This is a genomic window from Halorussus litoreus (assembly GCF_003382685.1).
GTDB lineage: Archaea > Halobacteriota > Halobacteria > Halobacteriales > Haladaptataceae > Halorussus > Halorussus litoreus.
On sequence record NZ_KZ859510.1, the window covers coordinates 1 to 47,688 of the forward strand.

At 67.2% G+C, this 47,688-nt stretch carries 40 protein-coding genes, 1 tRNA gene and 1 pseudogene; 14 read left to right on the forward strand and 28 right to left on the reverse strand.

Features of this window, described 5'->3' with window-relative positions:
• The first annotated feature begins 63 nt into the window (after positions 1–63).
• The gene (locus tag DPQ64_RS04655; protein ID WP_115863198.1) at positions 64–534 is read left to right on the forward strand and encodes a hypothetical protein; all 471 of its coding nucleotides are present in this window, start codon (positions 64–66) and stop codon (positions 532–534) included.
• Positions 535–536: 2 nt separating this feature from the next.
• Here DPQ64_RS04655 and DPQ64_RS04660 read toward each other — a convergent pair whose 3' ends face one another.
• Entirely contained in the window at positions 537–1,019 is a 483-nt protein-coding gene (locus tag DPQ64_RS04660) for an HAD family hydrolase (RefSeq protein ID WP_115863199.1), read from the reverse strand.
• 158 nt (positions 1,020–1,177) lie between these two features.
• On the opposite strand from DPQ64_RS04660, the gene leuS reads away from it, so the two are divergent.
• Positions 1,178–4,036, forward strand: coding sequence for a leucine--tRNA ligase (leuS, locus tag DPQ64_RS04665; protein WP_115863200.1), 2,859 nt, complete (start codon positions 1,178–1,180; stop codon positions 4,034–4,036).
• A 491-nt stretch (positions 4,037–4,527) separates the two neighbouring features.
• On the opposite strand, the gene DPQ64_RS04670 is transcribed toward leuS, so the two are convergent.
• From DPQ64_RS04670 to ilvA, 6 genes are all read right to left on the reverse strand, one after another.
• Entirely contained in the window at positions 4,528–5,523 is a 996-nt protein-coding gene (locus DPQ64_RS04670; protein ID WP_115863201.1) for an ornithine cyclodeaminase family protein, read from the reverse strand.
• Between the two features lie 192 nt (positions 5,524–5,715).
• Positions 5,716–7,371 carry a thermosome subunit beta gene (gene thsB, locus DPQ64_RS04675; RefSeq protein ID WP_115863202.1) on the reverse strand — a complete coding sequence of 552 codons (1,656 nt, stop codon included), beginning with the start codon at positions 7,369–7,371 and terminating at the stop codon, positions 5,716–5,718.
• A gap of 284 nt (positions 7,372–7,655) precedes the next feature.
• A tRNA-Ser gene (locus DPQ64_RS04680) sits at positions 7,656–7,737 on the reverse strand.
• Positions 7,738–7,779: 42 nt separating this feature from the next.
• Positions 7,780–7,971 carry a hypothetical protein gene (locus DPQ64_RS04685; RefSeq protein ID WP_115863203.1) on the reverse strand — a complete coding sequence of 64 codons (192 nt, stop codon included), beginning with the start codon at positions 7,969–7,971 and terminating at the stop codon, positions 7,780–7,782.
• Between the two features lie 30 nt (positions 7,972–8,001).
• Complete coding sequence (locus tag DPQ64_RS04690) at positions 8,002–8,382, reverse strand: Rid family detoxifying hydrolase (protein WP_115863204.1); 381 nt, start codon at positions 8,380–8,382, stop codon at positions 8,002–8,004.
• A gap of 46 nt (positions 8,383–8,428) precedes the next feature.
• On the reverse strand, positions 8,429–9,640 hold the full coding sequence (gene ilvA / locus DPQ64_RS04695; RefSeq protein ID WP_115863205.1) for a threonine ammonia-lyase: 1,212 nt from the start codon (positions 9,638–9,640) through the stop codon (positions 8,429–8,431).
• Positions 9,641–10,167: 527 nt separating this feature from the next.
• Between ilvA and DPQ64_RS04700 the strand changes: the two genes are divergently transcribed.
• Entirely contained in the window at positions 10,168–11,436 is a 1,269-nt protein-coding gene (locus DPQ64_RS04700; protein ID WP_115863206.1) for a potassium channel family protein, read from the forward strand.
• Positions 11,437–11,804: 368 nt separating this feature from the next.
• Here DPQ64_RS04700 and DPQ64_RS04705 read toward each other — a convergent pair whose 3' ends face one another.
• Positions 11,805–12,071, reverse strand: coding sequence for a DUF7536 family protein (locus DPQ64_RS04705; protein WP_198662010.1), 267 nt, complete (start codon positions 12,069–12,071; stop codon positions 11,805–11,807).
• Between the two features lie 237 nt (positions 12,072–12,308).
• Here DPQ64_RS04705 and DPQ64_RS04710 point away from each other — a divergent pair, with 237 nt between their 5' ends.
• A complete protein-coding gene (locus DPQ64_RS04710; protein ID WP_115863207.1) occupies positions 12,309–13,373 on the forward strand; it encodes a class I SAM-dependent methyltransferase in 1,065 nt (354 codons plus the stop codon).
• Between the two features lie 152 nt (positions 13,374–13,525).
• Here DPQ64_RS04710 and DPQ64_RS04715 read toward each other — a convergent pair whose 3' ends face one another.
• Positions 13,526–15,616, reverse strand: a complete 2,091-nt coding sequence (locus DPQ64_RS04715) for a S9 family peptidase (RefSeq protein ID WP_115863208.1) — start codon at positions 15,614–15,616, stop codon at positions 13,526–13,528.
• Between the two features lie 301 nt (positions 15,617–15,917).
• Between DPQ64_RS04715 and DPQ64_RS04720 the strand changes: the two genes are divergently transcribed.
• The 4 genes from DPQ64_RS04720 (at position 15,918) to DPQ64_RS04735 (ending at position 20,843) form a co-directional block, all read left to right on the forward strand.
• Complete coding sequence (locus DPQ64_RS04720) at positions 15,918–17,003, forward strand: TAXI family TRAP transporter solute-binding subunit (protein ID WP_115863209.1); 1,086 nt, start codon at positions 15,918–15,920, stop codon at positions 17,001–17,003.
• A 258-nt stretch (positions 17,004–17,261) separates the two neighbouring features.
• Positions 17,262–17,663, forward strand: coding sequence for a DUF1850 domain-containing protein (locus DPQ64_RS19865; RefSeq protein ID WP_368275988.1), 402 nt, complete (start codon positions 17,262–17,264; stop codon positions 17,661–17,663).
• A gap of 4 nt (positions 17,664–17,667) precedes the next feature.
• Complete coding sequence (locus DPQ64_RS04730) at positions 17,668–20,376, forward strand: TRAP transporter permease (RefSeq protein ID WP_115863210.1); 2,709 nt, start codon at positions 17,668–17,670, stop codon at positions 20,374–20,376.
• 182 nt (positions 20,377–20,558) lie between these two features.
• Positions 20,559–20,843 (forward strand): hypothetical protein, encoded by a 285-nt coding sequence (locus tag DPQ64_RS04735; protein ID WP_115863211.1) that lies wholly within the window; start codon positions 20,559–20,561, stop codon positions 20,841–20,843.
• Positions 20,844–20,988: 145 nt separating this feature from the next.
• Here the strand turns inward: DPQ64_RS04735 and DPQ64_RS04740 are convergent, their stop codons facing one another.
• The 4 genes from DPQ64_RS04740 to DPQ64_RS04755 all read right to left on the reverse strand — a co-directional run bounded on the left by DPQ64_RS04740 (position 20,989) and on the right by DPQ64_RS04755 (position 24,177).
• On the reverse strand, positions 20,989–22,029 hold the full coding sequence (locus DPQ64_RS04740; RefSeq protein WP_394338829.1) for a prepilin peptidase: 1,041 nt from the start codon (positions 22,027–22,029) through the stop codon (positions 20,989–20,991).
• 90 nt (positions 22,030–22,119) lie between these two features.
• Complete coding sequence (locus DPQ64_RS04745; RefSeq protein WP_115863212.1) at positions 22,120–22,371, reverse strand: hypothetical protein; 252 nt, start codon at positions 22,369–22,371, stop codon at positions 22,120–22,122.
• Positions 22,372–22,474: 103 nt separating this feature from the next.
• Positions 22,475–22,864: a ferredoxin Fer gene (gene fer, locus DPQ64_RS04750; RefSeq protein WP_115863213.1), complete on the reverse strand. Its 390-nt coding sequence runs from the start codon at positions 22,862–22,864 to the stop codon at positions 22,475–22,477.
• A gap of 104 nt (positions 22,865–22,968) precedes the next feature.
• A complete protein-coding gene (locus tag DPQ64_RS04755; protein WP_115863214.1) occupies positions 22,969–24,177 on the reverse strand; it encodes an inorganic phosphate transporter in 1,209 nt (402 codons plus the stop codon).
• A 102-nt stretch (positions 24,178–24,279) separates the two neighbouring features.
• Between DPQ64_RS04755 and serA the strand changes: the two genes are divergently transcribed.
• Both serA and DPQ64_RS04765 read left to right on the forward strand, forming a co-directional pair.
• Positions 24,280–25,866, forward strand: a complete 1,587-nt coding sequence (gene serA / locus DPQ64_RS04760; protein ID WP_115863215.1) for a phosphoglycerate dehydrogenase — start codon at positions 24,280–24,282, stop codon at positions 25,864–25,866.
• Between the two features lie 284 nt (positions 25,867–26,150).
• Entirely contained in the window at positions 26,151–27,413 is a 1,263-nt protein-coding gene (locus tag DPQ64_RS04765; RefSeq protein ID WP_115863216.1) for an MFS transporter, read from the forward strand.
• A gap of 43 nt (positions 27,414–27,456) precedes the next feature.
• On the opposite strand, the gene DPQ64_RS04770 is transcribed toward DPQ64_RS04765, so the two are convergent.
• The 13 genes from DPQ64_RS04770 to DPQ64_RS04830 all read right to left on the reverse strand — a co-directional run bounded on the left by DPQ64_RS04770 (position 27,457) and on the right by DPQ64_RS04830 (position 41,323).
• On the reverse strand, positions 27,457–27,897 hold the full coding sequence (locus DPQ64_RS04770) for a hypothetical protein (protein ID WP_115863217.1): 441 nt from the start codon (positions 27,895–27,897) through the stop codon (positions 27,457–27,459).
• 110 nt (positions 27,898–28,007) lie between these two features.
• On the reverse strand, positions 28,008–29,297 hold the full coding sequence (gene thrC / locus DPQ64_RS04775) for a threonine synthase (RefSeq protein WP_115863218.1): 1,290 nt from the start codon (positions 29,295–29,297) through the stop codon (positions 28,008–28,010).
• A 164-nt stretch (positions 29,298–29,461) separates the two neighbouring features.
• A complete protein-coding gene (locus tag DPQ64_RS04780; RefSeq protein ID WP_157971585.1) occupies positions 29,462–30,421 on the reverse strand; it encodes an alpha/beta hydrolase in 960 nt (319 codons plus the stop codon).
• A gap of 584 nt (positions 30,422–31,005) precedes the next feature.
• Positions 31,006–31,848, reverse strand: coding sequence for a manganese catalase family protein (locus DPQ64_RS04785; RefSeq protein WP_115863220.1), 843 nt, complete (start codon positions 31,846–31,848; stop codon positions 31,006–31,008).
• Between the two features lie 135 nt (positions 31,849–31,983).
• Positions 31,984–32,961 (reverse strand): ornithine carbamoyltransferase, encoded by a 978-nt coding sequence (argF, locus tag DPQ64_RS04790; RefSeq protein ID WP_115863221.1) that lies wholly within the window; start codon positions 32,959–32,961, stop codon positions 31,984–31,986.
• Entirely contained in the window at positions 32,958–34,052 is a 1,095-nt protein-coding gene (locus DPQ64_RS04795) for a [LysW]-lysine hydrolase (protein ID WP_115863222.1), read from the reverse strand. Before DPQ64_RS04795 ends, argF begins: the two co-directional genes overlap by 4 nt.
• Positions 34,049–35,188, reverse strand: coding sequence for an aspartate aminotransferase family protein (locus DPQ64_RS04800; RefSeq protein ID WP_115863223.1), 1,140 nt, complete (start codon positions 35,186–35,188; stop codon positions 34,049–34,051). Before DPQ64_RS04800 ends, DPQ64_RS04795 begins: the two co-directional genes overlap by 4 nt.
• Positions 35,185–36,210, reverse strand: coding sequence for an acetylglutamate/acetylaminoadipate kinase (locus DPQ64_RS04805; protein ID WP_115863224.1), 1,026 nt, complete (start codon positions 36,208–36,210; stop codon positions 35,185–35,187). Before DPQ64_RS04805 ends, DPQ64_RS04800 begins: the two co-directional genes overlap by 4 nt.
• Complete coding sequence (argC, locus tag DPQ64_RS04810; protein ID WP_115863225.1) at positions 36,207–37,298, reverse strand: N-acetyl-gamma-glutamyl-phosphate reductase; 1,092 nt, start codon at positions 37,296–37,298, stop codon at positions 36,207–36,209. Before argC ends, DPQ64_RS04805 begins: the two co-directional genes overlap by 4 nt.
• Positions 37,298–38,218 (reverse strand): lysine biosynthesis protein LysX, encoded by a 921-nt coding sequence (gene lysX, locus DPQ64_RS04815; RefSeq protein WP_115863226.1) that lies wholly within the window; start codon positions 38,216–38,218, stop codon positions 37,298–37,300. The genes argC and lysX overlap by 1 nt, the downstream gene beginning before the upstream one ends.
• Before the next feature lies 1 nt (position 38,219).
• Positions 38,220–38,384: a lysine biosynthesis protein LysW gene (gene lysW / locus DPQ64_RS04820; RefSeq protein WP_115863227.1), complete on the reverse strand. Its 165-nt coding sequence runs from the start codon at positions 38,382–38,384 to the stop codon at positions 38,220–38,222.
• A gap of 170 nt (positions 38,385–38,554) precedes the next feature.
• Complete coding sequence (gene argH, locus DPQ64_RS04825; RefSeq protein WP_115863228.1) at positions 38,555–40,066, reverse strand: argininosuccinate lyase; 1,512 nt, start codon at positions 40,064–40,066, stop codon at positions 38,555–38,557.
• Positions 40,067–40,069: 3 nt separating this feature from the next.
• A complete protein-coding gene (locus tag DPQ64_RS04830) occupies positions 40,070–41,323 on the reverse strand; it encodes an argininosuccinate synthase (RefSeq protein WP_115863229.1) in 1,254 nt (417 codons plus the stop codon).
• 930 nt (positions 41,324–42,253) lie between these two features.
• Here DPQ64_RS04830 and DPQ64_RS04835 point away from each other — a divergent pair.
• From DPQ64_RS04835 to DPQ64_RS04845, 3 genes are all read left to right on the forward strand, one after another.
• The gene (locus DPQ64_RS04835) at positions 42,254–42,814 is read left to right on the forward strand and encodes a 2'-5' RNA ligase family protein (RefSeq protein WP_115863230.1); all 561 of its coding nucleotides are present in this window, start codon (positions 42,254–42,256) and stop codon (positions 42,812–42,814) included.
• Between the two features lie 99 nt (positions 42,815–42,913).
• Positions 42,914–43,324, forward strand: coding sequence for a ribbon-helix-helix protein, CopG family (locus tag DPQ64_RS04840; protein WP_115863231.1), 411 nt, complete (start codon positions 42,914–42,916; stop codon positions 43,322–43,324).
• 473 nt (positions 43,325–43,797) lie between these two features.
• Positions 43,798–45,186, forward strand: a complete 1,389-nt coding sequence (locus DPQ64_RS04845) for a hemolysin family protein (protein WP_115863232.1) — start codon at positions 43,798–43,800, stop codon at positions 45,184–45,186.
• 57 nt (positions 45,187–45,243) lie between these two features.
• Here the strand turns inward: DPQ64_RS04845 and DPQ64_RS04850 are convergent, their stop codons facing one another.
• On the reverse strand, positions 45,244–45,699 hold the full coding sequence (locus tag DPQ64_RS04850) for a DUF5814 domain-containing protein (RefSeq protein ID WP_115863286.1): 456 nt from the start codon (positions 45,697–45,699) through the stop codon (positions 45,244–45,246).
• A 530-nt stretch (positions 45,700–46,229) separates the two neighbouring features.
• Here DPQ64_RS04850 and DPQ64_RS04855 point away from each other — a divergent pair.
• Positions 46,230–47,063: an HNH endonuclease gene (locus tag DPQ64_RS04855; protein WP_115863233.1), complete on the forward strand. Its 834-nt coding sequence runs from the start codon at positions 46,230–46,232 to the stop codon at positions 47,061–47,063.
• Positions 47,064–47,476: 413 nt separating this feature from the next.
• On the opposite strand, the pseudogene DPQ64_RS19125 reads toward DPQ64_RS04855, so the two are convergent.
• A pseudogene (locus tag DPQ64_RS19125) lies at positions 47,477–47,688 on the reverse strand (hypothetical protein); the annotation flags it as partial.

The following is a 47,688-nucleotide window of genomic DNA, read 5'->3' on the forward strand; positions in this document are numbered from 1 at the left end:
CGTCGACGCGATGCGGTGCGGGCGCGCCGGTAGCGTTTTTCGACCCGAGCACGACCGACCAGTATGGCCGACTCGTCTTCGGACCCGCCGCTGACCCACCGACTCGTCGGTGGCCTCCAGTGGGCCGTGACCGGCTCCTACCTCTTCCTGCTCGGCGTCGCGGCGTGGGCGTGGTATCTCCGGCGCACGCGAACCCCGGCGGCGCTCGACCTGACGCTGCCGTTCGCGGTCGTCCTCCTCGTCGCGTTCGCCGCCGGACTCGTCTGGGTCGGAGCGCGGTCGCCCGACGCCGAGGCTCACGCGCGCCGCATCGAGGTCGTGGTCACCCTGCTCGTGCTCGGGTTCGCGTTTCCGTTCGCGGTGCCGCGCCTGCTCGCAGTTGTCGGCGCCACGCCGCAGGGCGTTGGGGGTTCGCTTCCGCTGTTCGGGTTCGGCGTTGCGTACGCGCTGGCGCTGGCGGTCTCGTACGGCCTGGTGTACGCGCTCGGAACCCGGTTCTTCCTCGGCTCGGACCCCGCGATGGTCCGTGAGTGACGTTACAGAAGCGCTGCAATTCTCGTGGCGGTCTCGTCGACTCGCGCTCGCCAGTCGTCGGGTCGCTCACCGCCGCGCTTCGGCGGGTCGACGGGGAGCCGGAGCGAGTGGAACGCGACGCGCTCGACCGATTCGGCGGCCGTCTCGCCCACGAACTCCGCGACCGCGCGCTTCGAGGACACGTCCCCGGAGGCGAGGTCGTAGTAGCCCGAGAAAAGCTGGCAGACGACCACATCGTCGTAGTCGTTCAGGTCGCCCTCGTCGGCGTAGTAGAACAGCTTCGCGGTGTTGTTCGCCGGATCGGCTCTCCGCCACTCGACCTCGACCGCGACGAACCGATTCGCGACGGATTCGTCGGGGTCGGTCGCCACCACGTCGACGGGGGTCCGCCGGATCCGCTGCTCGGTCGTCCAGTCGAGCGACGGGCACCGCTCCGTGAGGCCGTCTCGGAGTCGGTCGCGCACCGCGTCGGCGAACTCGCCCACGAGCTGGGCGAGTCGCGGGCGGCACGTCAACGTTTCGACCGACCGAAGAGACGGACGTATCGCGCTTGGGACTGCCTGCCGCAATTCTTGCCGGTATCCAACAGACTCGTCAGTCAGGTATGGCAGTTCTTTTAGCCGGGAGTTCACTAACGTTCAGTATGAGCTACGACCCGCGGGAAATCGAGACGAAGTGGCAGGACCGCTGGGCGCGGGAGGGCCAGTACGAGGTCGATCCTCAAGACGACGAGGCGACCTTCGTCACGGTCCCGTACCCCTACCCCAGCGGCGGGATGCACATCGGCCACGCGAGAACGTACACGGTCCCCGACGTGTACGCCCGATACCGACGACTGCAGGGCGACAACGTCCTGTTTCCCATCGCGTGGCACGTCACTGGGACGCCCATCGTCGGCGCGGTCGAGCGCCTGAAGAAGGGCGAGGCGGACCAGCTGTCGGTCCTGAAAGACACCTACGACGTGCCCGAGGACACCCTGCAGGATCTGGAGACGCCGATGGGGTTCGCGCGCTATTTCGTCGACGAGCACTACAAGAAGAACATGAAGTCGCTCGGGCTGTCCATCGACTGGCGGCGCGAGTTCACCACCAACGACGACCGCTACTCGAAGTTCATCACGTGGCAGTACGAGACGCTGAAGGAGCGTGGCCTGCTGGAGAAGGGCCTCCATCCCGTGAAGTACTGCACGAACGAGCAGAACCCCGTCACGACCCACGACCTGCTGGAGGGCGAGGAGGCCGAGTTCCAGGAGTACACCCTGATCAAGTTCGGCTGGGAGAGCGACGGATCCGACGTGACCGTCCCGATGGCGACCCTGCGCCCCGAGACGGTGTACGGGGTCACGAACGCCTACATCGACCCCGACGCCGAGTACGCCCGTGCGAAGGTCGACGGTGCGGAGTGGCTCGTCTCCAGCGCGGCGGTCGAGAAGTTCCGCCTGCAGGAACGCGACGTCGAGGTGTTAGAGGAGTTCACCGGCGAGCGGCTGGTCGGCGAGCGCGTCACCAACCCCGTCACCCAACACGACGTGCTGGTGCTGCCCGCGGACTTCGTGGACGCCGACAACGCCACGGGCGTCGTGATGTCCGTCCCGGCCCACAGCCCCGACGACTGGATGGCGCTCCAGGAGGCCAAGCAGGACCGCGACCGCATGGAATCGTACGGCATCGACCCCGACGAGGTCGAGGCCATCGAGCCGACGGCGATTCTCGACGTCGAGGAGTACGGCGAGTTCCCCGCGAGGGACGCGGTCGAGGAACACGGCATCGACTCCTCGGACGACCCCGCGCTGGAGGACGCGACGCAGGAGGTGTACAACCGGGAGTTCCACGGCGGCGTCCTGCGCGAGATGTACGGCGACTACGCCGGCGAGGTCGTCGAGGACGTGCGCGACGACCTGAAGGCCGACTACGAGTCGCGGGGATCGTTCGACTCGATGTACGAGTTCAGCGAGGAGGTCGTCTGTCGCTGCGGCGGCGATGTCGAGGTCGCCAAGCAGGACACGTGGTTCCTGCGGTACAACGACGCCGAGTGGAAGGAAAAGACCAAGCGCGCGGTCGAGGGGCTGGACGCCATCCCGGAGAACACTCGCGAGCAGTACGACCACACAATCGACTGGCTGAACGAGTGGCCCGCCATCCGCAACTACGGGCTGGGCACCCGGCTGCCGTGGGACGACGAGTTCGTCATCGAGCCGCTGTCGGACTCGACCATCTACATGGCCTACTACACCATCGCCCACCGGATCGAGGACGTGCCGGTCGAGGAGCTGGACCGGAACTTCTTCGACACGCTGTTCATGGGTCCAGAGGCAGTGGACGAACCCAACGAGACGGCCCTCGACCTGCGCGAGGAGTGGGACTACTGGTACCCGATCGACTACCGGTGTTCGGCCAACGACCTCATCAGCAACCATCTGACCTTCTTCCTCTACCACCACGCCGAGCTGTTCGAGGAGCCCAAGTGGCCCCAGGGCATCACCGTGATGGGGATGGGCCTGCTGGAGGGCCAGAAGATGTCCTCCTCGAAGGGCCACGTCGTCCTGCCGGCCGAGGCCATCGAGGAGTACGGCGCGGACACGGTCCGGTTCTTCCTGCTGAACTCCGCCGAGCCGTGGCAGGACTACGACTGGCGGTCCGAGCAGGTCCAGTCGACCCACGACCAGCTGGCGCGGTTCTGGACGCGCGCGAATGAAATTATCGAAGACGCCAGCGACGTGCCCGACGACCCCGACCTGAAGCACGTCGACCGCTGGCTCCTCGCCAAACTCCAGTCGACCGTCCGGGAGGCGACCGACGCGATGGAGAACTTCGAGACGCGGACCGCGAGCCAGACCGCCTTCTACGGCTTCGAGGAGCACCTGAAGTGGTACCGCAAGCGCGCGGATCTTGACCGTCCCGGAGCGAAGTGGACGCTGGAAGAAGTCCTGCGCACGCGCCTGCGCCTGCTGGCCCCGTTCGTCCCCTTCGCGGCGAACGAGCTCCACGAGCGACTGGACGGTGTCCCCGTCGAGGACGCCGCGTGGCCCGAGCCCGACCCCGAGTTCGAGAGCGCTCGGACGGAGGTCGAGGAGGGGCTGATCGAGGCCCTGACCGAGGACGTGCGGGACATCGTGGACGTGACCGAAACCGACCCCGACACCGTCCGGGTCTACGTCGCAGCCGACTGGAAGACCACGGTGCTCGAAGCAGTCGTGGACACCGGCCCGGACGTGGGCGCGGTGATGGGCAAGGTGATGCAACACGAGGAACTGCGCGAGAAGGGCAACGAGGTCAACGACCTCGCGCAGGATCTGGTGGAGTTCGTCCGCGAGCGCCCCGACGACGAGGTCGCGGTGCTGAGCGAGGTCGACGAGCAGTCGGTGTACGAGAGCGCCGAGCGATTCCTCGAACGCGAGTTCGACGCCGACGTGGAGGTGTACCGCGAGGGCGAGGACGCCTACGATCCCGCCGACAAGGCCGGGAACGCAGTGCCGTTCCGGCCGGCGGTTCATCTGGAGTAATCCACGCTGTTTCGGCGTCGGTTCCTCGAAGTAGAGTCGCAGCGAGCGTCTGACGCCACTGTCTCCGCTATTTCGGCGGTAGAAATACACGAAACAAACGAGGCGAGCGGTCGCCGCAAACGCTTATCCCGCTTCTCGCCGATAGCCCTGGTATTCATCTCGAAGATAATAGGCAAGGCAGCGCGGAAAGCACCGACAGAACGGTTCTAAAGGACGAATAGGCGAGTCGGTCGGTAGCTGGTTCAGTATGCTCTCGTAGCAAACGGTAGACAGTGGTGTGAAGCTAGCTTCTACCTCGACCTAGGAGAGACCGCACCGCCACCGCACAGCACCGCGACCGCGAGCCTCACACCTCCCCAGCCTCTTGCGCTTCTCGGCCTTCGGCCTGCGATGCTCATCCCTCGCACGCGTTACTCGCGCGCGCCGGGGTAGAGGTTCCAGAACGAGAGCGAAACTCCGACTGAATAGAGAATCTCCAAATAGAGGGGGCCTTACTGCGTCTCCGTGCCGATCAGGTCGAACGGGTAGCCGTTGTCGTTCTCGTCGGCGTGCTCGTACACGACGTGGGCCGCGGCCACGTCCTGAATCGCGAGACCGGTGCTGTCGAACACCGAAATGCCGTCCTCGGCTGTCCGGCCCGCTATCTCGTCGACCACGATGTCGCCCAACTCGCCGTAGATGTCGTCGTCGCCCAGCACGCCCTCGTGGTACGGGACGTTGATCTCGCCCGAGTGGGTGGTCTGTGCGTGGTCGTCGATGACCAGCTTCGCGTCGAGCAGGATCTCGTCGGCGAGTTCGTGCTTGCCCTCGGCGTCCGCGCCCATGGCGTTGACGTGGGTGTGCTCGCCGATGACCTCCCGCGAGACGATGGGCTCTTCGACCGGCGTGACCGTCGAGAGCACGTCGCACTGGGCGGCCTCCTCGATGGAGCCGGCGCGCACGTCGAACTCGCCCTCGAAGTAGTCGATGAACGCCGCGACGCGCTCCTCGTCGAGGTCGCTGACGACGACCTCATCGATGGGGCGAACTTTCGAGATGGCTTCCAGTTGCGTGTACGACTGGACGCCAGCGCCGACGATGCCCAGCGAGGTCGCATCCTCGACGGCGAGGTGGTCGGTCGCGACCGCTGCCGCCGCGCCGGTGCGCTTCATCGTCAACTCCGTCCCGTCCATGATGGCCAGCGGGACCGCGGTCTCCGGGTCCGAGTACACCATCGTTCCCATCACGGTCGGCAGGTCGAACGACTCGGGGTTGTCCGGGTGGACGTTGACCCACTTGATGCCGGCGGCGTCCCAGTCGTCGGCCGCCATGTAGGCGGGCATCGACCGGAAGTCCCCATTGTACTGGGGCAGGTCGATGTACGACTTCGCGGGCATCTGGGCGTCCCCGCGCGCGTACGCGGCGAATGCCTCCTCGACCGCTCGGATGACGTCCGGCATCTGGGTGTTCTCGTCGACGGCGTCCTGATTGAGCAGGAGCGTATCCATACGGGAACAATTCTGCCCGGCCCACTATAAAGTATTCAAAACTCCGGCGGATGGCGCAACTTTGGTACGGTCAACTCGCGACGAAGCGAACAGCAGAAGCGGGAACTCGAAAAAATACGTGTCGGAAGCGGATTGCAGTTCGACGCGACGGTCGAGCGAGGGAATCGGAGACGGCGGTCGATCAGCCCGAGCTTACATCGCGCCGCCCATGCCGCCCATGCCGCCCATGCCGCCGCCCATACCGCCAGCGCCACCTTCATCGCCGCCCTTGTCGGTCGACAGGTCGCCGGCGGAGATGATGTCGTCGATCTTGAGCACGAGGTTCGCGGCCTCGGTCGCGCTGGAGGCGACCTGCTCTTTGGCGTGCGCGGGCTCGACGACGCCGGCGTCGAAGGTGTCGACGACGTCGCCGCTGTAGACGTTCAGGCCGGCGCGCTCCTCGGCTTCCTCGTGGGCCGCGCGGAGGTCCACGAGCGTGTCGATGGAGTCGAGACCCGCGTTCTCCGCGAGGACGCGCGGGACGAGTTCGAGTGAGTCGGCGAACGCCTCGACCGCGAGCTGCTCGCGGCCGGAGACGGAGTCGGCGTAGTCGCGGAGCCGACGAGCGACCTCGACCTCGATGGCACCGCCGCCGGCGACCACGCGGCCGTCCGAGACGGTCTGGCCGACGACGTCGAGCGCGTCGGTGACGCCGCGTTCGAGCTCGTCGACCACGTGGTCGGTCGAGCCGCGCAGGAGCAGCGTCACGCCGTGGCTGTCCTCGCCCTCGACGTAGAACAGCTCGTCGTCGTCGTCACGGCTCACGTCGCCGTGGCCGAGGTCGTCGTCGGAGGCGCTGTTGAGGTCCGAGACGACGCTCGCGCCGAGGACCTCCTTGAGGAAGCCCATGTCGCTCTTCTTCACGCGGCGGACCGCGAGGATGCCCTCCTTCGCGAGGTAGTGCTGGGCCATGTCGTCGATGCCCTTCTGGCAGAAGACGACGTCGGCACCGGTCTCGACGATCTTGTCGACCTTCTCGCGGAGCTGCTGTTCCTCCTGGTCGAGGAAGCTCTGGAGCTGGTCGGGGTTCTCGATGTTGACGCTGGTGTCGACGTCGGTCTCCTCGATCTCGACGGCCTCGTCGAGCAGGAGGACGCTGGCGTCGGAGACGCTCTTGGGCATGTTGTCGTGGACGGGGTCCTTGCTGATGACGGCGCCCTTGAGGATCTCGGACTCGCCGGACGAGCGGCCAGTCTGGGTCTCGGTCTTGACGTATTCGAGGTCGACCGTGCCGTTGACGGTGACCTGCTGGACCGCATCGACGATGATCTCGCTCAGGCGCTCCTTGTTGAGCTCCGCGCCCTTGCCGGTCATCGACGTTTCGGCGACCTTCCGGAGGAGGTCCTCGTCGTCGGGGTCGACGGTCTCGGAGACGTTGTTGATCTCCTCGCGGGCCTTCTCGCTGGCGAGGTGGAAGCCCTTGATGATCGCGGTCGGGTGGATGTCCTGCTCGAGGAGGTCCTCGGCGTTCTTGAGGAGTTCACCCGTGACGGCGACGGCGGTCGTCGTGCCGTCGCCCGCCTCGTCCTCCTGCGTCTCGGCGACCTCGATAATCATCTCGGCCGTCGGGTTGTCGATGTCCATCTCCTGAAGGATGGTGACGCCGTCGTTCGTGATGGTGACGTCGCCCATCGAGTCGACGAGCATCTTGTCCATCCCTTTCGGGCCGAGCGTCGAGCGCACCGCGTCCGCGACCGCGCGGGCGGCGGTGATGTTGTGCTCCTGCGCGTCCTTGTCCTTGACGCGCTGGCTCTCGTCGCTCATTACGATCATCGGCTGGCCTTGCATTCGCTGTCCTCGCTGACTCATAGTACAGACGAAGATATGATTGTGCTTCTATATAAATGTAGGGGTTGTCGCTTCATTCGTCGGCCGGCAGTGAGAGGAACTAACACACGAATCGAGGGCGTCAGCGTCGGTATCTCCGTTTTGATGTGCTATCCATTGGCATGGCGGTGGCGCTCCTTCAGGACTCCTCTTGTGATTTATAAGGGGCCGAATCCGCATCGCCGGTCCTAGTCCTCAACGTCCGAGTAGAGCTCGATTGATTATAATCGAGAAATCCGCTACACCGTCGAGATTCGCTCGAAAAACGCCGGGACTGGGATTTGAACCCAGAACCCCTAACGGGGACACGCTTTCCAGGCGTGCGCTTTGCCATTCGGCCATCCCGGCCTACCGAAACGTAGTCCCGTCCCGCGCTTAAACCCTTTCTTTCTACTCGAACACCAGTGGCTCGGCGACGTAAGAGACGCCGGTCGCGCCCGCGCCCACCGCGAGCGCGACCCCGACCTTGACGCCGAGCGCGTAGCGGAACCCCGTGGCCAGCTCGTACCCTTGGAGCAACACCAGAAAGCCCAGCAGGCCGACGAAGCCCCACAGGACGCTGGCTTTCACGCGTGGTCGCATGCGGAAGTCGAGTGTTCGCGTCGTCCCTCGTCAGTCGCTCGTGGCGATGGCCTCGATCTCTACGCCGACGCCCTTCGGGAGGTTGCCGACCTCCACCGCGCTCCGGGCCGGCGGGTTGTCCTGGAAGTACTCCTTGTAGGCGTCGTTCATCTCCTCGAAGTCGTCGATGTCGCCGAGGAACACCGTCACCTTCAGCACGTTCTGCATCGTCAGCCCCTCGTCCTCGAGGATGCCCTTGACGTTCTCCAGACTCTGGCGGGTCTGGACCGCGATCTCCTCGTCGTCGAGCAGGTCGCCGTCGGGCGTCATCGGAATCTGGCCCGCGGTGAAGACGAGGTCGCCGTTGGTCGTTGCCTGACTGTACGCGCCGACCGCCTCGGGTGCGTCCTGCGTGCTGATGATGCGCTTCATACCTCGTTGGTTCGCGCCCCGCAACTTAAACTTAGGCAAGCGAGCGCTACGCCAGCACCTCGACGTCGAATCCTTCCTCGCGCAGAGCCGCCAGCAGTTCCTCGACGTGGTCGTTGCCGCGGGTTTCGAGGTCGAGTTCGACCTCCGCGGCGTTCATCGCGATGTCCCGGGAGGTCCGGTCGTGCTGGATGCCGTAGATGTTGGCCTGTTGGCCCGAGATGACGTCGAGCAGGTCGTCGAGCGCGCCCGGCCGATCCTTGAGCACGGTCCGGAGCTTGACGTACCGCCCGGTCTCGACCAGCCCGCGCATGATGACGGTCGTGAGCGTGTTCATGTCGATGTTGCCGCCCGAGAGGACGGGGACGACGACCTCGTCCTCCTCGTACTCGATAGCCCCGGACAACAGCGCGGCGAGCGGGACCGCGCCAGCGCCCTCGACCATCGTCTTGGCGCGTTCGAGCAGGTGGGTGACCGCCACGGCGATCTCCGAGTCCGAGACCGTCACCACCTCGTCGACGCGCTCCTCGATGACCTCGAAGGTCCGCTCGCCCACGCTTCGGGTGGCGATACCGTCCGCGATGGTGTCGACCGAGTCGAGGGTGTGAACCTCGCCCTTCGCCAGCGACTGGGCCGCGCTGGAGGCCCCCTCGGCCTGCACGCCGATCACCCGCGCGTCGGGCTTCTGCTGTTTGACCGCGGTCGCGACCCCGGCGATCAGCCCGCCGCCGCCGATGGGGACGATCACGGTCTCGACCTCCGGAAGGTCCTCGAGTATCTCCAGCCCGATGGTGCCCTGTCCGGCCATCACCATCTCGTCGTCGAAGGCGTGGACGTAGGTGCGGCCCTCCTCGCGCTCGATGTCGTGGGCGCGCTCGGCGGCCTCGTCGTAGTCGTCGCCGAACAGTTCGACCGTCGCGCCGTAGTTCCGCGTGGCCTTCACCTTCGAGATGGGCGCGTGGTCGGGCATCACGATGGTCGAGTCGACGCCGCTTCTGGTCGCAGCGAGCGCGACGCCCTGCGCGTGGTTGCCCGCGCTCGCGGTGACGACCCCCGCGGTTCGCTCCTCGTCGGTGAGCGTCTCGATGCGGTTGGTCGCGCCACGGATCTTGAACGACCCCGTTCGCTGGAACGTCTCCAGCTTCAGGTGGACCTCCGCGCCGGTCATCGCCGAGAACGTGTGGGAGTAGTCCAGCGGTGTGCGCCGGGCGGTCTCCTCGACCCGGACCCGTGCGTCGAGAACGTCCGAAAGCTCCAACATGTGAAGACGTAGCCGGGGAACCAGTTTAACCCTTTATCACGAGCAGGCCGGACTGTCGAACTCGTCCGCGGTCACCGACCGGACGCACTGTCGGGGACAGCCGTCGCTACCGAACTCGAAAGCAGGGGGAAAGTGGGGGAAGTGGGCGCGAAGCGTGTGACGCGCACTTGTGACGAGTGCCGCCAATAACTTAAACCCTTGCTGGCCGGAGCGGAAGTGAAAGTGACCGAGGGCGTCGGGGAAAACCTCCCGTCTGACGCTTGGCACACGATTATCGGTAGTGTAAACGTGCTGGCCGTCGCTCCGGGTCGAAGAGCGACTGGACGAGCAGGGTGCGAGAAGCGACGACCTCCGAAGCCTTCGCGATCCACGTGGGTACTCGCTGTAGAATCGGTTTTCTGTCGACGCCATCGGGACACGTATCGGTCTCTGTCCAGTAACACTTGCAGAGTTCGGTCAAACCCATACCGGTCGGCCCGACCTCGCACTGACGAACGTTTTTATCCGGAGCCGACCAACCGACACGCATGGATTCGTCCGGCGGCGAGGTCGAGTACGAACCCGTCAGCGTCAAGGCGGTGCTCTCGGAGATGAAGGACACCGCGGAGCTCCTCATCGACCTCTCCTTCTCGGCGGTGCTGAGCGGTAGCGACGACGTGGCTCGCGAGGTGCTGGCGCTCGAAGCCCGGATGGACCTGCTTCAGATGCGCGCCCGGATGAGCCTGCTGATGGCTGCCAGAACCCCGGAGGACGCCGAACAGCTCGCGCCCGTCCTCGGCGTCGTCGGCGCGGCCGAGAAGATCAGCGACGCCGCGGGCGACATCGCCAAGGTCGTGCTGGAGGACATCGGCCTGCCCGACGCGATGCGGGCTGCGCTCCCCGAGGCGGTCGAGACACTCGTCCGCGCGGGCGTCGCGCCCGAATCCGAGTACGCGGGCCGGACGCTCGGCGACGCCAACGTCGAGACCGAGACCGGCGTCCGGGTCATCGCCATCCACCGTGGCACCGTCGAGCAAAGCTCGACGAGCGATCAGAACGCGGGGCGTTCTGATAATGAGAACTGGATCACGAACCCCGACAGGGACACCGAACTCCGCGCTGGCGACACCGTCCTCCTGCGGGGCCCCGACGACGGAGTCGCGACCGTGTACGAGCGCGCGACCGGCGAGGCGTACGAACCGCCGGCCCCGCCGGAGCCGGGCATCGAGGACCTCGAACGTGCAGTCGACTCCATCGTGTTGATGAAGAACATCAGCGAACTCGCGGTCGACCTCGCGTACGGGAGCGTGCTGTTCGACAGCGCGGCGGTCGCCGAGGAGGTGGTCGAACTCGAAGCCGAGGTCGACGCGCTCCAGTCGCGCTTCGAGGCGTGGACGCTTCAGGCGGCCGCCCGGGTCGACGACCCCGTCTCGCTCCGGGGACTGGTCCACCTCGCGAACGCCACGGAGGTCATCAGCGACGCCGCGGTCGAGATCAGCGAGGGCGTGCTTCGCGGGCTGGGCACCCATCCGGTCGTCGCGCAGGCGGTCTCCGAGAGCGACGAGGTCATCGTCCGGCTGACGGTCGCGCCCGGCAGCGAGTTCGACGGAGTGACCCTCGGCGACCGCGCGGTCAAGACCGAGACGGGAATGAGCGTCATCGCGGTCCGGCGGCCCCACCGCGACGAGGACGACCGCGACGGCGAGTGGGTCATCCAACCGGGTCCGGAGACGCGACTCCGCGCCGGCGACGTGTTCCTCGCCAAGGGGACCCGTTCCGGCGCGGAGCGACTCGGGGAGTTGACCGGCTCGGGGTAGTCCGTGGACTCGCCGACCTCCGGTCGCTCGGGGATTTTGCGTTTGCTCGCTCGACCACTACACCATCATCAGCGTCGCCAACTCCACCATCATCTCGGCGCGCGTTCGGGCGCGGCGCGGTTACGCGCCGCGCCCTAGCGTGCGAGGGAGGGGCGCGTTTATGCGACCCGAGGCTGGGAGGTCTGAGAGGCTCTCGCGGTGGCGGTTGCGCTGCGGTGGCGGTCGCGGTGCTGTGCGGTCACGCCGAGGCGCAAGCAGCAGCTAGCGTCTTGCTTTTTCCAGACCCCGCAGTACGATTGTCAGGAGATCAAACAGGCGCTCAACTTCTCACGAAATTCAGCCGCGACGCGAACCGGTCGACAAGCTCCCTACGTCACGTTCTCTTCCTTCGCCAGCCGATACGCCGATACCAGCGTGAGCACGGTGGTCACCAGCGCGCCGAGCGACAGCGCGAGCACAGCTCCGAGCGCCAGATAGTACGGCGTCGCGCGGCGGCTCCCCGGCAGGAAGACGAACAGCGCCATCACGCCGGCAGTGGCGAGCGCGGCGAAGCCGAATCCCAAGACTGCGTTCCGGCGGACGTTCAGCGCCGCGAGGAAGTTGGCTCGCGGGCGCTCGGGCACGCTCTCGGACACAATCGGAGGTTGGGAGCGCCGGATGAAAGGCGCGTCGGTTCTGGTGACGCAATGCAGTCCCGTTCGCGTCGGTTCCTCCGTTGGGGGAACCGAGCTCTGCTGAACTCGTATACGTGCGACACTGTCTGGGGTGAAACGACCGGTACGCAGGGTCGCGAATTTCCCACCAAGCCTCCGAGTTTGGTAATGCTTAACAAGGATCGCCTCGTAGAGGCAAGACGGGTAAGGGGTGACACGATGTCCATTAGAGAAGACCGGCTCGAAGAGTTGATAGAAACTGCCACGACCGATATCGGTGCCATCGCGTATGCACCGCTGGCCGTCATCGGTGATCGACTCGGACTCTACGATGCGCTCGCCGAACACGGACCGCTCACGTCGAGCGAACTCGCCGATCACACCGACACCGCCGAGCGGTACGTGCGCGAGTGGCTCGCCGCGAGTGCAGCCAGCGATTACGTGAACTACGACGCCACCGCGGAGCGGTACAGCCTCTCTCCGGAACAGGCGCTCTTGCTGGCCGATACGGACGGTCCAGCATCTCCCGTCGCGGGGCTGTTCCAGATCGCCACCGCCGCCGGCAAGGCTTTGCCCGAGATCGAGACGGCCTTCCGGAGCGGTGACGGCGTTGGATGGCACGAGCACGACGAGGAACTCTTCCAAGGCATGATGCGTACCTCCGAATTCGGCTTCAGGGAAAGCCTCGTCTCGGACTGGATCCCCGCGCTCGACGGGGTGGACGAGAAACTTCGGGAGGGCGCGCGAGTCGCTGACGTCGGGTGTGGCCACGGCGAATCGACGATCACCATGGCTCGGGCCTATCCGAATTCGACCTTCGTCGGATACGATTATCACGAGGAATCTATCGAAGCGGCACGCGAGCGCGCGGCTACCGCTGACGTAGCCGACGAAGTCAGCTTCGAGGTCGCGAGGGCCAAGGAGTACGACGGTGACGAGTACGACTTCGTCACCTCTTTCGACTGCCTGCACGACATGGGCGATCCAGTCGGTGTTGCACGTCACGTCCGAGAGACGCTCGCTGACGACGGCACGTGGATGATCGTGGAACCGATCAGTGGTGATCGGGCCGAGGAGAACCTGAATCCGCGCGGGCGGATGTTTTACTCGATTTCCACGATGGTGTGTACGCCGAACGCACTCGATCAGGAGGGTTCCCACGCGTTGGGCGCACAGGCCGGGGAAGAACGGCTGCGTAATGTAGTCACCGAGGGCGGCTTCTCGGAGTTCCGCCGCGCGACCGAGACGCCGCCGTTCGACATGGTGCTCGAAGCGAAGCCGTAGCGGGCGGATATCTTTGATAGCCACGGACGCTGAACTACGGCGATATCTGCGAAGCCGCCACCGTCTCGAAATACGTGGCGAATTCGCGCTCTGTACGTACTAACGGATACCGAACCTATCACCAGTTCGGGATCTCAGTAGAGCGAAACCCGCTACTCCTCACTTTCGCCCGCGTCCGCCTCGCTCTCGTCCTCTTCATCCCCGTCCGCACCGGCCGACAGCCCCTCGTCGCCGCGCTCTAACGCCGGCGGTACGTCGTGGTGGTCGGAGTAGCCGTCGAACCAGCGCACGAGGCGTTCGAGCCGGTCGACGACGTGGGCGGGCTCGCCGCTCCGCGAGAGCTCGTGGCCCTCGCGGGGGTAGCGCACCAGCCGGGTCTCCACGCCGTGCTTGCGGTAGAGTCGATAGAGCAGTTCGGCACCGCCGACCGGGACCCGGTAGTCCTCGTCGCTGTGGACCAGCAGGGTCGGCGTGTCCACCTCGTCGGCGTGGGCCACCGGCGACTGCTCCCACAGGAACGCGGCGTCGCCCGGCGGCCGCGCGTCGAAGTCCCACTCGACCAGTTTGAACGCGTCGGTCGACCCGTAGAACCCGTCGAGGTCGTAGACGCCGCGCTGGCTGACCGCGCCGGCGAACCGGTCGGTGTGGCCGACGATCCACGCGGTGAGGTAGCCGCCGTAGCTCCCGCCGGTGACGAACAGGTTCTCCTCGTCGACCGAGGGCCTGCTCGCCACCTCGTCGACGCCGGCCAGCACGTCCTCGTACGCTGGCGGCCCCCACTGCCCGTCGCCGATGGCGGCCATGAACGCCTCGCCGTAGCCGGTCGAGCCTCGCGGGTTGCACCAGAAGACGACGTAGCCCCGCGCGGCCAGCAGCTGGAACTCCTGCCACATCGTCCGGCTGGTGCCCCACATCGAGTGGGGACCGCCGTGGATCTCGACCGCGAGGGGATACGTTTCGTCTTCATCGAAGTCCGGCGGCGTCAGCACCCAGCCCTGTATCTCGTCGCCCGAGTCGTTCTCGAACCGGATCTCCTCGGGTTGGGCGACCGCGCGGTCGTCGAGATACCCGCTGTTGACCCGTGTCAACCGCCGGGACTCCGCGCCGCGGAGCGTGGTCGCGAACACGTCGCCAGGATGGTCCCACTCGCCGGCGACGTACGCCACCGCGTTCTCGCCGACCGACGCGCCGTACACCTCCCGGTCGGCGACGACGCGTTCGGGGTCCGCGCTGGCGTCGCCCGGCGCGCGCCAGAGCGCGACGTCGCCCTCGTCGGGCGTCAGGAAGAAGAGGTCCTCCTCGTCGGGGCCCCACTCCGGGACGCCAGCGGGCCAGTGGGCCACCGGCGCGGTGGCGAGGGTCCGGTCGAGCGAGGCGGTCGGAGTCGTCACCTCGCCGGTCTCGCGGTCGAGCACCTCGATCTCCGTCTGGCGGAGCGTGGGCGCGTCCTCGTCGGTGGTCGCGTACGCGAGTCGGCCGTCGCTCGTCGCAGCGAGGCTCGCGCCCCACGCGGCGGTCTGCACCACGGTTTCGACCTCCTCGTCGGCGTCGAGGTCGTACTCCGCGATGTCGACGATGACGTTGTCGTCGGGGTCGCCGGTCCGCTTGACGCCGTAGTAGATGGTCGACTCGTCGGCCCACTCCGGCCCGGAGTAGTCGTAGTCGCCGTCGGTGAGCCGGCGTGCCGTGCTGTCGTTCTCCGGATCGATCACGTACACGTGCGAGCGCCGCCCGTCGACGTAGCCGCCTTTCGACCGGTAGACCAGTCGGTCGACGACCCGCGGGTCGGGCTCTTCGGGTTCGTACTCCTCGTCGTCGAGCGCGAGGTCTCGGCCGGCCTCGCGGTCCTCGGCGGTGGCCTGCTGGACGAACGCGATCCGACTGCCGTCGGGCGACCACGCGGGACTTCCCACGCCGCCGACCACGTCGGTCACCTGCTGGGCTTCGCCGCCGTCTGTCGGCACGACCCAGAGTTGGGGCCGGTCGTCGTCCGCGCCGCGGGTGCTGACGAACGCGAGCCGGTCACCGCTCGGACTCCACCGCGGGGAGCTGTCGACGCCCTCCGCGACGGTGAACTGTCGGGGCTCGTCGCCGCCGACGGGGACGACGTAGACGGTCGCCTCGTACCCGTCGTCGCCGTCCGGTACTTTTCGGACGAACGCGACTCGCTCCCCGTCGGGCGAGATGCGGGGCTCGCCAACCTGAACGACGCCGTGATAGTCACTCGCACGGACAGTTTCCATACGTCCGACGTGCGGCCATGCCACCAATAGGATTCCGGTTCCGCGTGGGAATCGCGGGCGCTGTGCGACCCTTCGATTCGCCGGCTACAACCCGACGTTTCCGGGGCGGCGGTCGCGTCACGATTCCGGGCGGCGGGCGTCGCCGAGTTCGACAACCTCGGATTTCGTCGCGTCCGTCTCTACCTATCTGCCCGGAGCCCTGGATCCCCACCGAAATCCAGCGTTACGGAAGCGAAGCGACGGATTTCCGATCCGGAGCGTCGATAGGGTATATTCCGGTCGACGTACAGGTACACCCGCAATGGTGGGGAATACCAACAGACGCGACGTATTGAAGGGAACGGGTGCGGCCGGACTCGCGGGCCTGATCGGCTTCACGGGGAGCGGACTGGCTCAGGACCAGCGGCTCTCGTGGCACGCCGGCGGCACCGGCGGGACGTACTTCCCGCTGTCGAACGAGATCAAGACGGTCGTCGAGGACAACACCGACTTCACGCTCCAGGTCCAGTCGACGGGCGCGAGCGTCGAGAACGTCGGAAGCCTCGCACGGGGTGACGCCGACTTCGCGCTCATCCAGAACGACGTGGCGTACTTCGCGTACAACGGCACGGGCATCGAGGCGTTCCAGGGGAACGCGGTCGAGAGCCTCCGCGGGGTCGCCACGCTCTACCCGGAGACCATCCACGTGGTGACGCGGCCGGGGACCGACATCGAGACGCTCGAAGACCTCGAGGGCGCGACCATCAACACGGGCGACCTCGGGAGCGGGACGCAGGTCAACGCGCTCCAGATCCTCCAGTCGGCCGGCATCGAGCAGGGGGACTTCGAGGAGCAGAACGCCAGCTTCTCGCAGGCGGCCGACCAGCTCCGCGACGGCGACATCGACGCCGCGTTCGTCGTGGGCGGCTGGCCGCTCGGGGCCATCGAAGAGCTCGCGACCACGAACGATATCTCCATCGTGGAGATTTCGGGCGACGCCCGCGAGGCCATCCTCGGCTCCTCGCCGTGGTTTGCCGAGGACACCATCCCCGGCGGAACGTACAGCGGGGTCGACGAGGACACGGAGACCGTCTCGGTGCAGGCGATGATCGCCACCCGCGAGGGGCTCGACGCCGACACCGTCGAGACGGTCACGCGGGCCATCTTCGAGAACACCGACGGGTTGACGATCAAGACCGACTTCATCGGCGAGGACTCGGCGCTCGACGGGATGTCCATCCCGCTCCACGAGGGTGCCCAGCGCGTCTTCGGCGAGGTCACCATCCAGACGCCCTCGGGCGGCATGGGCGGCGGGGAGACCACGACCGGCGGCGGGATGGGCGGCGAGACGACGATGGCCGACGGCGGCAACGAGACCGAGATGGGCGAGACGACGACCGAGAACTGAGACGTGACTCGACTCCCCCCGCTGGTCGGCGCGTGCTCGCTCGTCGCCACGTGTCTGCTCGCCGCGGCGGTCGGCGGCGCCCTCGCGGGCGCAGCGCTGCCGAGCGCTGCGCCCGCGAGCGCGCCGCACGCGCCGGGTGGTGGTATGGTCGTGAGCGCGCAGGACGACACGGCGACGACTGCGCAGGACGACACGGCGACGACCGCGCCGAGAGATGGTACAGCGACGACCGCGGAGAGCGACCACGAGAGCGCGCTCGTGGTCGCGGACGCCGAGACTGGGGAGCGACTGCTGGCGGTGCCGGTCGCCGAGGGGATGACGGTCGCGCTGAACTACACCCATAGCGTGGAGAAGACCCCGGTGCTCGACGTGTACGAGGTCAACGGCACCGAACTGGAGATGGTCCGGATGGAGTTCCAGTCCTACGGAGCGGGGCTACCGGCTCGCGCCGAGGTGACCATCACCGAGAACGACACGTTCGTCTTCGACCCGGAGGGGAGCTACGAGCAGTTGTACGTCACGCCGGGTAGCATCGCGGGCCACGAACTCGTCGTCGCCGACCGGACGTACGACCTCGTGGGCCTCTCCGAGGGCCGCACCGTGAAGCTCTCGGTCGAGCCCCGGGCGACGAACGCGAGCGACACCGACGCCTCTCACTGATACCATGACAACGAGCGCAGGAGCGGGAGACGCCCCGATTCCAGAGGAGGACCAGCAGGAACTCATCAACGAACTGGAGCGCAAGCGGAGTCTCCGCGGGTGGATGGCGGTGGCGGTCAGCGCCGTCGCCATCCTGTTCTCGGCGTTCCAGATGTGGCTGGCCGCGCGAGGGTTCGTCCTCAGCGTGACGCTCCCGGTCGTCGGCAGCTTCGAACTCGCCGCCCTCCAGCTGTTGCAGGTGAACGCCGTCCACGTCTGCTTCGCGCTCGTGCTGGCCTTCCTCCTCTTCCCGCCATCCACCGGTGACGGCTTCCTCTCGCGCCGACTCGCTCGCGTGGTCCCCGCGCTCCGCGACCGGTTCGGCGACGACAGCCCGGTCACGCGAGCGGGCGAGAGCGCTCGCGGGGTCGTCCGCTGGCTGTTCATGGATCCCCGCCGACGCCGGATCACACCGTTCGACGCCGTGCTCGTGCTGTTCTCCGTGCTTGCAGGAGCGTACATGATCACCAGCTTCGACGAGATCCGTCGGATGCGGGCGCTCGGGCTCGCGGCGGGCCGAACGATCGGTGAGGTGTACCCGTTCCTCGGCCCCGTCACGGACGCGTTCGCCGCGCTCGGCGTGCCGCTGAACGAGGTTTCGTACGCGTTCGTGCTCGGGGCGGTCGGCGTCCTGCTCGTGCTGGAGGCGACCCGGCGGGCGCTCGGGCTCTACCTGATGCTCATCGTCGCCTCCTTTATCGTCTACGCGCGGTGGGGCTACCTCATCCCGACCACCGCCCCGCTGGTCGGCGTGCTCTCGATCACGCCGCTCGGGTGGGACTCCATCGTCCAGAACCTCTGGTACAACACCGAGAACGGCGTGTTCGGCATCCCCGTGACCGTGAGCGTCCGGTTCATCTACATCTTCATCCTGTTCGGCGCGTTCCTCGAGATGAGCGGCGCGGGCAAGTGGTTCATCGACCTCGCGTACTCGGCGACCGGCAGCCGCCGGGGCGGCCCCGCGAAGGCCAGCATCGTCGCGAGCGGGTTCATGGGAACCATCAGCGGGTCCTCCATCGCCAACACGGTCACGACCGGCGCGTTCACCATCCCGCTGATGAAGCGGTCGGGCTACAGTCCCGAGTTCTCCGGCGCGGTCGAGGCGTCGGCGTCCTCTGGCGGCCAGATCCTCCCGCCCGTGATGGGCGCGGCCGCCTTCCTCATCGTGGAGTACACCCTGACGCCGTTCCGTGACGTGATTATGGCCGCCGCCATCCCCGCAATCGTCTTCTTCTTCGGCGTCTGGGTGATGGTCGACCTCGAAGCCTCGAAGCGCAACATCGGCGGGCTGGCGGCCGCGGACATCGTGTCGTGGCGGCCGCACATGCTCCGGGGCTGGTTCTACCTCGTCCCGCTCGTCCTCCTGCTGTACTACCTCATCGTCGAGCGGCTCTCGGTCGCGCGGTCGGCGTGGTTCACGCTCGTCGCCATCATGGCGCTCATCGCGCTGGTGGCCGCCTACGACGAGGACACCCGGGTTCCGCTGCTCGGGACCATCGCGGGGCTGTTCGCGCTGGAGGCGGCGGCCCACGTGGCGACGGGCGGCGGGATCGTCGCCGCGGTCAGGGGAACGGCCCCTGGCGGCGGTATGGAGGTCATCCCGGCGGTGCTCGCGGCGGCGGGCAAACTTGGTTGGATGGCGCTGGCTGTCAGCTTCGTGACGATGCTCGTCCGCCCGCGGATGGACGCCCCGCTGCTGGACTTCGACGCGCAGGTCGACGGCGCGGTCCAGTCGGCCGCCGACGCGGTCCGGCGGCCGAGCCTCGCTGGCGCGAAACCGTTCCAGTACGTCGGGTTCGTGCTCAAGTCGATGGACGCCGGGGCGCGCACCGCGACCACGGTCGTCATCGCGGTCGCGGCCGCGGGCATCATCCCGGGCATCATCAGCGTCAGCGGCCTCGGCCCGAACCTGACCGCGCTCATCCGTACGGTCGCGGGCGGGTCCATCGTCGTCCTGCTCGTGCTGACCGCTATCTCCTCGATCATCCTCGGGATGGGGATGCCGACCACCGTGACGTACATCATCCTCGTCTCGATGCTCGGCCCGGCCATCACCGAGATCGGAGGCATCCCGATACTCGCTGCCCACCTGTTCATCCTCTACTTCGGCGTCATCGCGGACATCACGCCGCCGGTCGCGGTCGCGGCCTACGCAGCCTCCGGCATCGCCAAGTCCGACCAGTTCGACACGGGGGTGAAGGCGTTCTCGCTGTCGCTCAACAAGGCCATCGTCCCCTTCGCGTTCGTGCTGACGCCCGGTATCTTGCTCCTCCGCGGGACGGGCACCGGCGAGGAGGTGTCGGTCATCGGCTTCTCGGATATGGTGGATCTGGGTTACTTCGTTCCGGAGGTGCTCGTCCCGGTGATCGGCGTGTTCGTCGGCGTGGTGGCGCTCGGCGCGACCATCATCGCCTACCTCTACACGGACGTCGGCGGGGTCGGACGGTGGCTGTTCGCGCTCGCGGCGCTCCTGCTGATGGCTCCGTTGCTCCTGTTCAACTCGGTGACGAGCCTGCTCTCGCTGGTCGGCGTGGCGGGCGAACTCGACCCCGGCGCGTTCGACCTCGTGCTGAGAGCGTTCGGGGCCGTGCTGTTCGGCGCGCTCGCGCTGCGGAACCGCAGGCGCGCGGAGGCCGAGCAGCCGGAGGCCGAGGCCGTCGCCGATACGGCGTGAGACGCCCGAGCGCGCCGAAACGACTTGGGACGGAGCCGGTCGGATACTGACGAATGCGAAACACGATTCGAACGGATGGAAACGCATCTGTCTTGGTCCGTGTGCGCCGCAGAACCACGCCAAATACTATAAAATCACAAACAAAATATTTTTATATTTTATTCCCTAGGTGTTGAGTGGGTATGAAAAGAAGAAACGTCATCCGGAACGTCGCAGCCGGCAGTCTGTTCGTCGCGGGAGTCGGCTCGGCGAGTGCAGTGAACACCGAGAGCGGGTCCACGATTTACAAACTCGAAAAACAGGGCGACACCTTCGAGGTCGTCGACACGTTCGAAGGCGACGTGGGCGTCGAACACCACTGCGACCACGACGACCCCGGCTGCTGCGCAGAGAAATGCTGCAACTGTGACAGCGGCTGCGGCGTCTGCTACTGTCACGAATACTGCGATGAGCCGATAAAGGCCTAACCCAACCGCGGGGTATCGGAGCGACGACCGGCGAACAGTCGTGACAGCCGGCGACGATCACCAACAGAACGAGCGTCCCGTTTTATCTATTCGGTCGAGGCGGCCACCCGTCGGGATTTCTCGGAACGGGCCAGAACTTCGCCCGTCAGTTCAACCCGACCAGCCGTAACATCCCGAACAGCAGGTCGCCGTAGGTCAGCGCGACCACCGTTCCGACGAACAGTGGGACGACGAACGGGATGCCCGGCGACACCCAGACCTCGTCTTCGCTGGTCAGCACGTCGAGGCCGTCTCGCAGACGCTCCGGAGTCGCGCCGTACGCGCCGTGGTCGAGGCCCGCGAGGAACGCCGCGGTACCCCACGGGTCGTCGTCGGGGACCTCCGCCGGCTGAATCGTCTCGCTCTGTTCGAGGGCTCCGCCGTCCGCGCTGACCCCTTCGGCGTCGCTGTTGCCAGCTACGTCGTCTGTCGGCCCCACCGCTCCGTCGCCCGGCGGGTTCGGCTCGGCGGGCAGGGTCGCGGGGTCCCGGAGACCGTCGGCGTGCTCGCGCAGTTCGGCCAGCGTCAGGCCGCGCCACCGGAGGTACATCCGGATCGCGTCGAGGTCCACACCGTTCCGGGTCACGCCGTCGGGCGTCTCCAGCAGGCGGCCGTGCTCGTCGGGTATCGCGTCCCACGCCACGGGCTTGCCGACGAACATGACCGACGAGAACCGTCCGGCGGCCGCATTCCGCGCGAGCACCGCGAGCGGATAGAGCGCCCCCAGCAGCACGGTGTTCGTCAGGATGGTCAGCGAGAACGAACCGACCAGCGTCTGCTGGTGGGGAAGCGTCCACCCGAGCACGCCGTACGCCGGGTACGTCGGGAACAGCGCGGCGACCACGAGGAACGCCTTGGCGTCCGCGCCGCCGAACGCCCGAAACCACCAGAAGGCGATCACCAGCGGCGCGACGAAGCCGAGGCTGATCGCGGTCCGGACCGCGAAGGCACGCGTTTCGAGGGCGGTGCCGTTCCACGCCAGCCAGCCGTCGACCGCCAGCAGAACGACCGCGAGCGCGGCGAGCGGGTACCACGTCCGGTTGGGAATCCGGCGGGTCTGCACGTCCCGCCACGCCGCCCAGCCGAAGACGGGGACGACGAGGAGTCTGAGCAGGTCGGGGATGGAGGCGTCGATTGGGGTAGACACGTCGCGTAGTTCTCCGTGAGCGGGGTTTGTTTCGCCATCGTATATAAATGTAGGAGGGGTAGAGTGAGGTGGGTCGCATCGAACACCGGATTACATACTTTCGCTGACGCTGTGAATCCTGTCCAACTGCCAAACCGTCCCTGACTCGCCCGACCGGACGAGCGTCGCGTCGATGGTCCCCGAGGTGCCCACGAGATTCTCGAACACCTCCGCTTTCCCTTCCGGAATCGGCACCGCGACGTACTGGTCGTCCGAGCTCCTGAGGACGACCTCGCGCTCGACGCTGTCGACGTTCCAAACCCCGAAGCTGTCGCGCATCGTCCGGGTCGAGTCGTCGGGCATCGACAAAGCTACCCTCGCCACGACCTAAAAGACGCTGCCCGGTGACACCGCTACTTGGAAGTGCTGATGAAAAAACGAGCAGTCCAGTGTCGCGAACGGCCGTTCAGATGACGCGGTTCTGCAGGTAGTCGAGGTGCTTCGCGTTGTAGACGATCTTGACCTCGTCGGTCGCGGCGCTGCCGATGCAGGTCAGGCGGACGTTCTTCTCTTCGACCTCCTCGTCCGAGAGGATCTGCTGCATGTCCATGTCGATCTCGCCCTCGAAGACGATGGCCGCGCAGTTGGCGCAGGCACCGGCCCGGCACGAGAACGGCCAGTCGTAGCCCTGCGCTTCCGCGGCTTCGAGGATGTATTCGCCCTCGGCCACGTCGAGCGTGCCGTAGTCCTCGCTGTCGAGGCCCGCGTCGGCGGCTTCCTCGAAGAGGTCGTCGTCGTCCATCTCCCAGCCCTGATCGTCCAGCACTTCGTAGTTGAGGTATTCGACGGTTGGCATCACCCTGAGAGTTCGGCAGCGACATGGTTAGTAGTTATTGTTTGCGTCCGCCCAGCGCGACGTTCTTCCGTAGACGATAGGCGACATTCACAGTTGGGGCGACACTACCCGTAGATCGGGACGAACTCGAACAACAGGAACGACGCCACCGCCGAGATGCTGGGAGTCAGAATCCAGAGCACGACGACTCGGCCGGTCGCGGACGGGTCGAACAGGTCACCGGTGCTGAGTTCCGCGGGGTCCTCCTCGCCGATCTTCTGCACCTCGTCGGATTCGGCGGTGAGTGCGTTCACCGACATCGGCGTACTCGCCTCGCCACCCTGGCGGGCGCTAGCGTCGGTCTTGCCGCCCCGCATGGCGGCGCTCGCGGCGTTCCGAACTTTCACCACCCGCGTCGCGCGCCCCCAGCCGAGGCCAACGATGCACATCGTCGCGCTCACCGCGAGGCTGGCGGGGATACCGAGGTACGACAGGAACGTGATGAGCGACGCCGACACGACCTCGACGATCAGCGCGGCCAGCAGCGGGAGGTCGGTCAGGTCGTTGCCGACGGTGTCGAGGGTGCGCCGAGCGATGGTGAACGCCCCGAGCGCGATGGCCCCGCCGGCCAACAGGATGCCCTGATCGGTCGTGATGGCCTCGCTGCCCACCAGCGGGGCGACCGCGTTGGCGACGTTGCTCGCGCCCGCCGAGAACGCCATGTAGCAGCCGATGACGACCACGAGAACGCTGCTCACCAGCTCGCGCCGGTTGGTGTTGGCCGCCGGAACCGGGTAGGGAATCGACGCCGCGCGGCGGTATTCGAGCAGCGGGCCCTCCGACTGGTCGATGCGGAACCACACGTCGAGATACGGGTAGAGGTAGCGCCCGACGACCGCGCACACCCAGAACGCGATGATGGGCGCGACCAGCCACCACGAGACGATGCGGCCCATCACGCCCCAGTCGATGTTCCCCGCCGCGACGCCGAGTCCCGCAATCGCGCCGACGGCCGTCATCGAGGTCGAGGCGGGCACGCCGAACAGGTTCGAGACGAGGAGCGCGAGTCCGACGAAGAACAGCACGCCGACGCTCGCCCCGAGGGTGAACAGTTCGGCCGGCACGATGTCGCCGCCCATCGTGGCGACGACGTTCCGGCCGACGGTCCAGCCACCGAGCAGCGCGAACGCCGCCATCAGGGCGGCCGCACCCAACTTCGAGACGACGTCGCTGCCGACCGCGGGGCCGAACGCAACGCCGGTCGAGGAACCGCCGATGTTGAAGCCGACGAACGCGGCGACCGCGAGACCGACGACGAGGAGTGGACCGAGCATGCGTACCCCTTCGAAGGCGGATGTTTAAAAGGGGGCGGTCGTTGCTCGGCAAAAGCCACGGGCGAAGAAAGGGTTATCCCGCCGGCACGACTCCGAGTACGCATGAAGGTCCTCGTAACGGATCCCATCGCCGACGCCGGTCTGGACCGACTCCGCGAGGCGGGCCACGAAGTCGAAACCGCCTACGACGCAGAAGGGGACGCGCTTCTGTCTGCGGTCTCCGACGCGAACGCGCTCGTAGTTCGCTCGGGTACCGAGGTCACCGAGGAGGTGTTCGAGGCCGCCCCGGAACTCGTCATCGTCGGTCGAGCCGGCATCGGCGTGGACAACATCGACATCGACGCCGCGACCGACCACGGGGTCATCGTCGCCAACGCGCCGGAGGGTAACGTCCGAGCCGCGGCCGAACACACCGTCGCGATGGCGTTCGCCACCGCGCGCTCGATCCCGCAGGCTCACGTCCGGCTCAAGGAGGGCGAGTGGGCCAAGGGCGACTACCTCGGTACGGAGGTCAACGCCAAGACGCTGGGCGTCGTCGGCCTCGGTCGCGTGGGCCAGGAGGTCGCCAAGAAGCTCGACTCGCTCGGGATGGAGCTCGTGGCGTACGACCCGTACATCAGCGAGGACCGGGCCGCCCAACTCGGCGCGGAACTCGTGGACCTCGACGACTGTCTCGACCGCGCGGACTTCCTGACGGTCCACACGCCGCTGACGCCCGAGACGGAGGGGCTCATCAGCGACGAGGAACTCGCACAACTCGAAGGCGGCTACGTGGTCAACTGCGCGCGCGGCGGCGTCGTCGACGAGCGAGCGCTCGCCGAGGCGGTCGAGGACGGCGTGCTCGCCGGTGCGGCGGTCGACGTGTTCGCCGACGAGCCCGTCTCGCCCGACAACCCGCTGCTCGACGTGGACGACGTGGTGGTCACGCCCCACCTCGGCGCGAGCACGGAGGCCGCACAGGAGAACGTCGCCACCAGCACCGCCGACCAGATCGTGGCCGCCTTCGCCGAGGAGCCGGTGGTCAACGCCCTGAACGCGCCCTCCATCGACGAGAGCGCGTTCCCTCGCGTGGAGCCGTACATCGGCCTCGCCGAGACCGCGGGCAAGATTGCGACCCAGCTGCTCGACGAGCGCATCGAGTCCATCGAGGTCCACTACGAGGGTGACATCGCCGACGAGGACGTGGAGCTCGTCACCGCGAGCGCCCAGAAGGGCGTGTTCCAGCCGTTGGAGTGGCAGGTCAACGCGGTCAACGCGCCCCAGATCGCGACGGACCGCGGCGTCGAGGTAACCGAGAGCAAGACCCGCCAGACCGAGGACTTCCAGAGCCTCGTTCGCGTGACCGTGGCCGGCGACGACGAGTCGGTCAGCGTCGAGGGGACGCTGTTCACGGGCGGCGACCCCCGCATCGTCCGCGTGGACGACTACCGCGTCGACGCCATCCCGCGCGGCCACATGCTCGTCGCCCGGAACAAGGACGCGCCGGGCGTCATCGGCTTCATCGGGACCGTGCTGGGTGACCACGAGATCAACATCGCAGGGATGTTCAACGCCCGCGAGGCCCACGGCGGCGAGGCGCTGACGGTGTACACGCTCGACGAGCAGGTCCCCGACGCCGCCAAGGAGGTGCTGGAAGCCGACGAGCGCATCATCGAGGCGCGGTACATCGAGTTGAACGGGGCGGAGTAGTCGAAGTTCGTCGGTGCTGGAAATATTTGTTTCACCACGTGGACTATTGTGACGCGCTCTACGGCCATTTCGACCGCCGCGACGCGCCCCTTCCGAAGCTGATCCGCCGTCTGACTCGTCGTTTCTACGCGGTCGTCGACCGTAGAGACGTGTTCCAGTGCTATCGCCGCTCAGGTAACTCGGATTACAGGACGTCGTTGTATCTTTCGTCTGTACGGAACGACTACCGCCAAACTCCTGCCGCAAAACCCGAACCCAAATACCTCCGCCTCGTTGCTCCCGTCGTGTCACGCGGCCGGGCCGACGAGACGAACGCCAGCGAGAGCGATTCCGGCGAAAGCGCCCCGGAAAGCACCGACGAGCGCCTGCTCACCGGGTACTCCGGCCGCCTGTTGCTCGCGGTGTCGCTCGGCTGGGCCGCGATCCAGTCCGGCCGGCTCGCGCTCTCGCCGCTCCTGCCCGCGGTGATGGCCGACCTCGCTATCGCCGACTTCCGCGCCGGCGTGGCCCTCACGACGCTCTGGGGGCTGTACGCGCTCGGTCAGTATCCCAGCGGTCGGCTCTCGGACGGGTTGACCCGCAAGAGCCTGCTCGTCGCCGGCCTCGCGCTCGTGATCGTCGGCTTCGGTGCCCTCGCGAGTGCGCCGACCTATCCCTTCTTCCTGCTCGGAGCTGCAGTCGTCGGCCTCGGCGCGGGACTGTACCCGACGCCGGCCCGGGCGTTGGTGTCGGATCTGTTCGTGGAGCGCCGGGGGCAGGCGTTCGGGCTCCACACTGCGTCGGGCGACGTTGGCGGAGCGGCCGCGGCCGGGCTCGCGGTCGCGGCGCTCGCGGTGGCCGGCTGGCGGGCGGCCTACCTCCCGGTGGTCGCCGTCCTCGCGGGCGTGGCGGTCGCGCTCCACATCTGGGGACGCGAGGGGTACACCCGGCCCGCGGTCGACCGCGGTGCGGTCGCGGACGGGCTCGCGGACGCCCGCGCCACCGCGTCGCGACTCTGGGCGAACTCCCGGATGCGATGGCTCCTGCTGGCGTACGCGCTTTTCGCGTTCACGTGGCAGAGCGCGACCGGGTTCCTGCCGACGTTCCTCCGCGACGCGAAGGCGTTCCCGCCGGAACTCGCCAGCGGTGGGTTCGCGGCGCTGTTCGTGGTGGGCGCGCTCGTCAAGCCCATCTCCGGCTCGCTCGGCGATCGGTTCGCTCGCGCTGGCGTGGCCGCGAGCGCGCTGGTGCTCGCGGCCGCCGCGCTCGCGGGTCTGCTCGTCGCGACGAGCACGCCCGCGGTCGTCGTCGCGGTGATCGTCTTCGCGGGCGGGCTGATGGCGTACCCGCCCGTGATGCAGGCGCTGTTGATGGACACGTTCCCGGACGGGAGCATGGGCGGCGACCTCGGCGCGACCCGGACCGTCTACCTCGGCCTCGGGAGCCTCGGGCCGAGCTACGTCGGGTTCGTCGCGGGCCGGGCGTCGTACACCGCGGCGTTCGCCGGCCTGTTGGGCTGTCTGCTCGTGAGCGCGGCGATAGTGGTCGGACTGGCGCGAACGGAATGAGCCGCCGGGCAGCTCCCGGTCGGCGGTCCGCTCGCGACCAGTGCTACCGCAACCAGTTCTTCAGTCGGGCGAGCAGTCCGGGCGACTGCCTGCGACCGGTCCACTGGATGTCGTCCTCGTCCGCTTCCTGCTCCGCGATCTGCCGACGGTAGGACTCGGTGCGAGCTTCGAGGATCTGCTCGTTGCGCGCGACGACCGCGTCGAGCTGGGACTCCTTCCGGGCGAGCTGGCGTTCGAGAGCCTCCACCTCGTCGGCCAACTGGGCGCGCTCGCTCAGCAGGGTCTCGTACTCCCGGTCGTACCTCCGACAGAGCCGTTCGCGCGACTCGTCGAGTTCGGGCCGTAGCTGTTCGTACGTACTGTGCTGGCAGATCACCACTACCAGTTCGTCGTCGGGGCGTCCGTCCGCCCCGTCCTCGTTCGCCGTGCTCTCGCGGGCGGTCTGGGCGGGGTCGTGAGCGTCCTCGGTGGTCTCGATGCTCACTCTAATCCATACGTTAGCACGAACCAAAAAGACGCGTCAGACGCGTCCTGCGAACGTCTGACGCCCGAACGACACCGTTTCGACTGGAGATAGGTCCGCCGTTCGACGGATCACTCGTCGCCGAGATGCGCCAGCACGCCCTCGGTGTCGGCGGGGACCGGCTCCGGCGCGACGCCGGCCGCCGCGGCCGCGTCGGGGTCCTTCAGCAGGTGGCCGGTCGTCAGGCAGGCGACCTGCTCGTCGGCCGTGATCTCGCCCGACTCGCGGAGCTTCCGGAGTCCGGCCACCGAGGCCGCGCTCGCGGGCTCGACGCCAACACCGTCCCGAGCGAGCGCTCGCTGGGCGTCGGTGATCTCCTCGTCGGACACCGCCACCGCGGTGCCGCCGGTCTCTCGGATGCCCGGGAGCGCCTTCGGGGCGTTGACGGGGTTGCCGATGCGGATGGCTGTCGCGCGGGTCTCGACCTCGTCCCAGCGGCGTACCTCGTCCCAGCCGTTCTCGACCGCCTCGACCATCGGGGCCGCGCCCTCGGCTTGCACGCCGGTGAGCGCCGGCACGTCCTCGGTCGCGAGCGAGCCGGCGGCGACCAGCTCGCGGAACGCTTTGTAGAGCGCCGCGGTGTTGCCCGCGTTGCCGACCGGCAGGACGATGCGGTCGGGGAAGTCGCCGGTCTGGTCCCGGAACTGCTCCAGCATTTCGAGGCCGATGGTCTTCTGGCCTTCGAGCCGGAACGGGTTCAGGGAGTTGAGCAGGTACGCCTCCCCGCGGTCGGCGAGGTCCGAGACGATGTCGAGGCAGGCGTCGAAGTTGCCGTCGACTTCGAGGATGCGCGCGCCGTGGAGGCTGGCCTGCGCGACCTTCCCCGCGGCGACCTTCCCCGCGGGGAGGAGGACGAGAACCTCCGTGTCAGCGCGCGCCCCGTAGCACGCGAGCGCCGCGCTCGTGTTGCCGGTCGAGGCGCACGCGAGTCGGTCGACGCCCAACCGCTCGGCGACCTTCACGCCGACGGTCATCCCGCGGTCCTTGAAGCTCCCCGTCGGGTTCATCCCCTCGTGTTTGACCCGGAGGTCGGCGACCCCGACTTCCTCCTCGATGGTCGGCACCGCGTAGAGCGGCGTGTCGCCCTCGTCGATGCTCACGCCCGCGTCGAACGGGAGCGCGTCGGCGTACCGCCAGACGCCCCGGGGCGGCTGGCCGTCCTCGCGGTCCTGCGCCGCGAAGTCCGCCAGCGAGGGGTGGTCGGCGTACCGGACTTCGAGCAGGCCGTCGCACGCGTCGCAGGTGTACCGGACCGCCTCGAACGGCGGAAAGGCGTCCCCGCACGCGATGCATTCGAGCCAGACGCCGTCGACCGCCGCGTCCGGCGGGTCGGGTCGGTCCGCGGAGAGACTGAGACTCATCGTTCTCCGGGAAGGCGGCGACCGGCAAAAAGCAGTTGGTTAGCGGTACTTCTGCGAGACCCGCGCTCCGTCGACCTCGGGCCAAAAGTCGACTTGCGTCGTGGCATCGGCTGTGCTCGACGGTGTCGTAGTCGCGAGGAACAGCCAGCTAGCAGGACGAGACCTCAGGCCGCCACCAGACGCTCGGCCTCCTTCTCCTCGCCGAAGGCGTCCTGCAGGTGGGCGTCGATCTCCTCGACGGCGTCCCACGCGCGCTCGACGCGGGGTTCGGCGAGGTTCGTGAAGAACGAGTGGACCATCCGGTCGTAGTGCACGTGCTCGACCGCGGTTCCGGCGTCTGCGAGTCGCTGGGCGTACTCCTCGCCCTCCTCGCGCAGGGGGTCGAACTCGGCGGTGAGCACGGTCGCCGGCGGGAGGTCGCTCAGGTCCCGGGCCTGCAACGGCGAGGCGTACGGACTCATCCCGTCGACCTCGTCGCGGAGGTACAGGTCCCACGACCACTCCAGATCGGGTTCGGTGATGAAGTAGCAGTCCGCGCCGGTGGGTTCGTCGCCGAACTCGAACGAGAAGGTCGTGGTCGGGTACACCAGCACCTGATAGTCGATCTCCGGGCCGTCCATGTCGCGGGCGAGCAGCGAGGTCGCGGCCGCGAGGTTGCCACCCGCGCTGTCCCCGCCGACGAGAAGCCGGTCCGAACCGTCGCCCAGCGTTCGGGTCCGGTCGGAAGCCCATTCGACGACCGCGTAGCAGTCGCGCAGTCCGGCCGGGAACTCGTGCTCGGGCGCGAGCCGGTAGTCGGGCGCGACCACGACGCAGTCCAGTTCGTCAGCGAGGACGCGACAGACCGGGTCGTAGGCGTCGACGTCGCCGAGCACGAACCCGCCGCCGTGCATCCAGACCAGTACCGGGAGCGGGCCGTCGCCCTCGGGCGTGTACACTCGGATGGGGACGGTGTTGTCGTCCGGTCCCGGAACGACGCTGTCGCGCACGTCCGCCAACGTGCCGAGGTCGCCGTCGACGCTGAGGAACTGTTCGTATCCCCGGCGCGCCTCTTCGAGCGGGAGACTGCGTAGTGGTGGTAATTTCGAGACGACTGTTTCGATGTCAGGGTGTGCCTCTGACATATTCTGTCGCATACCGGGGCTTTACAAAAAGATTTCGATATAATTAAAATACGTATATTGGAGAATTATGGCCTGGTATGCCGATTGAGGCGGCTCAAGCATAAAGGGTACCTCGGCTGAAAACGAGTGGCGAACAGAATAAGTTGTACTCGCGGTGTGATAAGTGGTACCTTGGCTGAAAACGCTCGCGGGTACTGTTTCCCGCCGTGCGTCGTCCGAACGTGGCGCGCCCGCGCTCGGCTGATCGACCGGCTGGTTCGCCAGCGCCGGATCCCTCCGCTATCTGTGCCCCAATCACACACCCTCCGTTTCGCGTGGAACGGAACCCCGAAATCAGTCGCGGGAGTTCGCCGTAGGGCGTGCCGAAGGGCCGGAATCTTTCGGTCCGCGGTACTCGAAACGAGGGGGTGGCGAGACGACCGCCGAAGCGTCGGGGTTCGCTCTGCCGGAAGAGACAACCGCACTGCTGGGCACGCGCTGGCGCGGCACTTGCGCCGCGCCAGCGCGCAGCAACCGGCAGAAAATCCGCACTGCGGAGCGACCGCCGAAAAACAGCCCATCGGCGGTCCGGCGGTCGCGCCGAGCTACTCGCCCTCGATGGTCGAGTCCTCGCCGCCGCTGGCCTCGTTGTACATCTCCGCGATGGCCTTCTCCAGTTGCGGGTTACCGCCGCCGGGCTGGTTGCCGAACGAGAACTCGCCCTTCCCGTCGACGGACACGCCCTCGGTCCAGCGTTCGTGGGGGTTCTCGCGGTCCTCGCGGAACGTGGACATGAACTCGTAGTCGAACTCCTGATTTTCCTTCTCCTGCGGGAAGCTCGCGGGGACGGGCACCGTCTCGCCCAGTTCCTCCAGCGCGGCGTGCCACTGGTTTTGATGCATCGTGTCCCTGGCGATGAGGTACGCCAGCATGTCCTTCATCCCCGGATCGTCGGTCATCTCGTAGAGGCGCGTCGCGAGCAGTCGCCCGGTCGACTCGGCCATGATGTTGGCGTACATATCGGCCGCGAGATTCCCGCTGGCGACGATGAAGTTCCCGCTGAAGGCGTTCCCGTTGGCGTCGACCGGCATGGCGTGGAGCCCCGCCGACAGCGCCTGTCGCGGCTGGCCGCCGCTCATCATCGCGTCGATGACGGCGTCGTTCTCGCGGGCCTCCCGGCGAAGCTCCTCGGGCGCTCCCTGGAGATTCTTCGAGACGGCGGTTGCGAGCATCTCGATGTGGCCCAACTCCTCGGCCGCGGTCTCCATCAGCAGGTTCCGGTACTCCTGTTTCTCCTTGGGCTGGCCGAACGCCTGGAACATGTACTGGAGCGCGACCCGCATCTCGCCCTCGACCCCGCCGATGGCCTGCTGGAGCATCTTGGCGAAGTACGGGTCCGGCTCCTCGACCTCGACGTCGTACTGGAGTTCGTTGTCGTGGAAGAACATGGATTCTCTCCGTAACACGACACGACGGGAGCGCTCATAAGGTGTTTGGCGGATAACATTTGTAACCGGCTAGTTGAAAGCGCTCGGACACCACTAGTCGATCTGTCGGATTCGAGCCAGCGTAACGTGGTGCAGTCAGACGGTCTCTATCGTGTCTTGGTCTCCGAGCAGGTACGCCAGCAGCGCCTTCTGGACGTGCATCCGGTTCTCGGCCTGCTCGAAGACGACCGCGCGGTCGCCGTCGAGCACCTCGCTGGTGATCTCCTCGCCCCGATGGGCCGGCAGACAGTGCATCACGGCCGCGTCGGGCGCGCTCGCGAGCAGGTCGTCGTTCACCTGGAACTCCTCGAAGTCGGCGATCTTCTCCTCGCGGTCGTCCTCCTGACCCATGCTGACCCAGACGTCGGTGTACACCACGTCCGCACCCGCAACGGCGGCTTCCGGGTCGTGGACGACCTCCGGCGCGGTCCCGCGCGCGTCGGCCCGCGAGAGGACCTCCGCGTCGGGTTCGTACCCCTCGGGCGTCGCCATCGTGAGGTCGATCCCCGCCATCGCGGCCCCCACCGCGAACGACTGGGCGACGTTGTTGCCGTCGCCGACCCACGCGACCGACGCGTCCTCGAACCCGTCGAACAGTTCGTAGACGGTGAACAGGTCCGCGAGCGTCTGACACGGGTGGGCGTCGTCCGAGAGGCCGTTTATCACCGGGACCGAGCTTCCGGCCGCCATCGATTCGAGGGCGTCGTGGTCGAACACCCGGGCCATCATCGCGTCGACGTACCGCGAGAGGGCGCGGGCGGTGTCGCCGACCGGCTCCCCGCGGTCGAGCTGGGTGTCGCCCGGCCCGAGGAACAGCGCGTGGCCGCCGAGTTGGGTCATCCCCGCCTCGAAGGAGACGCGGGTCCGCGTACTCGGCTTCTCGAACAACATCGCGAGGCTCCGGTTCGGCAAGAGTGCGTGGGGCTCGCCTCGCCGGTGGGCCGCCTTCAGGTCCGCGGCGGTCGAGAGCACCGCCGCGAGGTCGTCGTCCGAGAGGTCGTCCACGTCGAGGACGTGCTGTGGCGATTCGTCGGCGTTCGGTGCGGGCGTGGTATGGGTCGCGTACTCGTTCATGGTTGCAGGTCCTCGCAGACGTCGGTCAAGACCGCGACTGCGCGGTCGAACTCCGCGAGATCGAGGCGTTCGTTCGGCGCGTGATCCAACTCGGAGTCGCCGGGACCGTAGGTCGCCATCGGGCAGTCCCACGCCCCGGCGAAGATGTTCATGTCGCTGGTGCCGGTCTTTCGGAGCAGTCGGGGGTCGCCCCCGGCTCGTCGGATGGTGACCCGGAACGCCCGCGCTACCTCGGTCCGCGGGCTCTCCATCACGGGCGGGATGGGCTCGCGCCAGTCGATTTCACCCTCATTCGCTTCTCCGTCCAGGGCTGTTTCGACCGCGCTCCGGACCGCGCCGGCCGATTCGCCGGGCGGAATCCGGAACTGGGCCGCCACGCTCGCCTCGACCGAGAGGCCGTCGTCGGCGGTGCCCCCGGAGAACTCGACCGGCTTGGCCGTGACCTGCTCGAAGACGGATGCGTCGGCGTCGGTTTCGCCATCGGTTTCCTCGTCGGTGTCCGCGCTCTCGAACTCGCGCTCGACCGTCTCCCACCACGCCATCGCGTGCTGGATGGCGTTGGGCTCCGGCCGGGAGGTGTGGGTCGAGTCGGTCCCGACCGCGTACTCGCCGGCGAGAAACCCCCGGTAGCCCAGCGTCACGCCGTCCCAGCCGGAGGGCTCGCCGTTGACCACCGCGTCGGGCGCGTCGCGGTCCTCCACGAGGAAGCGCGCGCCCCGGGAGTTGGTCTCCTCGCCGACCACGCCGACGTAGCTGACGCCGGTTTCGACCGCCGCGGCAGCCATCGACGCGAGCGGTCCCTTCGCGTCGACGCTCCCGCGACCCCAGAGCTCGCCGTCTTTCACTTCGACCGGAATCTCGCCCGGCACGGTGTCGACGTGCGAGGTCAGCAGCACCGCGTCGTCGGCGGGCGCGCGAACGTTGCCCACCTCGTCGACCCACACCTCGCGGGCGTGCTCCTCGAAGAACGCGGCGAGGCGCTCGGCGCACGCCGCCTCCTCGCCGGTGGGCGAGGGAATCTCCACGAGGTCGCGGAGTAGCTCGCGGGCCGCCCCATCTTCGACGCCGGCCGAGTCGCCGCTCGCGCTCACGCGGACACCTCCGCGAGCGCGTCTCCGAGCGCGGAAACGAGCGCGTCGGCGTGGGCCTCCTCGACGGTCAGCGGCGGGAGCAGGCGCACTACGGACCGTCCCGCGGGGAGCGCGAGAATCCCGTGGTCCATCGCCAACTGCTTCAGGACGCGGTTCGCGCCCCGCCCGACCTCCACGCCGAGCAGCAGTCCCTCGCCGCGAACCGTGCGAATCGGTAACTCGCCACCCCTCAGTTTCGACTGGAGGTAGTCGCCGACCTGCCCGGCGTTCCCGGCCAGATCGTCCTCGACTATGGCCGAGAGGGTCGCCTCGGCCGCGGCGCTGACGACCGGGCCGCCCGAGAACGTCGAGCCGTGGGGGCCCGACTCCTCGGCGATCCAGTCGGCGCAGAGCGTGGCTCCGACCGGAAGCCCGCCGCCGAGCCCCTTCGCGGACGTGAGCACGTCGGGGACGACGCCGCGCTTCTCGCAGGCCCACAGCGAGCCGGTCCGGCCCAGCCCGGTCTGGATCTCGTCCAGAATCAGGGCTGCACCGGTCTCCTCGGTAACTTCGCGTGCCGCTTGGAGATACCCTTCCGGCGCGGGGTTGACGCCGCCTTCGCCCTGAATCGGTTCGAGCAGGACTGCGGCCGTCTCGTCGTCGACGGCGTCGGCCAACGCGTCCTCGTCGCCGAACGGGACGAACTCGAAGTCGGCAGCCAGCGGCTCGAACGGCTTCTTGTACTTCGGTTTCCACGTCGCGGCGAGCGACCCCATCGTGCGGCCGTGGAAACCGCGCTGGGCCGCGATGATTTTCGAATTGCCCGTCGCGCTCCGGGCGAACTTGAGCGCGGCCTCGTTGGCTTCGGTCCCTGAGTTGCAGAGCCAGACGTTCTCGAGGTGGTGGGGCGCGACCGCCCCGAGCTTCTCGTACAGCGCGTCGCGGGCCGAGTTGGGGTAGCTGGCTTGCACGAACGTCAGCTTACCGACCTGCGACTCGACGGCCCCGACCACCTCGGGGTGGGCGTGGCCGACCGCCGCGACCCCGTAGCTCGCGCCGAAGTCGAGGTACTCGTTTCCGGCGTCGTCGTAGAGGTACGGTCCCGATCCCGACTCGATGCGGATGGGCTTCTCCGAGTAGACGAAACTGCCCGTCATCTCACCGCCCCCGGGTGGAACTCGGTGCCGTGGCCGGTCCGCGCGGCCGTGATGGGGTCGCGGTTGTTCGCGTCCGCGACCGTCACCGAGGCCGCGCCGCCCTCCAGCGCCTCCACGGCGGCCATGACCTTCTTCGTCATGAACCCCTCCGCGGCGTCCTCGGCGGCGGCCAGTTCGGCTGGCGTCTCCACGGCGTCGACGAGCGTCGCCGAATCGTCGGGGTCCTCGTAGAGGCCGGCCACGTCGGTCAACACGACCAGTTCGCCGCCGAGCGCGCCCGCGACCGCGGCGGCCGCGCGGTCGGCGTCGGCGTTGACGGGGGTGAACGCTCCGGCGGTTTCACCGCCACCGCCGCGGCCGGTCGAAGACGCGCCGCGCGTCTCCTCGCCCAGCATCGGGACCGTCACGACCGGGACGTAGCCCCCCGCGAGCAGGGTCGAGAGCAGGTCGGCGTTCACCGACTCGATCTTCCCGGAGTGGTCGCCGCGCCGGATCTTCTTCCGGCCGTCCTCGACGACCTTGACCGCGGACTTGCGCGGGCCGGTCAGGAGCTTGCCGTCCGCGCCCGACAGACCCACGGCGTTTACGCCCTGATTCTGGAGTCCGGCCACGAGGTCGGTGTTGAGCTTGCCCGGCAGCACCATCTCGAACGCCTCCATCGCGGTCTCGTCGGTGAACCGACCGACGACGCCGCCCGGCGTCTCGACGTACTCCGGTTCCTCTCCGAGGCGTTCGAGGGTGTCGTCTACTGCGGTCGAACCGCCGTGGACGACCACCACGTCCTCGCCGTTCGCGACCAGGTGGGCCACGTCCGCGAGCGCGCCCTCGGGGTCGACCGCGCGAGCGCCGCCGACCTTCACGACGACCGGCGGGTTCTCCTCTTGTGCATCACTGGCGACTCCGCCGTCGGTTCGGAGGCGGTCGTCGCCGAGGTCGTTGTCGATCAGCTTCGCGTGTGCCGATTCCAGTTCCGCCTTCGTGCCCGCGTCTCCGTTCGCGTCGAAATCTCCGTGCTCGGTCATGGACTACCCACCGGGTGTAATCCCTGAAATTCGAGTCCCGCAGTCTCCTCGAAGCCGAGCGCGAGGTTGGCGGCGTGGACCGCCTGCCCGGCCGTTCCCTTCACCAGATTGTCGATGGCGCTGAACACCACGACGCGCTCGTTGCCGGGGTCGAGTTCGAATCCGACCTCGGCCATATTCGTCCCCGCGACCGCCTTGGGCTCGGGATAGCGATACACGCCCGACCCGCCCGACTGGAGCCGGACGAACGGCTCGTCCTCGTAAGTTCCCCGGAAGGCTTTCCAGAGGTCGCCCTTCGAGACGGGCTGGTCGGGGAAGATATGGCAGGTCGCGGCCGCGCCGCGGACCATGTCGACCGCGTGGGCGGTGAACGACACCGAGCCGCCCAGTTCCTGTTCGATCTCGGCCTCGTGGCGGTGGCCGGTCGGTGCGTAGGGCCGCACGACGCCCGAGCGCTCGGGGTGGCTCCCGGCCTTGCTCGCGCCAGCACCACCCTCCGAGGAGCCGACCTTCACGTCGGCGACGACGCGCTCGTCGCCGTCGCCACCCTCGCCGGACAGGATTCCGCTCTCGAACAGCGGATACAGCCCCAGGATCGTCGCGGTGGCGTTACAGCCGCCCGCCGCGATCAGGTCCGCGCCCGGTAGCTCCTCGCGGTGGAGTTCCGGCAGGGCGTAGACCGCCTCGTCGAGGTACTCGGGCGCGTCGTGGCCGTCGTACCACTCCTCGTACTGCGCTTCGGTGTTGAGCCGGAAGTCCGCGCTCAGGTCGACCACGGTGTCGGCGACCGCGTAGAACTCCTCGATCTGGCCCATCGAGAGGCCGTGGGGCGTCGCCGCGAACAGCACGTCCACCGAGTCGAGGTCGGCAGGTGAGGTAAATCGCAGGTCGGTCCCGCGGAGAGTGGGATGGACCGAGCCGACCGACTTGCCGGCGTATTCGCGGCTGGTCGCGCCCGCGAGGTCGAAATTAGGGTGTCCTGCGAGCAAACGCAGGAGTTCGCCGCCCGCGAAGCCCGACCCGCCGACCACGGTGGCGGTGAGGGTGTCGGCGTCGGCGTCGCTCGTCGATTCTGTCTTCGCGGCCATCAGGCGACCACCTCCTGTTTTACGCCGTCCGCAGCTTTCGCTTCGAGCCAGTCGACGACTTCGGCGGGCACGTCCACGTCGGTCGCCTCGTTCAGCGCCTTGAACTCGACCGTGTGGTTGACCTCGTGGACGGTGTAGCCGGTCGCGTCCTGCGGCGTATCGCCGCTCGACGTTTCCGAGGCGCTTCGCGCCTCGCTCTCCATCAGGTCGATGCCGAGCAGGCCGCCGCCGACCGCGTCGCTGGCCTGCTGGACCAGCTTCTCGGCTTCCGCGTCGAGTTCGAACTCAGCGGTCTCGGCACCCTTCGCGGCGTTCGTGAGCCAGTGGTCCGACGACCGGACCATCGCCGCGATGGGTTCGCCGTCCGTGGCGACCACGCGGATGTCCCTGCCGGGCTTGTCCACGAACTCCTGAACGTAGAACACCTTGTGCTCGTAGTGGCCGAGGGTGGCCTTGTGCTCCAGGATCGCCTCGGCGGCGCTCCGGGAGTCGATCTTCGCCATCAGGCGACCCCACGACCCGACCACGGGCTTGAGCACGCAGGGGTAGCCGAAGTTCTCGATGCTCTCCATCGCCGACTCCTTCGTGAACGACACCTCGGTCGCGGGCGTGGGAACGCCCGCACCCGCGAGCGCGAGGCTGTTCTGGACCTTGTCGGCGCAGATCTGGGCGGTCTCTGGTGAGTTGACGACCGGGATCCCGTACGCCTCGCAAAAGCGCGTGGCGTAGATGCTCCGGCTCGTTGCCAGACACCGGTCGACCACGAGATCCAGTTCCGCGAACACCTCGGGCGCTTCGGTCAGCCCGAACTGCTGGTCGCGCACGTCGATCTTCACCACGTCGTGGCCGCGCTCGCGGAGCTCCGACAGCAGGAGCTTCTCGTCCTTCCGGATCCGGGAGTAGAGTAATCCAATCTGCAAGTTACTCCCCCCAGTCCTCTTCGAGCTCCGGGGCTCGATCGAGGACTGGCGGGGTCTGCTCGACGAGTTCGAGTTCCGCGCCGCAGGTCGTACAGTCGACGATCTCTCCTACCTCGCTGTCCTCGTGCAGGGTTACCTCCGCCCCGCACTCGACGCATTCTGTCATAGCAACTCCTCCTATTCCGCTGTTACACTTAAACCCATCGAATTTGTAAAACAGGTTACATTAGAAAAAGGCGGCTCTAAAGCCGCGAGAGTGCAAAATCCGCCCCAAACGAAGTCTGACTTCGGACTTCGATAGTATTTAAGCTGGTCCCGAAGGGGACCGGCGGTCGCTCAGGCATACTGACTCACCTCCTCGTGCAGTCGGTCGCGGGCCGCGGCCAGCGACTCGCGCCGGTCGCCCAGCGCGCGCTCGTCGGCCGCGATCCCGTCCTGGGCCGCCGCGAGCCCCGCCGCCACGGCGTCCGGCGCGGGCCCGCCGGTCGAGTCGCGCGCCGCCACGCTCTCGACGGGGTCGAGCGCGGCCTCGACCGCTTCGCGTTCGACGTACGACGAGAGCGAGTCGCCGAGCACGTCCTCGGCGGCGGCGTCGAGCGCCGCGTAATCGGCTCCCGATTCCGAAGCCTTCGCGACCATCTCGTGGGCCTTCCGGAAGGGAAGGCCAGCCATCGCGAGCAGGTCGGCGACCCCGGTCGCGGTCGAGAACCCCTCGCCAGCCGCCTCGGCGAGCGCCTCCTCGTCCCACGTCGCGGTCGCCGCCGCGCCGGCGGCGACCGCGACCGCCTCGGTCACGTCGTCGACCGTCTCCCACGCGTGGGGCGTCGCCTTCTGGAGGTCGCGGTTGTACGCCCGCGGCAGGCCCTTCAGTGTCGTGAGCAGGCCGTTCAGCCCCGCCGCGGCGTCTCCGGCGGTCGCCCGCACGAGTTCGAGCGTGTCGGGGTTCTTCTTCTGAGGCATGATCGAGGAGGTCGAGGAGTAGTCGTCCGACAACTCTGCGAGCCCCTTGTTCGAGAACACCACGAGATCCTCGGCGAACCCCGACACCGTCGCGGCGAGATTCGCGAGCGCGGCCACGACCTCCACGAGGAAGTCCCGTGTCGAGACCGCGTCCATCGAGTTGGAGACGACGCCGTCGCTACGCTTCGCTTGCGACGAGGTCACACTCGCTTCGCTCGCGTGACCGCCGTCGAACCCGAGCAGGTCGGCGGTGCGCTCCCGATCCACGTCGAACGGCGTGCCGGCGAACGCGGCCGCGCCGAGCGGCGACCGGTTGACGCGCTCGTAGGCGTCGAACAGCCGGGCGGTGTCGCGCGCGACCGCCTGCTCGTACGAGAGCAGGTAGTGGCCCACGGTCGTGGGCTGGGCGGGCTGGAGGTGCGTGTAGCCGGGCATCACGATCTCGGCGTGCGCCTCGGCGGCTTCCGCGAGCGCCTCGCGGAGCGCGACGGTCGCCTCCACCGCGTCCAGCACGTCCTCGCGCAGGCGGTGCCGGATGCAGGTCGCCACCTCGTCGTTGCGCGAGCGAGCGGTGTGCATCTTCCCGCCCACGTCGCCCGCGCGGTCGACTACCGCGGTCTCGATGGCGGCGTGCACGTCCTCGCCGTCGGGCAGGGCCGAGAACCCGTCCGCTTCGACCGCGTCGAGCGCGTCGAGGATGGCGGCGGCCTCGTCGTCGCCGACGATCCCCTGCTCGGCCAGCATCACGACGTGCGCGCGGTCGACCGCGAGGTCTGCTGCGAAGATGCGCTCGTCGGCCGCGAGGCTGGAGAGGAACCCGCGTGCGGGGCCGCCGCTGAAGCGGTCGCGGCGCACCACGTCGGACGCGCTCTCGGGTTCCTCGCTCACGAATTACTCCTCACCGTTGCCGTCGGCGAGCAGTTCCTCCTTCTTCGCCTCGGCGTCCTTCGCGACCGAATTGGCGAGCCGCGACTGGAAGCCGTGGTACTTGGCGACGCCGGTCGCGTCGGACTGGGCGATACCGTCGACCGACTCGGTGTTGAACGAGGCGGCCGACTCGGAGTACACCGCGTAGTCGCTCTCGCGGGCGACCGGCCGGGCCTGCCCGCCCTCGAACTTGACGGTGACTGTGCCGGTGACCTTCTTTTGGGTGGCCTCGACGAACCCGTCGAGGGCGTCCACGAGCGGGGCCGACAGCAGTCCTTCGTAGGCCTTCTCGGCCCACTGCTGGTCGACCTGCTTCTTGAAGTCGCGCTCCTCCTTCGTGAGAACCAGCCCTTCGAGCGCTTCGTGGGCATTCAGGAGAGTGGTCGCGGCGGGGTGCTCGTAGTTCTCGCGCACCTTCAGGCCGAGCATGCGGTCTTCCATCATGTCGGTGCGGCCGACCCCGTAGCTCCCCGCGAGGTCGTTGAGGTACTCGATGAGCTGGACGGCGGGCAGTTCCTCGCCGTCGACCGCGACGGGGTCGCCGTCCTCGAAGGTGATCTCGATGGTCTCGAACGCGCCGTCCTCGGGCGCGTTCTCGCCGGGCGCGTCGGTCCACTCGTAGATGTCCTCCGGCGGGACGTAGCCCGGGTCTTCGAGGTCCGCGCCCTCGACCGACCGGCTCCAGAGGTTGGTGTCGATGCTCCAGTCGCCCTCGTTGCCGCCCTCGACGGGGAGGTCTTTCTTCGCGGCGTACTCCATCTCCCACTCGCGGGTCAGCCCGAGTTCGCGGACGGGCGCGATGACTTCGAGGTCGGACTCGCGCCACACCGCCTCGAAGCGGAGCTGGTCGTTCCCTTTGCCGGTGCAGCCGTGCGCGATGGCGTCGCAGCCCTGCTCTTTGGCCACGTCGAGGATGGCCTCGGCGATGACCGGGCGCGCGAGGGCGGTGCCGAGCGGGTAGCCCTGATACGTCGCGTTGGCGGTCACCGAGTCGAGGCACTGCTCTGCGAACTCGGCCTTGGCGTCGATCACGTAGTGGTCGAGATCGAGCGCCTCGGCGGTCTCCTCGGCCTCGTCGAACTCCTCGGCCGGCTGGCCGACGTCGACGGTGACGCCGATTACCTCGTCGTGGTCGTACTCCTCTTCGAGCAGCGGGACGCAAACTGTGGTGTCGAGCCCGCCGGAGAAGGCGAGCGCGACTTTCGATTGTGCTGTCATTGTGATGTGTTGGGTGGTTGTCGTCGGGTGTCGTGTGGTGTCGTCAGACGTGGTTATCGAACGATACGGGTATCGTCAGCGGGAAACTCGACGGTGTCGAAGGAGTAGGTGGTAGTGGGGCTAGGGACGCCCCGGTCGTCGTCGCGGCACGAGAACGAGCGCGGACCCACGGCTCCCGGCGACCGCGAACGTGCCGGAACCGCGAGTCCCTGTCATCACCTCTACCTTCTGCCCCCACGGATTTAAACTCTTTCGGGATGGCAACGTTTGCGGCCGAGGATGTGACACCTAATACCGTTTTAGGTTTCGTTTCGCTACTATCGTTCTCTTTCGGTGGGATGACTGTTGGCTGTACCTCTCTGTGGCTGTGAACTTCTTCTATCTGAAAGGATCTGGAGGGGTTGTGGAGAGGTTGTGGAGAGGTTGTGGAGAGAGTTTGGTGGTTGCGGGGGTGCGGTTGCGGTAACTCATTTGCTCAAGCAGAAGCTAGCTCCGTACTGTACTTCGTGTCTGTCTTTGAGAGGGTTGAGCTAGCTACTGCTTGAGCCTCGGAGACACCGCACAGCACCGCAACCGCGACCGCACAGCACCGTAACCGCGACCGCACAGCACTGCAACCCTGACCGCACGGCACCGCAACCGCGACCGCGGGCCTCAACACCTCCCCAACCGCTTGCGCTCCTCGGCCTTCGCGATGCTCCGGCCTGCGGTGCTCGTCCCTCGCACGCTAGGACGCGGCGCGTTCCCGCGCCGCGCCCAAACGCGCGCCGGACGGTCTGTGAAAATTAGCGTACGCTCGGGAGATATGCGACCAGCGTCTGCGGAGCGGTTGTTCGATCCTCGAACTTATCGCCCGGTGCACAGTCCCACCGAGCCGGCGCGCCGTCCGAACCGTCATCCTCTTGTATCGCCATGTCGGACTCACCGCCAGTGTACAGCCTCAACGTCCCGATCCCGGGTGAGGTCGAGCGCCTCGCCGACGAACTCCACCCTGCACTGCTGGATTTCGACAAGATCCGGGAGCGCCACTCGCTCGTCTGCAAGCGGCTGGGCCAGGGTCCGGTGGACGGGAAGGGCGCGAACGGTGCGAGCTGGGGCTCCTCGCGCGCGGAGCGACGCCGCGACGTTCCGCGGTTGCGCGAGCAGGTCCGCACCCGGCTCACGGGCGCGCCGGTCTTCGAGGCCAAGATCACGGGCATCGACTACTTCGCGCGACCACCGTTCGGCAGTGGCCCCGTGGTCTACCTCGCGGTCGAGAGCCCCGGTCTCTGGCAGACCCACCGCCGGATGCTCCCGCAGTTCTCGGCGGTCGACGAGTTCGAGGGCGACGACTACTCGCCGCACGTCACGTTGGCTCGCGGCGGGAAGATCGAGGACGCCCGGCGACTCGCCGAGCGCGAGATCGAACCGGTGACGTGGACGGTCACGCGACTGACCCTCTGGGACGCCAAGTACGCCGAGCCGGTCGCGGAGTTCCCGCTGCCGGCGTAGAACGCCTTGGAACGGGTTCGTCGGCAGTCAACACCGTCCGGATTCTTCCGCGCCTGCTCACCAATTCTTAAGTGGTGTCGCGTGGGATAGCTTCGTAAGATGGGCAACAAGAACAAGACGATCTCGTTCCGGGTGAACGAGGACTCCTTCGAGACGCTCCGGGAGATCGCCGAAGAGCGCGACATCTCGCTGTCGGCCGTGTTCCGCGACTACGTGGACACGCTGGTCGCCCACGACGGCCGCGTGAAGGTCGTCCCCGAGAGCGAGATCGGTGAGGAGACCGACGGCGAGGCGTTCCCGCCGAAGGTCGAGGTGCCCAAGAGCTTCGTCCGCGAGCACGAGCGACTCGAACTGGAGGCCGAACACCTCCGCGAGCAGCTACAGGAGTACAAGCAGTACGCCAGCCATCTCAAGCGACAGGTCGAGGCGGCCGACGACGCCGAGGAGGTCGTCCAACTCGAAGAACTCGACGACGAACTCGACACCGACGAGACCTACCGCATCGGCTAATCTCGCGTATTTTTGTTGCGTTTTTTGTCGGATCTCGAAACGTTGAGTTACGTCCTCGAAAGCCCTCGACACGCTATACTACCACAAACTGGAAACGCTTCCTCGAAAGCCCTCGGCGGCTCGCGGTCGCTCAGCGACATATCCTCGCTCGCTAGCGCTCGCTCGGATAGGGGTCGCTGAGGCGACTACAGTGAACGCGAGCCGCCTCGCCCTTTCAGTCCGCCAGGGGTCGACTGACTCACCGGTCGGAACTGGCGGCTGATTCACCGGTCGGAACTGCCAGCTGTGTCACCGGCCGATACTGGCGGTGGTTGACTAACCGACCGAACCCCGTGGTCTGTCGCGGCTCCCGCACCGCGGCCGACGGGGTGACTCGCCATCGTTTAGTGACGCCGATACGTATCTCGGAGCATGACTGGCTCTTTCGCCTCGCTTCGCCGTTGGAAGGACGGGCGTGACCCGCGGTGGTCCGCATGGTAGACGTCGCGCTCTCGGTGGGACAGCTCGCCCTCGCGCTCGTCCTCGTGGTGCTGAACGGCTTCTTCGTGGCCGCGGAGTTCGCCTACGTGCGCATCCGGTCGACCAGCGTCGAGTCGTTGGTCGAGGAGGGGCGCTCGGGCGCGGGCCTGTTACAGGACGCCATGGAGAACCTCGACGACTACCTCGCGGTCACGCAACTCGGTATCACCATCGCGTCGCTGGGTCTCGGGTGGGTCGGGGAACCCGCCGTGGCGTCGCTGGTCGAACCCGTGCTGGGCTCGGTCCTCCCGTCCGGCCTCGTCCACTTCGTGGCGTTCGCCATCGGCTTCTCCATCATCACGTTCCTCCACGTCGTGTTCGGCGAGCTCGCGCCGAAGACCATCGCCATCGCGCGGGCCGAGCAGATCGCGCTGTTCGTCGCCGCGCCGATGAAGTTCTTCTACTACGTGTTCTACCCCGGTCTGGTCGTGTTCAACGGCACCGCCAACGGGTTCACGCGGCTCATCGGCATCCCGCCGGCCTCCGAGACCGACGAGACGCTCGAAGAGGAGGAGATCCTGATGATCCTCTCGCGCTCGGGCACGGAGGGGCACATCGACAAGTCGGAGGTCGAGATGATCGAGCGCGTCTTCGAACTCGACGACATCGTCGCCCGCGAGGTCATGGTCCCCCGACCCGACGTGGTGAGCGTTCCCGGGGACCTCCCGCTGGCCGACCTCCGAACGCTGATAATCGAGGAGGGCCACACTCGCTACCCGGTCCTCGACGCCGACGATCCGGACCAGGTAGTCGGCTTCGTCGACGTGAAGGACGTGTTGCGCGCGAGCGAGACCGAGGCGGCCGACACCGGTGGGGACACTCCCGAGACCACTGCCGGAGATCTCGCCCGCGAACTCCCGGTCATTCCGGAGACCGGCCAGATCGACGACCTCCTGTCGACGTTCCAGGACGAAGAGAGCCAGATGGCCGCGGTCATCGACGAGTGGGGCTCGTTCGAGGGCATCGCCACCGTCGAGGACGTGGTCGAGCAGATCGTCGGCGACATCCGGGACAACTTCGACGCCGCCGACGGAGAGCCGTCGATAGAACGCCGCGGGGACGGCTCGTACGCGGTCGACGGCGGCATCTCGGTCTCGGAGGCCAACGCGACGGCCGGGACCGATTTCGAGGCCGAGGGCGTCGAGACCGTCGGCGGCCTCGTGCTGGCGCGGCTCGGGCGCGCGCCGGAGGTCGGCGACGAGGTCGCGGTCGACGGCTACCGGTTCGAAGTCGAGCAGGTCGACGGCGCGCGCATCTCGACGGTCGTCCTCCGGGAGGCGTCGGGTGAGGAAGGCGTCGAGGGCGAGCACCCACCGACTGGAGACGCGAGCAATCCGGAATAGCGACTGCGGAGAATCGCCGCGCCGTTGCAGACGGTCGAGTTGTTTCGGACAGTCGACCTACCCCGAGAGCGTCCGCTTCTTCTCGCGAGCCTCGGATTTGGCTTCGTCGTCGCCCTCCACGGCCGCCAGCTCCTCGACCGCTTCGAGGGTCCGGACCGAGTTGTCGAGGAAGGAGAGCACGTCACCGGGGTAGGCGTACACCATATAGTCGTCGCTCATCACGTCCACGATGGCTTCAGGGCCCAGCCCCTGCTCGCGCAGGTCGAGGAGATAGCGCATGAACTTCCGCTCGGCGCAGCCGCAGTAGGGGTTGCTCTGACAGTCGCAGTCGAGGAAGTCCTCGGCGAAGTCGAGCACGCGCTCCTGTGTGGTGTCGTCGAGCTGCGCGAGGTTCTCCCCTTGGAACAGCATGTCGAGCGTCGCGCCCTTGAACGCCCCCTTCGGGATGTTGGTCTCCAGCTGGGAGCCGATCTGGCGGTGGTTCTTTACGTAGATCTTGTCCGTGATGGCCACGTTTGGCGACTCTTGGGCGCTGGCGCTCAAAAGGATGTCGTCGGCGAGCGCGCGGTGATTCATCGAATTGCTGGCCGCCCTCGCCCCAAGGGTGTCGTGTTAAGTTAGGAGCGCATCCGGTCGCAGTCGTGCGGTTTTCAGCAGCCAGTGCTGGTTGAGAGAGACCGCTGATTTCATCGGCTTCACTTCGCAACAGCAGTGATCAGTCGCATCCGGATCTCGTCGTCATCACACACTGCGTCTAAAGCTGACACTGTGAGCACGTGAAAAACGGCCTGTATCCACCGATTCTGCCTCAGTTAACACGGCCCCCGAGGGAGTCGTAACGTATTTTAACGGCGGGCATCTACCTACGGTTGCGTGTCCGGGTTGGGGTAGTGGTATCCTTCAGCCTTGTGGGGGCTGAGAGGCGGATTCGATTTCCGCACCCGGACCTATAAATTATCCAACAATACTCTTCTTGCTCAGTCGTTACTCCGGGCTACTCGTCCGAAAAATGTTTTTGTGACTATATAGTCTAATTAAACACGATGCACGACTGCCCTACATGTGACGACGAGTTTGAAACGAGGCGCGGACTCGGAGTTCATCACAGTCACGCCCACGGTGAACGTCTCCCGAATCGAGAGTGCGCGAACTGTGGGGACGAGTTCTACTGTGAGTACGAGAAAAAGTACTGCTCCGAATCCTGCCACGACGACGCCGTTTCGTTCGAAGGCGAACTGAATCCGAACTACCAGGGGAAGACCGAACGCACCGAATGCGAACTCTGCGGCGACGAGTTCGAGTTCTATCCATCCGAGAAGGAGGGATTGTACTGTCCCGACTGCGTCGAGACCCAATCGTGGAGACACGTTCGTGATATCGAGGGCTCGGACAACCCCCGCTGGAAGGGAGGGAAACTCGAACTGGAGTGCGAAGTCTGCGACGCGACAGTCGAACGCTACCCGAGCAACGTTACGGGAGAAGTCACGGTCTGCAGTGAGAACTGCAGGGCCGAGTGGCTCTCCGAGTCGTTCGCGAAGTCCGGCCATCCGAACTGGAAAGGTGGGGACAACGGCTCGTACGGCAAGGGCTGGAACGCGGTGCGCCGCCGGGCGCTCGAACGCGACGGTTACGAGTGCGTGGTCTGTGGCAAGTCCCGCGAGGAGATCGGTCGCAATCCCGACGTGCATCACGTCGTCCCGGTCCGGCGCTTCGCGATGGCCGACGGCCACTCGAAGACCGACGCTCACTACCTCGACAACGTCGTCTCGCTCTGCGTCGACTGTCACCGCAAGGCGGACTTCGGGAAGCTGTCGAAGTCGAGGTTGCGGTCGCTCATCCCGTCCCGTCGGCGTTCGCCCCCCGCGGCGGTCGGATGACTCCGACGATTGCGGGCTCGCCGCGCCGAATTTCGGTTCAGTCGTCCACTGTCCCTCCGAAAACATTCCCTGTAGCCGAGCACACGCCACCTGCGGCCCCGAATACGCCGCCTGACGTCCCGAACTCGCTGCCTGCCCCCGGGAACACGCCGCATAACAAAGTCCGAACCCGTCTTCGGACGTAGATGCGCCCGGCGGCTCGGGCGCAGAGCGTGCAAGCGTTCGACCGCCCGGCGACGCCGGAGGCGCTGGTGGCGGGCTGGCCTCCCGCCGTCGTGTCACCAACCCTCCCACGAAAGTTCTCGTTCCGGGCGGTCGTGCCGTTTCACTACTCCTTTCGGGCCGGTCGATGCCGGTCCGCCGCTCCCATCACGCCCAGTTATCGTCCAGTTCCAATTGAAACGAAGCGGTGTTCAGAACTCGTCCAGCCCGGTCTGCACGTCCTCCTCGGCGGCGACCTCCTCGACGAGATCTGGCGAGTCGTTCGCGGGGTCGTTCAGCGCTGACGAAACGGGGTAGGCGTGCAGTTCGGAGGTCGGTCGGGGTTCGAGCAGGTCGGGGGGGGGGGGGGGGGGGGCCAGCAAGGTGGCCCGCCACGCATCGCAATATGGGTGGGCGTGGCCGC

Excerpts from the sequence above, each read along its gene's own strand:
- DPQ64_RS04710 (WP_115863207.1), top strand. The coding sequence starts at position 12,309 with ATGTCCATTAGAGAAGACCGGCTCGAAGAGTTGATAGAAACTGCCACG.
- DPQ64_RS04655 (WP_115863198.1), top strand. The coding sequence starts at position 64 with ATGGCCGACTCGTCTTCGGACCCGCCGCTGACCCACCGACTCGTCGGT.
- DPQ64_RS04700 (WP_115863206.1), top strand. The coding sequence starts at position 10,168 with ATGGATTCGTCCGGCGGCGAGGTCGAGTACGAACCCGTCAGCGTCAAG.
- DPQ64_RS04785 (WP_115863220.1), bottom strand. The coding sequence starts at position 31,848 with ATGTTCTTCCACGACAACGAACTCCAGTACGACGTCGAGGTCGAGGAG.
- argC (WP_115863225.1), bottom strand. The coding sequence starts at position 37,298 with ATGGCCGCGAAGACAGAATCGACGAGCGACGCCGACGCCGACACCCTC.
- DPQ64_RS04730 (WP_115863210.1), top strand. The coding sequence starts at position 17,668 with ATGACAACGAGCGCAGGAGCGGGAGACGCCCCGATTCCAGAGGAGGAC.
- DPQ64_RS04715 (WP_115863208.1), bottom strand. The coding sequence starts at position 15,616 with ATGGAAACTGTCCGTGCGAGTGACTATCACGGCGTCGTTCAGGTTGGC.
- lysW (WP_115863227.1), bottom strand. The coding sequence starts at position 38,384 with ATGACAGAATGCGTCGAGTGCGGGGCGGAGGTAACCCTGCACGAGGAC.
- DPQ64_RS04805 (WP_115863224.1), bottom strand. The coding sequence starts at position 36,210 with ATGACCGAGCACGGAGATTTCGACGCGAACGGAGACGCGGGCACGAAG.
- DPQ64_RS04845 (WP_115863232.1), top strand. The coding sequence starts at position 43,798 with ATGGTAGACGTCGCGCTCTCGGTGGGACAGCTCGCCCTCGCGCTCGTC.
- DPQ64_RS04670 (WP_115863201.1), bottom strand. The coding sequence starts at position 5,523 with ATGGATACGCTCCTGCTCAATCAGGACGCCGTCGACGAGAACACCCAG.
- argF (WP_115863221.1), bottom strand. The coding sequence starts at position 32,961 with ATGAACGAGTACGCGACCCATACCACGCCCGCACCGAACGCCGACGAA.
- DPQ64_RS04720 (WP_115863209.1), top strand. The coding sequence starts at position 15,918 with ATGGTGGGGAATACCAACAGACGCGACGTATTGAAGGGAACGGGTGCG.
- thsB (WP_115863202.1), bottom strand. The coding sequence starts at position 7,371 with ATGAGTCAGCGAGGACAGCGAATGCAAGGCCAGCCGATGATCGTAATG.
- leuS (WP_115863200.1), top strand. The coding sequence starts at position 1,178 with ATGAGCTACGACCCGCGGGAAATCGAGACGAAGTGGCAGGACCGCTGG.
- DPQ64_RS04690 (WP_115863204.1), bottom strand. The coding sequence starts at position 8,382 with ATGAAGCGCATCATCAGCACGCAGGACGCACCCGAGGCGGTCGGCGCG.
- ilvA (WP_115863205.1), bottom strand. The coding sequence starts at position 9,640 with ATGTTGGAGCTTTCGGACGTTCTCGACGCACGGGTCCGGGTCGAGGAG.
- DPQ64_RS04855 (WP_115863233.1), top strand. The coding sequence starts at position 46,230 with ATGCACGACTGCCCTACATGTGACGACGAGTTTGAAACGAGGCGCGGA.
- DPQ64_RS04735 (WP_115863211.1), top strand. The coding sequence starts at position 20,559 with ATGAAAAGAAGAAACGTCATCCGGAACGTCGCAGCCGGCAGTCTGTTC.
- DPQ64_RS04840 (WP_115863231.1), top strand. The coding sequence starts at position 42,914 with ATGGGCAACAAGAACAAGACGATCTCGTTCCGGGTGAACGAGGACTCC.
- DPQ64_RS04745 (WP_115863212.1), bottom strand. The coding sequence starts at position 22,371 with ATGCCCGACGACTCGACCCGGACGATGCGCGACAGCTTCGGGGTTTGG.
- DPQ64_RS04755 (WP_115863214.1), bottom strand. The coding sequence starts at position 24,177 with ATGCTCGGTCCACTCCTCGTCGTCGGTCTCGCGGTCGCCGCGTTCGTC.
- serA (WP_115863215.1), top strand. The coding sequence starts at position 24,280 with ATGAAGGTCCTCGTAACGGATCCCATCGCCGACGCCGGTCTGGACCGA.
- thrC (WP_115863218.1), bottom strand. The coding sequence starts at position 29,297 with ATGAGTCTCAGTCTCTCCGCGGACCGACCCGACCCGCCGGACGCGGCG.
- DPQ64_RS04800 (WP_115863223.1), bottom strand. The coding sequence starts at position 35,188 with ATGACGGGCAGTTTCGTCTACTCGGAGAAGCCCATCCGCATCGAGTCG.
- DPQ64_RS04830 (WP_115863229.1), bottom strand. The coding sequence starts at position 41,323 with ATGACAGCACAATCGAAAGTCGCGCTCGCCTTCTCCGGCGGGCTCGAC.
- fer (WP_115863213.1), bottom strand. The coding sequence starts at position 22,864 with ATGCCAACCGTCGAATACCTCAACTACGAAGTGCTGGACGATCAGGGC.
- DPQ64_RS04685 (WP_115863203.1), bottom strand. The coding sequence starts at position 7,971 with ATGCGACCACGCGTGAAAGCCAGCGTCCTGTGGGGCTTCGTCGGCCTG.
- DPQ64_RS04780 (WP_157971585.1), bottom strand. The coding sequence starts at position 30,421 with ATGTCAGAGGCACACCCTGACATCGAAACAGTCGTCTCGAAATTACCA.